This is a genomic window from Lentzea xinjiangensis (assembly GCF_900110955.1).
GTDB lineage: Bacteria > Actinomycetota > Actinomycetes > Mycobacteriales > Pseudonocardiaceae > Lentzea > Lentzea xinjiangensis.
The window spans coordinates 1-56624 of record NZ_FOFR01000014.1 but is presented as its reverse complement, the minus strand read 5'-3'; the positions used below and the strand labels follow the sequence as shown (position 1 = coordinate 56624).

At 71.1% G+C, this 56624-nt stretch carries 52 protein-coding genes, 1 pseudogene and 1 riboswitch; of the genes and pseudogenes, 27 read left to right on the top strand and 26 right to left on the bottom strand.

Going from position 1 to position 56624, the window contains the following annotated elements; genetic code table 11:
* Window positions 1-213 precede the first annotated feature (213 nt).
* Window positions 214-753 carry a GNAT family N-acetyltransferase gene (locus BMW88_RS26785; protein WP_177221353.1) on the bottom strand — a complete coding sequence of 180 codons (540 nt, stop codon included), beginning with the start codon at window positions 751-753 and terminating at the stop codon, window positions 214-216.
* A 227-nt stretch (window positions 754-980) separates the two neighbouring features.
* Between BMW88_RS26785 and BMW88_RS26780 the strand changes: the two genes are divergently transcribed.
* From BMW88_RS26780 to BMW88_RS26765, 4 genes are read left to right on the top strand one after another with little or no spacing between them, the layout of a single operon-like run.
* Window positions 981-1526 carry a PadR family transcriptional regulator gene (locus BMW88_RS26780; RefSeq protein WP_089955439.1) on the top strand — a complete coding sequence of 182 codons (546 nt, stop codon included), beginning with the start codon at window positions 981-983 and terminating at the stop codon, window positions 1524-1526.
* Window positions 1523-2227, top strand: coding sequence for an ABC transporter ATP-binding protein (locus BMW88_RS26775; RefSeq protein ID WP_089955436.1), 705 nt, complete (start codon window positions 1523-1525; stop codon window positions 2225-2227). The genes BMW88_RS26780 and BMW88_RS26775 overlap by 4 nt, the downstream gene beginning before the upstream one ends.
* On the top strand, window positions 2224-4857 hold the full coding sequence (locus tag BMW88_RS26770; RefSeq protein ID WP_089955435.1) for an FtsX-like permease family protein: 2634 nt from the start codon (window positions 2224-2226) through the stop codon (window positions 4855-4857). The genes BMW88_RS26775 and BMW88_RS26770 overlap by 4 nt, the downstream gene beginning before the upstream one ends.
* A gap of 9 nt (window positions 4858-4866) precedes the next feature.
* The gene (locus BMW88_RS26765; RefSeq protein ID WP_089955432.1) at window positions 4867-5502 is read left to right on the top strand and encodes an alpha/beta fold hydrolase; all 636 of its coding nucleotides are present in this window, start codon (window positions 4867-4869) and stop codon (window positions 5500-5502) included.
* Window positions 5503-5759: 257 nt separating this feature from the next.
* Here BMW88_RS26765 and prcA read toward each other — a convergent pair whose 3' ends face one another.
* The 5 genes from prcA to BMW88_RS26740 form a co-directional block, all read right to left on the bottom strand.
* Entirely contained in the window at window positions 5760-6533 is a 774-nt protein-coding gene (gene prcA / locus BMW88_RS26760) for a proteasome subunit alpha (protein WP_089955431.1), read from the bottom strand.
* Between the two features lie 34 nt (window positions 6534-6567).
* Window positions 6568-7416, bottom strand: a complete 849-nt coding sequence (gene prcB / locus BMW88_RS26755) for a proteasome subunit beta (RefSeq protein WP_089955429.1) — start codon at window positions 7414-7416, stop codon at window positions 6568-6570.
* Window positions 7417-7464: 48 nt separating this feature from the next.
* On the bottom strand, window positions 7465-7659 hold the full coding sequence (locus BMW88_RS26750) for a ubiquitin-like protein Pup (RefSeq protein WP_089955427.1): 195 nt from the start codon (window positions 7657-7659) through the stop codon (window positions 7465-7467).
* Between the two features lie 79 nt (window positions 7660-7738).
* Window positions 7739-9232 carry a depupylase/deamidase Dop gene (gene dop, locus BMW88_RS26745; protein WP_089955425.1) on the bottom strand — a complete coding sequence of 498 codons (1494 nt, stop codon included), beginning with the start codon at window positions 9230-9232 and terminating at the stop codon, window positions 7739-7741.
* A gap of 72 nt (window positions 9233-9304) precedes the next feature.
* Entirely contained in the window at window positions 9305-11701 is a 2397-nt protein-coding gene (locus BMW88_RS26740; RefSeq protein WP_089955422.1) for an FtsX-like permease family protein, read from the bottom strand.
* A gap of 109 nt (window positions 11702-11810) precedes the next feature.
* On the opposite strand from BMW88_RS26740, the gene BMW88_RS26735 reads away from it, so the two are divergent.
* Window positions 11811-12305 (top strand): NUDIX hydrolase, encoded by a 495-nt coding sequence (locus tag BMW88_RS26735; RefSeq protein ID WP_089955421.1) that lies wholly within the window; start codon window positions 11811-11813, stop codon window positions 12303-12305.
* Here the strand turns inward: BMW88_RS26735 and BMW88_RS26730 are convergent.
* From BMW88_RS26730 to BMW88_RS26715, 4 genes and pseudogenes are all read right to left on the bottom strand, one after another.
* Entirely contained in the window at window positions 12292-13170 is an 879-nt protein-coding gene (locus tag BMW88_RS26730; protein WP_089955419.1) for an aldo/keto reductase, read from the bottom strand. The two genes, BMW88_RS26735 and BMW88_RS26730, sit on opposite strands and share 14 nt — an antisense overlap.
* Window positions 13171-13242: 72 nt before the next feature.
* Complete coding sequence (locus BMW88_RS26725) at window positions 13243-14298, bottom strand: glycoside hydrolase family 5 protein (protein WP_089955417.1); 1056 nt, start codon at window positions 14296-14298, stop codon at window positions 13243-13245.
* A gap of 97 nt (window positions 14299-14395) precedes the next feature.
* Window positions 14396-15151 (bottom strand): hypothetical protein, encoded by a 756-nt coding sequence (locus BMW88_RS26720; RefSeq protein WP_089955414.1) that lies wholly within the window; start codon window positions 15149-15151, stop codon window positions 14396-14398.
* Window positions 15152-15204: 53 nt separating this feature from the next.
* A pseudogene (locus BMW88_RS26715) lies at window positions 15205-15849 on the bottom strand (ABC transporter ATP-binding protein); the annotation flags it as partial.
* Window positions 15850-15960: 111 nt separating this feature from the next.
* Here BMW88_RS26715 and BMW88_RS26710 point away from each other — a divergent pair.
* The gene (locus BMW88_RS26710) at window positions 15961-17025 is read left to right on the top strand and encodes a sensor histidine kinase (protein ID WP_218148226.1); all 1065 of its coding nucleotides are present in this window, start codon (window positions 15961-15963) and stop codon (window positions 17023-17025) included.
* Entirely contained in the window at window positions 17022-17651 is a 630-nt protein-coding gene (locus tag BMW88_RS26705) for a response regulator (protein WP_089955410.1), read from the top strand. Before BMW88_RS26710 ends, BMW88_RS26705 begins: the two co-directional genes overlap by 4 nt.
* Here the strand turns inward: BMW88_RS26705 and BMW88_RS26700 are convergent.
* On the bottom strand, window positions 17640-18596 hold the full coding sequence (locus BMW88_RS26700; protein WP_089955407.1) for a DUF5808 domain-containing protein: 957 nt from the start codon (window positions 18594-18596) through the stop codon (window positions 17640-17642). The two genes, BMW88_RS26705 and BMW88_RS26700, sit on opposite strands and share 12 nt — an antisense overlap.
* Window positions 18593-18985 carry a GntR family transcriptional regulator gene (locus tag BMW88_RS26695; RefSeq protein ID WP_089955405.1) on the bottom strand — a complete coding sequence of 131 codons (393 nt, stop codon included), beginning with the start codon at window positions 18983-18985 and terminating at the stop codon, window positions 18593-18595. The genes BMW88_RS26700 and BMW88_RS26695 overlap by 4 nt, the downstream gene beginning before the upstream one ends.
* 62 nt (window positions 18986-19047) lie before the next feature.
* On the opposite strand from BMW88_RS26695, the gene BMW88_RS42140 reads away from it, so the two are divergent.
* Both BMW88_RS42140 and BMW88_RS26685 read left to right on the top strand, forming a co-directional pair.
* Window positions 19048-19386: a hypothetical protein gene (locus BMW88_RS42140; protein WP_177221351.1), complete on the top strand. Its 339-nt coding sequence runs from the start codon at window positions 19048-19050 to the stop codon at window positions 19384-19386.
* Window positions 19383-20186, top strand: a complete 804-nt coding sequence (locus BMW88_RS26685; RefSeq protein ID WP_089955401.1) for a CPBP family intramembrane glutamic endopeptidase — start codon at window positions 19383-19385, stop codon at window positions 20184-20186. Before BMW88_RS42140 ends, BMW88_RS26685 begins: the two co-directional genes overlap by 4 nt.
* A 52-nt stretch (window positions 20187-20238) precedes the next feature.
* Here BMW88_RS26685 and arc read toward each other — a convergent pair whose 3' ends face one another.
* The gene (gene arc / locus BMW88_RS26680; RefSeq protein ID WP_089955399.1) at window positions 20239-22035 is read right to left on the bottom strand and encodes a proteasome ATPase; all 1797 of its coding nucleotides are present in this window, start codon (window positions 22033-22035) and stop codon (window positions 20239-20241) included.
* Window positions 22036-22749: 714 nt separating this feature from the next.
* Here arc and BMW88_RS26675 point away from each other — a divergent pair.
* Both BMW88_RS26675 and BMW88_RS26670 read left to right on the top strand, forming a co-directional pair.
* Window positions 22750-23604 (top strand): Rv0361 family membrane protein, encoded by an 855-nt coding sequence (locus tag BMW88_RS26675; RefSeq protein ID WP_089955396.1) that lies wholly within the window; start codon window positions 22750-22752, stop codon window positions 23602-23604.
* A 94-nt stretch (window positions 23605-23698) separates the two neighbouring features.
* Window positions 23699-24562 (top strand): hypothetical protein, encoded by an 864-nt coding sequence (locus BMW88_RS26670; RefSeq protein ID WP_089955394.1) that lies wholly within the window; start codon window positions 23699-23701, stop codon window positions 24560-24562.
* Between the two features lie 57 nt (window positions 24563-24619).
* On the opposite strand, the gene BMW88_RS26665 is transcribed toward BMW88_RS26670, so the two are convergent.
* A complete protein-coding gene (locus tag BMW88_RS26665; RefSeq protein ID WP_089955715.1) occupies window positions 24620-25444 on the bottom strand; it encodes a tRNA (adenine-N1)-methyltransferase in 825 nt (274 codons plus the stop codon).
* Window positions 25445-25459: 15 nt separating this feature from the next.
* A complete protein-coding gene (locus tag BMW88_RS26660) occupies window positions 25460-26578 on the bottom strand; it encodes a site-2 protease family protein (RefSeq protein WP_089955391.1) in 1119 nt (372 codons plus the stop codon).
* An 85-nt stretch (window positions 26579-26663) separates the two neighbouring features.
* Between BMW88_RS26660 and BMW88_RS26655 the strand changes: the two genes are divergently transcribed.
* Both BMW88_RS26655 and BMW88_RS26650 read left to right on the top strand, forming a co-directional pair.
* Window positions 26664-27509, top strand: a complete 846-nt coding sequence (locus tag BMW88_RS26655) for a RecB family exonuclease (RefSeq protein WP_089955388.1) — start codon at window positions 26664-26666, stop codon at window positions 27507-27509.
* Complete coding sequence (locus BMW88_RS26650; RefSeq protein ID WP_089955387.1) at window positions 27509-28282, top strand: thioesterase family protein; 774 nt, start codon at window positions 27509-27511, stop codon at window positions 28280-28282. Before BMW88_RS26655 ends, BMW88_RS26650 begins: the two co-directional genes overlap by 1 nt.
* 537 nt (window positions 28283-28819) lie before the next feature.
* Here BMW88_RS26650 and BMW88_RS26645 read toward each other — a convergent pair.
* Complete coding sequence (locus BMW88_RS26645; protein WP_089955385.1) at window positions 28820-29395, bottom strand: TetR/AcrR family transcriptional regulator; 576 nt, start codon at window positions 29393-29395, stop codon at window positions 28820-28822.
* Between the two features lie 47 nt (window positions 29396-29442).
* On the opposite strand from BMW88_RS26645, the gene BMW88_RS26640 reads away from it, so the two are divergent.
* Complete coding sequence (locus tag BMW88_RS26640; RefSeq protein WP_089955383.1) at window positions 29443-29838, top strand: DUF4345 domain-containing protein; 396 nt, start codon at window positions 29443-29445, stop codon at window positions 29836-29838.
* A gap of 41 nt (window positions 29839-29879) precedes the next feature.
* Here the strand turns inward: BMW88_RS26640 and BMW88_RS26635 are convergent, their stop codons facing one another.
* From BMW88_RS26635 to BMW88_RS26625, 3 genes are read right to left on the bottom strand one after another with little or no spacing between them, the layout of a single operon-like run.
* Complete coding sequence (locus BMW88_RS26635) at window positions 29880-30191, bottom strand: antibiotic biosynthesis monooxygenase family protein (protein WP_089955381.1); 312 nt, start codon at window positions 30189-30191, stop codon at window positions 29880-29882.
* Window positions 30188-31048, bottom strand: a complete 861-nt coding sequence (gene hisG / locus BMW88_RS26630; protein ID WP_089955379.1) for an ATP phosphoribosyltransferase — start codon at window positions 31046-31048, stop codon at window positions 30188-30190. The genes BMW88_RS26635 and hisG overlap by 4 nt, the downstream gene beginning before the upstream one ends.
* A gap of 13 nt (window positions 31049-31061) precedes the next feature.
* Window positions 31062-31325, bottom strand: coding sequence for a phosphoribosyl-ATP diphosphatase (locus BMW88_RS26625; RefSeq protein ID WP_089955376.1), 264 nt, complete (start codon window positions 31323-31325; stop codon window positions 31062-31064).
* A gap of 107 nt (window positions 31326-31432) precedes the next feature.
* Between BMW88_RS26625 and BMW88_RS26620 the strand changes: the two genes are divergently transcribed.
* The 3 genes from BMW88_RS26620 (at window position 31433) to BMW88_RS26610 (ending at window position 33305) form a co-directional block, all read left to right on the top strand.
* The gene (locus tag BMW88_RS26620; RefSeq protein ID WP_089955712.1) at window positions 31433-32083 is read left to right on the top strand and encodes a (2Fe-2S)-binding protein; all 651 of its coding nucleotides are present in this window, start codon (window positions 31433-31435) and stop codon (window positions 32081-32083) included.
* Window positions 32084-32131: 48 nt separating this feature from the next.
* Window positions 32132-32306, top strand: a riboswitch (cobalamin riboswitch).
* A gap of 33 nt (window positions 32307-32339) precedes the next feature.
* A complete protein-coding gene (locus BMW88_RS26615) occupies window positions 32340-32528 on the top strand; it encodes a CbtB domain-containing protein (RefSeq protein ID WP_089955709.1) in 189 nt (62 codons plus the stop codon).
* 21 nt (window positions 32529-32549) lie between these two features.
* A complete protein-coding gene (locus BMW88_RS26610; RefSeq protein ID WP_089955374.1) occupies window positions 32550-33305 on the top strand; it encodes a CbtA family protein in 756 nt (251 codons plus the stop codon).
* Here the strand turns inward: BMW88_RS26610 and BMW88_RS26605 are convergent.
* Entirely contained in the window at window positions 33302-33958 is a 657-nt protein-coding gene (locus BMW88_RS26605) for an HAD family hydrolase (RefSeq protein ID WP_089955371.1), read from the bottom strand. The genes BMW88_RS26610 and BMW88_RS26605 overlap by 4 nt on opposite strands.
* Window positions 33951-37490 carry a methionine synthase gene (gene metH, locus BMW88_RS26600; RefSeq protein WP_089955369.1) on the bottom strand — a complete coding sequence of 1180 codons (3540 nt, stop codon included), beginning with the start codon at window positions 37488-37490 and terminating at the stop codon, window positions 33951-33953. Before metH ends, BMW88_RS26605 begins: the two co-directional genes overlap by 8 nt.
* Before the next feature lie 48 nt (window positions 37491-37538).
* Between metH and BMW88_RS26595 the strand changes: the two genes are divergently transcribed.
* The 4 genes from BMW88_RS26595 to BMW88_RS26580 all read left to right on the top strand — a co-directional run bounded on the left by BMW88_RS26595 (window position 37539) and on the right by BMW88_RS26580 (window position 41037).
* Window positions 37539-38438, top strand: coding sequence for a PAC2 family protein (locus BMW88_RS26595; protein ID WP_089955367.1), 900 nt, complete (start codon window positions 37539-37541; stop codon window positions 38436-38438).
* A gap of 117 nt (window positions 38439-38555) precedes the next feature.
* Entirely contained in the window at window positions 38556-39077 is a 522-nt protein-coding gene (locus BMW88_RS26590; protein ID WP_089955365.1) for an RNA polymerase sigma factor, read from the top strand.
* The gene (locus tag BMW88_RS26585) at window positions 39074-39814 is read left to right on the top strand and encodes a hypothetical protein (RefSeq protein ID WP_089955363.1); all 741 of its coding nucleotides are present in this window, start codon (window positions 39074-39076) and stop codon (window positions 39812-39814) included. The genes BMW88_RS26590 and BMW88_RS26585 overlap by 4 nt, the downstream gene beginning before the upstream one ends.
* A 62-nt stretch (window positions 39815-39876) precedes the next feature.
* Window positions 39877-41037 carry an MFS transporter gene (locus BMW88_RS26580; protein WP_245778072.1) on the top strand — a complete coding sequence of 387 codons (1161 nt, stop codon included), beginning with the start codon at window positions 39877-39879 and terminating at the stop codon, window positions 41035-41037.
* Here BMW88_RS26580 and BMW88_RS26575 read toward each other — a convergent pair.
* Window positions 40967-42550 (bottom strand): ABC transporter permease, encoded by a 1584-nt coding sequence (locus BMW88_RS26575; RefSeq protein WP_089955358.1) that lies wholly within the window; start codon window positions 42548-42550, stop codon window positions 40967-40969. The genes BMW88_RS26580 and BMW88_RS26575 overlap by 71 nt on opposite strands.
* Window positions 42547-43434, bottom strand: a complete 888-nt coding sequence (locus BMW88_RS26570; protein WP_089955355.1) for an ABC transporter ATP-binding protein — start codon at window positions 43432-43434, stop codon at window positions 42547-42549. Before BMW88_RS26570 ends, BMW88_RS26575 begins: the two co-directional genes overlap by 4 nt.
* Window positions 43435-43517: 83 nt before the next feature.
* On the opposite strand from BMW88_RS26570, the gene BMW88_RS26565 reads away from it, so the two are divergent.
* The gene (locus tag BMW88_RS26565) at window positions 43518-44015 is read left to right on the top strand and encodes a GbsR/MarR family transcriptional regulator (protein WP_218148225.1); all 498 of its coding nucleotides are present in this window, start codon (window positions 43518-43520) and stop codon (window positions 44013-44015) included.
* Between the two features lie 51 nt (window positions 44016-44066).
* On the opposite strand, the gene BMW88_RS26560 is transcribed toward BMW88_RS26565, so the two are convergent.
* Window positions 44067-45167 carry a S1 family peptidase gene (locus BMW88_RS26560; RefSeq protein WP_089955354.1) on the bottom strand — a complete coding sequence of 367 codons (1101 nt, stop codon included), beginning with the start codon at window positions 45165-45167 and terminating at the stop codon, window positions 44067-44069.
* A gap of 499 nt (window positions 45168-45666) precedes the next feature.
* On the opposite strand from BMW88_RS26560, the gene BMW88_RS26555 reads away from it, so the two are divergent.
* The gene (locus BMW88_RS26555; protein ID WP_245778071.1) at window positions 45667-47376 is read left to right on the top strand and encodes a S8 family peptidase; all 1710 of its coding nucleotides are present in this window, start codon (window positions 45667-45669) and stop codon (window positions 47374-47376) included.
* 215 nt (window positions 47377-47591) lie between these two features.
* Here BMW88_RS26555 and mshC read toward each other — a convergent pair whose 3' ends face one another.
* Window positions 47592-48830, bottom strand: coding sequence for a cysteine--1-D-myo-inosityl 2-amino-2-deoxy-alpha-D-glucopyranoside ligase (gene mshC / locus BMW88_RS26550; protein ID WP_089955349.1), 1239 nt, complete (start codon window positions 48828-48830; stop codon window positions 47592-47594).
* A 134-nt stretch (window positions 48831-48964) separates the two neighbouring features.
* Between mshC and BMW88_RS26545 the strand changes: the two genes are divergently transcribed.
* From BMW88_RS26545 to ctaD, 4 genes are read left to right on the top strand one after another with little or no spacing between them, the layout of a single operon-like run.
* Window positions 48965-53239 (top strand): glycoside hydrolase family 2 TIM barrel-domain containing protein, encoded by a 4275-nt coding sequence (locus BMW88_RS26545; RefSeq protein ID WP_089955347.1) that lies wholly within the window; start codon window positions 48965-48967, stop codon window positions 53237-53239.
* A gap of 48 nt (window positions 53240-53287) precedes the next feature.
* Window positions 53288-54103 carry a slipin family protein gene (locus tag BMW88_RS26540; protein WP_089955344.1) on the top strand — a complete coding sequence of 272 codons (816 nt, stop codon included), beginning with the start codon at window positions 53288-53290 and terminating at the stop codon, window positions 54101-54103.
* Window positions 54087-54392: a pre-peptidase C-terminal domain-containing protein gene (locus BMW88_RS26535; protein ID WP_245778070.1), complete on the top strand. Its 306-nt coding sequence runs from the start codon at window positions 54087-54089 to the stop codon at window positions 54390-54392. The genes BMW88_RS26540 and BMW88_RS26535 overlap by 17 nt, the downstream gene beginning before the upstream one ends.
* Window positions 54393-54429: 37 nt before the next feature.
* Window positions 54430-56196: an aa3-type cytochrome oxidase subunit I gene (ctaD, locus tag BMW88_RS26530; RefSeq protein WP_089955339.1), complete on the top strand. Its 1767-nt coding sequence runs from the start codon at window positions 54430-54432 to the stop codon at window positions 56194-56196.
* Window positions 56197-56205: 9 nt separating this feature from the next.
* Here the strand turns inward: ctaD and BMW88_RS26525 are convergent.
* A partial coding sequence (locus BMW88_RS26525) for an IS5 family transposase (RefSeq protein ID WP_143116252.1) occupies window positions 56206-56624 on the bottom strand: 419 nt, incomplete at its 5' end.

Sequence of the window (56624 nt, the reverse complement as noted above, 5' to 3'; positions counted from 1 at the left end):
CGAGCGGCTTCCCCACGGCCCGCCTTCCCCACGGCCCGCCTTCCCCACGGCTCAGCGCCCCCACACGCCAGCTTCCCCTTGGCCCAGCGCCTCCGCCGCGGCCCAACCTCCTCAACGTCCAGCCTCCCCGCAGCACGGCTCCCCCCCGGTCCGACTACCCCAGACCGGCTCCCGCCGACCGGCTCCCCGCAGCTCGGCCCCATCAGCACGCCTTCAGGCGAGCACGCGGACCATCCGGCGGCACACCTGCACGCGCTCGAACCGGTGCCGCATCTCGGTCTCCCGCTCGACCCTGGCGTGCAGCACCGCCGCCACCGGCTCCAGTCCGTGCTTCACGCTCAGCACGGTGCCCACCTCCTCCGCGGAGGCGTGGATTCGCAGGTACTGCTCGGCCTCCACGAACCCGTGGCGCGCGAACCACGCCAACGCCGGTTCGTCATCGCGAACCCACGCGTCGACCGTGTGCACGCCGCATCGCTCCAGCCGTTGCAGCGCTTGGCCGAGCAAGGCCGACGCGATACCGCGCCGCCGGTGGTCCGGGTGCACGACCGCCACGTCGATGGTGGCCTCGGCACCGGGCACGGCCACGTCCAGCAAGCCGATGACCACGTTGTCGCCGGCGGCGACGAGCTCCAGGTCGGTGCGAACCTTGAATTGCCGGGCCTCGTCGCCGTGGCTCGTGTCCAGCAACCCCAGGGCGCGGCAGCGCAGCCACGACGGCTCGTCCGCCGTCTCGTAGTCCCTGACCTCCACCGGCCGACCGGACTCCGGCGGTGCGTCCCGGACCACGGGCCCGGCGGCCCCCAGCAAGCGCAGTCCCCCTGCTCGACCCCGCACGGCGTCGACCACGTCTTCCCCCAAACCGCAGTGAGCCGGACGTCTCCGGCACCTCCCAGGGTTCCCGATGGCGGCCTGGCCCGCACGCCGGTTTCCGCATCACCGTTTGCCAGGAACATACTCGGTATGCATACTCAGTAGGTATGTCGGTCAAACACGGTCTGCTCGCGCTGCTGGAGCGCGGGCCCATGTACGGCTACCAGCTCCGGGCGGCGTTCGACTCGGCCACCGGCGGCACGTGGCCGTTGAACATCGGGCAGGTCTACACGACGCTGGCGCGCCTGGAGCGCGACGACCTCGTGGCCGCGCTGCCCGAGAACGAGGGCCAGCGCCCCTACGAGATCACCGCGCACGGCCGCGACGAGCTGAAGAAGTGGTTCACCACCCCGGTCCAGCGCGGCGACCGGCCGCGCGACGAGGTGGCGATCAAACTCGCCCTCGCGATCACCACGCCGGGCGTCGACGTCGCCAAGGTCGTGATGACGCAGCGCACGTCCACGATGCGCACGCTGCAGGAGTACACGCGGCTCAAGGCGCAGCCGGGCGACCTGCCGTGGCTGCTCGTGCTCGACGCGATGATCTTCCAGGCCGAGGCCGAGCTGCGCTGGCTCGACCACTGCGAGGCGAGCCTCGTCCGGTACGAACCCCAGGCCGTCCCCGTCCCGGCGGATGTCGAGGTGCCGCGATGACCGTCCTCGAAGTGCGCGACGTGCACCGCGTCCACGGCACCGGCGCGACCTCGGTCACCGCCCTCGACGGCATCTCGCTCACCGTCGGCGCCGGTGAGCTCGTCGCGGTGATGGGCCCGTCCGGCTCCGGCAAGTCGACGTTGCTCAACCTCGCTGGCGGCCTCGACAGCCCGACGCGGGGCCAGGTGCTCGTCGACGGCACCAGCCTGCAGTCGTTGTCCCGCAAGCAGCTCGCGGCGTGGCGCCGCAAGCGGATCGGGTACGTCTTCCAGGACCTCAACCTGATCGCGAGCCTCACCGCCGCCGAGAACGTGGCGCTCCCCCTCGACCTCGACGGTGTCCGCGGCTCGCGCCGGCAGGCCGAGGAGGCGCTGACCGAGGTGGGCCTCGACGGCTACGCGGACCGGTTCCCCGACGAGATGTCCGGCGGCCAGCAGCAACGCGTCGCCGTCGCCCGCGCCCTGATCGGCGAGCGCCGCCTCGTCCTCGCCGACGAACCGACCGGCGCGCTCGACTCCCGCACCGGCGAGGCGGTCCTGCGCCTGCTGAGGTCCAAAGTGGACGATGGAGCCGCCGCCGTCCTCGTCACGCACGACGCCCGGCACGCCGCCTGGGCCGACCGGGTCGTCTTCCTGCGCGACGGTGTCGTGGCCGACGTGTCCGAGCGCGACCAGCCAGAAGAACTGCTGAGCACGCCGTGAACGGATGGCGCGCAGCACTGCGCATCGCCTGGCGCGAGGCCCGCCGCTCCCGCGGCCGCTCCGCCCTCGTCGTCGCCATGATCCTCATCCCCGTCGCCGCGCTGACGTTCGCTGCGGTGGTTCACGACTCGACCGAGCTGACCCCCGACGAGGACGCCACCCGTCTCATGGGCGCGAGCGAGGCGATGGTGAGGTGGCCGCACCGCGGCCCCGTCATCCAGCAGCCCGACCAGCTCTTCGCCGTCCCGGACGGTGAGAGCACGGGCCCGGAACCGTCCGAGGACGGCCTGAGGGCCCTCCTGCCCGGCGCCGAGCTGATCCCGCTGGAGAGCACCGGGGTCAACATCCGCACGACCGCGGGCGTAGGGCGTGCGGGCGTGCGCATGGTCGACATGACCAACCCCCTGACCCAGGGCATCGTCACCGTCCTCGAGGGCCGCGCGGCCACCGGCACCACCGAAGTAGCTCTGTCGCGCACGGCGATGGACCGCACGGGTGCGCGGATCGGCGGCACGATCACCACCGAGGACGGCCGGGTCTTCACCGTCGTCGGACTCGTCGAGGAGCCCGGCGCGCTGGAGAACACCACGATCGTCACCGTGCCGGGCGCGTTCCCCGGCGCCGACCGGATCTGGCTCGTGACCACCCCGCTGAACTGGGCGGAGGTCAAGGAGCTCAACAAGTCCGGCGTCGTCGCCCTGTCCCGCGCGGTGCTGCGCGACCCGCCGTCCGCCGCCGAGCGCTACACCCAGCTCGGCGAGTCCGAAGAGCTGCGCACCGAGGTCCTGGTGCTCATCGCGGGCCTCGCGGTCCTGGAGGTGGCGCTGCTGGCCGGTTCCGCGCTCGCCGTCGGCGCCCGCCGCCGCAAGCGCGACCTCGCCCTCGTCGCCGCGGTGGGCGGCGCCCCGTCCCACGTGCGCCGCATCGTCCTGGCCGACGGCGTGGTGCTCGGCGCGGTCGCGGCTCTCGGCGGCGTGGCACTCGGCACGCTCGCCGCGGTCGCCGGCCGCCCCGTGATCGAGTGGGCTCTCGAGGAACGCTTCGGCGCCCAGCGCTTCTACCCGGAAGCCCTGGCCGCGCTGGGGTTGCTGGCCGTCGTCACCGGTGTGCTCGCGGCGGTGGTGCCGGCGTGGATCTCCGCCCGCCAGGACGTCGTGACGGCCCTGGCCGGCCGCAGGGGCATCACCCGCTCCCGCCGGCGCTGGCTCGTCCTCGGCCTGGCCCTCGTCGCGGCCGGTGTGGCGATCGGCGCCTTCAGCGCGCTCCAGGTGGAGGTCGTCGGCATCCTCGTGGCCCTGATCGTCACGGAGGTGGGCCTCGTCCTGTGCACCCCGGCCCTGCTCGGCCTGCTGGCGCGCGCGGGCCGCCGGCTCCCGGTGGCCCTGCGCATGGCCCTGCGCGACGCCTCCCGCAACCGCACGGCGGCGGCCCCCGCCATCTCGGCCGTGATGGCGGCGGTGATCGGCGCGGTCGCGGTGAGCGTCGTGCTGACCTCCCAGGCGGAACAGGCCGCGGGCCAGCTCGCGGGCAGCATCGGCGACGTGTCGGTGTACCCCCGGGACGACCTCGCGAAGGCGGGCACGACCGCGATCCCGCCCTCGGTGGCGACGGCCGTGCGCGACACCATGCCGACAGCCGAGCTCCACGAGATCAAGCTGCTCTCGTGCGACGGCCGCGCCTGCATGGCCCACGTCCGCCCACCGGCGGCCCGCCAGTGCCCGTACTCGTTGGACGTCCTGCGCCGGGAACCCACCGAAGCCGAGGAACGAGCCGCCCTCCAGGACCGCCGCTGCGACGGCGAAGGCCGGGCCCACCGCTACTTCGGCGCCTTCACCACCACGACCGGCTTCCTGGCCGTCACCACCCCCGACGCCGTGGGCACGCTCCTCCGCCTCTCCCCGGCCGACGCGGCCCAGGCGCAGACCGCCATGCGGGAGGGCAAGGTCGTCGTCAACACCCCGGACCGCCTGGAGAACGGCACAGCCCTGATCGCCACCCGGATGCAGTCCGCGACGACCACCGCACCCGCCCACGCCGTCCCGGCCGCCACGGCCCCACTGGCGCTGATGACGGAGGACACCGCCCGCGCCCTGGGCTTCCCGGTCACGAGCTTCACCCTGTACGCCAAGACAACCCGCATGCCCACCACAGCCGAACAGGACGCGCTGACCGCGGCCCTGGGAGGCGAGTACGAGGTCCACGTGGACCGCCCGACCGAGACGGCGACCCAGCGCTACCTGGGCGTCCTCGCCCTGGTGGCCGGCCTCATCACCCTGGCGGCGGCAGCACTGGCCACCGGCCTCGCGGCCGCCGACGGCCGCCGCGACCTCACCACCCTCGCCGCGGTGGGCGCCACCCCGGCCCTGCGCAAACTCCTGTCGCTGAGCCAAGCGGGCGTGATCGCCGGCATCGGCGGCGTCCTCGGCACCACGGCAGGCGTTGGCTCGGCCCTGGCCCTGCTGGCCGCGTTCAACGTCGGCTACGCCTCCCGCTGGCCCCAGCAGCCCCTCAACCCGCTGACCATCCCCTGGCCCAACGTCCTGACGTCACTGCTGGTGGTTCCGGCGGTCGCGATGCTCGGCGCGGCCCTTTTCACCCGTTCCCGCCTCCCGGTGGAGCGGCGCGAATAGGCTGCCGCCATGACCACCTTCGCCATCGCGCACGGAGGGGGCGACGTCGGCTGGTCGTGGCACCTCGTGGTGCAGGCCCTGCGGGCCAAGGGCCACACCGCCGTCGCCCCCGACCTCCCCATCGAGGACGAGTCGAAAGACCTGGAGGACTGGGCGTCGACCCTGGTCGACGCCCTCCCGTCCACTTCGGACGTGGTGGTGGTCGGCCACTCGTTCGGCGGCTTCACCGCCCCTCTGGTCGCCGACCGCATCAACGCCTCGGCCCTGGTCCTGGTGACGGCGATGGTGCCGGCCCCCGGCGAGGCACCCGGCGACTGGTGGGCCAACGCGGGCTACGAGGACGCGGGCCTGGAGAACTCGTTCTGGCACGACGTGCCCGCGGACCTGGCAGCGGAAGCGCAGCAGCGGGGCCGTGGCATGTCGGAGAACGCGATGGCGAAGCCGTGGCCCCTGCCGGCGATGCCCGACCTGCCAACGCACTTCATCCTGTGCACAGAGGACCGCTTCTTCGTGCCGTCGTTCATGCGGAGGATGCTGGCGGACCGCCTACCCGGGGTGGAGCCGGTGGAACTGGCCGCCGGGCACTGCGCACAACTGAGCAAGCCGGAGGAACTGGCGGACCTGCTGGCGAAGTACGCCACCTGACCAACCGCGACGGCGAAGCCGAGCCCAACCGCGATGCCGCAGGCGAGCCGTCCGGAGCGCAGCTCCGCCAACGCAACCACCACAGCGACAGCAAGCCGCCCACGGCAACAGGCGTGCCGTCAACCCGCGAACGGCGCTGGCCCCCGGATCAGATTGCCGGGGGTCTGGGGGCAGCGCCCCAGGAAAAGCACGCACCAGCAAGCCACTGAAGCACAAGGCCCCCGGCACAAGCCGAGGGCCTCGAACCAACCGCGAACCTACTTGGACTCCTCCTCAGGAGAAGCCCCAGGCAGCTCGACATCCTCCACAGCCTTGCCGTCCTTCGTAGGCGCAGGCAGAAGAGAATCAAGAGCAGCCCCGGCGATCCGCCGGAACGCCCGCCGAGGCCGGGCCCGCTCCAGCACGGCGACCTCCAGCTTGGCGGCCGGGAGCAGCTCGGTGGATCCACTGCCGGTGGACGACGACCCGGCGGACAGGGCCTTCACCGCGACGGGAACGGCCTCGGCCAACGACAAGCCGTCGGCGAAGGACTCCTTCAGCGCGGTGTTGGCGGCGTCCACGGTGCCGCCCATCACGATGTACTGCGGTTCGTCCACGATGGACCCGTCGTACGTCAGCCGGTACAGGGTGTCCGACTCGGCGGAGTCGCCGACCTCGGCCACGCAGATCTCCACCTCGAAGGGCTTGATCTGCTCGGTGAAGTAGGTGCCGAGGGTGGTCGCGTAGACGTTCGCGAGGGAGCGGGACGTGACGTCGCGCGGGTCGTTCTGGTAGCCGCGGACGTCGGCGAACCGGATTCCCGCCTGCCGGAGGTTCTCGAACTCGCTGTAGCGGCCGACGGCGGCGAAGCCGATGCGGTCGTAGATCTCCGAGACCTTGTGCAGCGTGCTGGAGGGGTTCTCCGCGACGAACAGAATGCCGTCCGCGTACTTCAGCACGATGACGCTGCGACCCCTGGCGATGCCCTTGCGGGCGTACTCCGAGCGGTCGCGCATCACCTGCTCTGCCGATGCGTACAGCGGCATCGTCATGGGTGGTGCTCCTGACGTCGAACCGGTGGGGGACTCAGCCTGCGGGGCGGGACCGGCGGCCTTCGACGACCGCGTCGGCGACCGTCTGGACCTGGGACTCCGGTACCTCGACGGCGCCGTCGACGCCGTTGATCGTGACCACGATCGGGTAGAGGCGGCGGACCGGGTCCGGGCCGCCCGTCGCCGAGTCGTCGTCCGCCGCGTCGTACAGCGCCTCGATGACCGCGCGGATCGCGCCGTCGGCGTCCGCGTCCGGGTCGTAGAGCTTCTTCAGCGCCGACTTCGCGAAGAGCGAGCCCGAGCCGACCGCCTGGTAGCCCTGCGACTCCTCGTAGCGGCCACCGGTGACGTCGTAGGACACGATGCGGCCCGCGCGGTCCGAGTCGGCGGCCGACGTGTCGTAGCCCGCGAACAGGGGCACCACGGCGAGGCCGGCCATGGCCGCGTCGAGATTGCCCCTGATCATGGCCGAGAGGCGGTTCGCCTTGCCGTCGAGCGACAGCGGAACGCCCTCGATCTTCTCGTAGTGCCGCAGCTCCACCGCGTACAGGCGCACGATCTCGATCGCGATGCCCGCGGTGCCCGCGATGCCGACGGCCGAGTGGTCGTCGGTCACGAAGACCTTCTTCATGTCGCGCTGGGCGATGACGTTGCCCATCGTCGCGCGCCGGTCGCCGGCGATCACGACCCCACCCTTGTAGGTGGCCGCGACGATCGTCGTCCCGTGCGGGGCCTGGACGGCCCCCTCCGGGAGCTTCCGGGCGCTGGGCAACATGTCGGGTGCCTGCGCCCGCAGGAAGTCCGTGAACGACGACGAGCCCGGCGTGAGGTACGCCGAGGGCAGCGCCGCGGCCGGGTAACGCCCGGTCGAGCTGTGGTCCATGTGTTGGCTGTTCTCCCGTCCCGAAATGGTCAACAGGCCCCCGAAGGCCTACTGACCACCCTTTTGCACGTATGCGCGGACGAAGTCCTCCGCGTTCTCCTCGAGCACGTCGTCGATCTCGTCGAGGATCGCGTCCACGTCCTCGCCGAGCTTCTCGCGGCGTTCCTGACCGGCTCCGGCAGCGCCATCGGCACCGTCGTCGCCGTCGCCACCGCCCTGGTGCTGCTTCTGTTCCTGGGACATCTCGGCCTCCCGCTCACTCGCCTGACAAGAACACTACCCAGCGGCACCGACAAAAATCCTGAGCCACTCGGGTAGACGATCACCCGCGAGTCAGCGCGTCCACGAGCTGCTCGGCGGTGTCAGAAGCCTCCAGAAGCGCTCCGACGTGGGCTTTCGTGCCGCGGAGCGGTTCGAGCGTCGGGATGCGCACGAGCGATTCCCGACCCAGGTCGAAGATCACCGAGTCCCATGACGCGGCCGCGACCGAGGTCGGGTAGCGCTCCAGGCACCGGCCGCGGAAGTAGGCGCGCGTGTCCTCCGGCGGGGTGGTGATGGCCGCGCGCACCTCCTCCTCGCTGACCAGGCGCTTCATCGAGCCGCGCGCGACCAGGCGGTTGTAGAGGCCCTTGTCCAGCCGGACGTCGGAGTACTGCAGGTCGACCAGGTTGAGCCGCGCGGAGCCCCAGGCGAGGCCGTCGCGCTGCCGGTAGCCCTCGAGCAGCCGCAGCTTCGCGACCCAGTCGAGCCGGTCCGCGCACAGCGCCGGGTCGCGGGCCAGGTCGGTCAGCACCTCGCCCCACACGCGCAGGACGTCGCGGTCGCCGACGCCCTCCTTCTCCACGAACGCCGTCGCCCGCTCGTGGTAGGCGAACTGCAGGTCGAGGCCGGTGAACTTGCGGCCGCCGGTCAGCTCGACCTTCGTCTTCAGCGTCGGGTCGTGGCTGATCTGGTGCACCGCGCGCACCGGGTCGACCAGGCGCAGGTCGTCGAACCGCTGCCCGGCCTCGATCATGTCGAGCACCAGGGACGTGGTGCCGACTTTGAGGTACGTGGAGTACTCGGCCAGGTTCGCGTCGCCGATGATGACGTGCAGGCGGCGGTACTTGTCCGCGTCCGCGTGCGGCTCGTCGCGGGTGTTGATGATGCCGCGCTTGAGCGTCGTCTCCAGGCCGACCTCGACCTCGATGTAGTCGGCGCGCTGCGAGAGCTGGTAGCCCGCTTCCTCACCGGACGGGCCGATGCCCACGCGGCCGGAGCCGGTCATGACCTGGCGCGACACGAAGAACGGCGTGAGGCCCGCGATGACGGCGGTGAACGGCGTCGACCGCTGCATCAGGTAGTTCTCGTGGGTGCCGTACGACGCGCCCTTGCCGTCGACGTTGTTCTTGTACAGCTGCAGGCGGGGCTGGCCGGGCACGGTGGCGGCCTTGAGCGCGGCCTCCTCCATCACCCGCTCCCCCGCCTTGTCCCAGATCACCGCGTCGCGCGCGTTGGTGACCTCGGGTGCCGAGTACTCGGGGTGCGCGTGGTCGACGTAGAGCCGCGCGCCGTTGGTGAGGATGACGTTGGCCGCGCCCAGGTCCTCGACGTCGGAGTCGGCGGGGTGACCGCCGGGCGAGCCCAGGTCGAACCCGCGCGCGTCGCGCAGCGGCGACTCCACCTCGTAGTCCCAGCGGGCACGCCGGGCGCGCGGTATGTCCGCCGCCGCCGCGTACGCCAGCACCACCTGTGTCGAAGTGAGCACCGGGTTCGCGGTCGCGTCGCCCGGCACCGCGATGCCGTACTCGACCTCGGTTCCCATGATCCGCCGCATGTGCAACACCTTATGACCTGACCCCGGCATCAGCGTGAGGGGAGCTTCACGGTGAAGCTCCCCTCACCCTATTCACCCGGATGCCAGTCCGGCCGCAGGACGGATCCGCGCGGCGCCGCGGGACGGGCCGAAAGCGGCCACCACGGCGAGCGCCACGACCGCCGCCGCCCCGATGACCAGCGGCAACACCACGGCCAGGCCCGGCAGCGACATGTCGATGCCGGTCGAGAGGATCGCGATCTGCGCGTAGCCGAACCCGAGCGCGCCACCGCCGATGACCCCGACGAGGGCCAGCATGACCGCTTCGGCGACGACCCCGCTCTGCAGTCCGCCTCGAGTGACGCCCAAGGCGCGGCGCAGCGCGAGCTCCTTGCGGCGTTCCTGGACGGAGATGGTCAGCGCGGTGCCGATGCCGGTGACGGCGACCGCCACGGACAGCCCGAGCAGCACCATCATCAACACGGTGCCGAGGTGCAGGTACCGGTCGGCCTCCGCCCGCTCGTCGGCGTCCGTCCGCACGATCACGGTCGGGTTGTCCGGCAGCGCGGCCTGCAGGTCCGCCCGGAACCGGGCCGGGTCGACGCCCGGCTGCAACGCGACCAGCACCTTCTGCGCCGGTCCCGCAGCCGGGCCGGCGACGACCGGCTCGTAGCCGGTGAGGGTGCCGGACACGTTTCCGACGACCTCGTACCGCTTGCCGTCGCTCTCGACGAACGGCCGGTCCCCCCAGTGCAGGGGCACGATCGCGGTCCCCGCGGCGAACCGCTCGGCGCCGCCCACCTTCTGCGCCCTCAGCCACGCCTTGAACTCCTCCGGGTCGGCGGCGGAGGCGTTCTCGGCCTTGTGCAGCACGACGCGGGCGGCCATGCCGGGCAGCTGCGGGATCTCGGGCAGCGGCCGCGCGCCCGCGTCCACCACGGTGGCGTCCGGACGTTCCTCGTTGGCGAACTGGTAGGACATCTGCTGCGCGCCGCCGAGCAGGACCAGGAAGAACGTCACCATCGAGCTGGCCAGCAGCAGCGGCAGCGCGACCGACGCCGAGCGCTGCGGCATCCTGCGCACCTCCGCGCCGGCGAGCTTCCACTGCGTGCCGCCGATCCTGCCGAACGCCCGCGCGAGGAACGGCACCGTCACCGGGCCGAGGACCCAGAACAGCCCGGTCACCGCGGCGATCGCGGAGAACGTGACGGCGAGCGGCGCGGCGGTGGTGCCCTTGGCGGCGACCGCCGCCACCGCGAGCAGCGCGGCGCCACCGGTGAACAGCAGGCCGAACACGAGCCGCAGCCGGCGCACGGACCGGGTCGGCACCTCGTTGTCCGCCTCCCGCAGCGCGGCGAGGGGTGACACCCGCGCGGCGTTGATCGCGGGCCGGACGGCGGCCGTCACGCTCAGCAGCGCGGCGACGACGACGCCGAGGACCACGTACCCGAGCGAGGGCAGCAGGTCCGGGCTCAGCTCCACCGCGCCGAACAGCGCGGAGATGCCGGTGACGTCGAACGTCCTGGCCAGGATCCACGCCGTCGGCCCGCCGAGCAGCGCACCGCCGATGCCCGCCATCGCGCCCGTCAGCAGCGCCTCGAACAGGCTGCGGCGCACCAACGGCCCGCGCTGGGCGCCGATGCACCGCAGCAACGCCGTCTGCCGCTGGCGTTGCGCGTAGACCGCGCGGAACGTCGCCGACGCCACGAACACCGCCGTGGCCAGCGCGAGCACGCTGAACGGCAGCAAGACGAACATCAGGTCGTTGCCGACCTTGTCGGCGTCGGGCGCCGGGGTCCACACGACGTACGACGCGCCGGCCGCGGCGGCGACGGCCTCCCGGGTACCGCCGATCACCCAGACCTGCTCGGTCTCCGGCCGAAGGTCGAGCTTGCGCGCGAGGTCGGGGCCGGCTACCAGGACCGGCAGCGAGTCCACCCCGCCCTTCTTCAGGACGCCGCTGACGGTCACCTCGAACGGCCTGCCGTCCGCGGCGGCGAGCGCGATCTTGTCGCCGGGCTTGAGCCCCCGCTCGTAGGCGGTGATCTTGTCGACGGCGACCTCGCCGCCGGCCGCGGGCTGCCTGCCCTCGGCGAGCGGCCAGCGCACCAGGTCCGGCTGCTGGACGTGCACGTCGGCGCGGTGCTGCCCCGCGCGTCCGCCGGCGTCGAGCAGGTCCGCCTGCGCCACCTGCACCGGAACCGCCCTGCCGACAGCGGAGAGCCGCGCGAGCAGCGCGTCGTCGAGCGCCGGGCGGGTCTGCTCCCCGGCGGCGGGGCCGTCGTACGACGGCGGCTTGACGTCGACCACGTGGCCCACCGCGGACGGCGTGAGCGGCGCGCCCTCGTCGACCGACCTGGTGAGCGCGTCGCTGAGCACCAGGGCGGCCAGCAGGCACGCCACGCCGACCACGAGGGCGACGCCGGGCAGCAGCGCGCGGCCGGGCCGGGCGCGGAACTCGGCGACGCCGAGCCGCAGGGAAGTGGACACGGATCCTCCTCGGTGACACGTCTGACGGTCACGAAGGTAGGAAGGGAGGTGATCAGCGGGCGTCGGACTGGGGTAGCAAGCTCGCGTACGACCACAGGAGGACAGCGGGATGATCAACCTCTACGACGAGGACGCGAACGTGATCGGGGAGGTCACGCGCGAACGCATGCGCGCGGAGAACCTGTGGCACGGCTGCGCCACGATCGTCGTGCGGTCCCTGGACGGCGGGCGGGTCTACGTGCACCGCCGCACCGACACCAAGGACGTCTTCCCCGGCCTCTACGACTGCACCGCGGGTGGCGTGATCGACGCCGGCGAGCACCCCGACGAGGCGGCGGCGCGCGAGCTCCGCGAGGAGCTCGGCGTCGTCGTGCCGCTGACGAAGCTGTTCACGTCCCGGTACGTCGACGAACACACGCGCTACCACGTGTGGGTCTACGAGGCGCGCACCGACGGCCCGTTCACCCACCAGCCCGAGGAGGTGGCCTGGGGCGGGTGGATGGACCTGGAGGAGCTGCGCGGCAGGATCGACGACCCGGACTGGCCGCTGGTGCCGGACGGCCGCGAGATCGGCCGCGAGTGGCTGCGCCTCAGTTCCAGCTGAGCCCGGCCCGCGTCCGCCAGTACTGCTCGGCTGGCTCGGCCAGCTCCGGCAGGTCCACGTCGATCCGCAGGGCGTCCACGTTGGACCGGAGCTGCTCCGGGCTCGCCGCGCCGGAGAGCACGACGTCCGCCCACGGCTGCCGCACGATCGCCGCCAGCGCCACCGCGTCCGGACCGACGCCGAGCGCTTCCGCCCGCGCCGCCACCGCGGGCGGTGGGTCCACGACCAGCCTGCCGTTGGCCACGCCCTCCTTGACGATCACGCGCAGCCCGGCGTCGTGCGCCTCCCGCAACGCGTCTCCCGCCGAGGTCTCCAGCAGGTTCCAGGTGGACTGGACGCTCTGGAAGACGCCGAGGTCGAGCGCCTTGCGGATGGTGTCGGCCTGCCGCGGCCCGGAGGTGGAGAAGCCCAGCGGGACACCGATCCCGGTCATCGCGTCCCGCAGCGCCGCGTCCTCGAACAGCGGGCTGTCGGCCGTCAGCGAGTGCACCTGGTAGAGGTCGACGCGCGGCAGCAGCGCGCTGGTCTCCCGCCACTGCTGCGCGAACCGCGCCAGCGAGTGCTCCTTGACCTCGTGCACCTCGGCGTCGGGCCGCCAGTCCGCGGTGTAGGCGTAGCCCCACTTGCTGGAGATCGTCACGTCGTCGTGCCCCGGCAGCCACGACGACAGGAAGTCCTCGGACAAGCCGTAGGAGCGGGCCGCGTCGACCCAGCGGATGCCGAGCTCGTAAGCGGTGTCGAGAACGAGGTGGCACTGCGCGCGCATCGCGTCGACGTCGCGCACACGGGGCAACGCGTCCTCACGGCCGAGGTTGATGTAAGCGGGACGGCCGAGTGACGCGAGACCGAGAGCGAGTTGTGCCATGCGGCAACGGTAAACGGCGGCCCCGGAGGACCGCCGTTCACGTGCCCCGCCGGGGCCGGTGACGCGGGTGGGTCAGAAGTCGTCGGCCGTGCGGAGGTGGTTGCGCACCCACTTGCCGGCGTCCTTCAGCGGACCCTCACCGGCGAAGCTGCTGCCGGAGCACGTGCCGGTCCTGAACACCGCACCCGTGCGGTGGTCGTCGGAGAAGTTCCAGTTCGTCCAGGAGATCTTGGCCTCCTTCATGAACGCGATGAACTTGTTCGCCATGGTGAAGTCGTTGGGACCGTCACCGGACGCCTCCTGCGAGCCGAACTCGGTGACGAAGACCGGCACCTGGCTCGAGACCGTGCGCAACGCGTTGAGGTACGAGTCGCGGTGGTCCTTCGCGTAGAAGTGGAAGGTGTACATCAGGTTCGAGGCGTTGACCTTGTTGCGGCTGACCTCGTTGATGTCCGTGCCGTCGGACAGGCCGAAGGTGGACCAGCCGTGCGTGCCCACGAGCACGAGGCTGTCCGGGTCCTCCGCGCGGATGGTCGGGATGACGGCCTCCGCGTAGGACTTGATCCGCGACCACGACACGCCGTTCGGCTCGTTGGCGATGTCGTAGATGATGTTCGTCTTGTCCTTGTGCCGCTGCGCGATCTCCTTGAAGAACGTCTTGGCGCGGGTGGTGTTGTGGTTCGGGTCGCCCGGCGAGAGCTGGTGCCAGTCGACCAGCGCGTACAGGCCGCGCTTAGTGGCCTCCTCGATGTAGCCGTGCACCATGTCGGTGAACCGGCGGGGATCGCTCTCGTAGCCGCCCTCCTGGACGTACAACGAGATGCGGAGGATGTCCGCCTTCCAGTCGTTCGCGAGCGCGTCGAGGGACGCGGTCTTGACGCACTGGGAGTACCACTGGATGCCGTGGGTGCTCATGCCGCGCAGCTGGACCTGCTTGCCGTTCTGGTTGCACAGCTTCACGCCGCACACCCTGAGCTGGCCGTTGACCGCCGCGGGCGAACCCGCCGGCAGCGCGGCGGCGGAGACGTCGCCCGCGGGTGCGGCGGCGACGGAGCTGCCCGCCGTCACGCCGGTCAACGGAAGCACGACTGCCGCGGCGAGCGCCACCACAGACTTCTGCCAAGCCATTCAGCGTCTCCTCTCGGAACTGCCGGCGGCGGATTAGTTAGGTAAGTTTCCTTACCGTTAAAGGTATGGACGACCATAAAGCCGGCTCCGGAGGGAGTCAAGCGTCCTGTCGCAGCAGAGCCACCGTTCCGGCACCGAGCGCCACCAGTGCGTAGAGGAGCAGGCACGCCACGGCGGCCGCCGGGCTCAGGGGCGGGTCGTCGACGACCCCGGCCACCTCCCACACCAGGTACGGCACCATCACCGCCGAGGCGTCGACGTCCCACGGCTCCGGCAGCATCGGCGTGACGGCCGGAACGCCCCACAGCAGCACGCCCACCACGACGACCGTCACCGCCGTCGACCTCACCGCGAGCCCGATGCCGAGACCGGTCAGCCCCGTCACCAGGATCGACAGCACGGCGGCGCCCGCCCACGGCAGCACGTCGCCCAGGCCGTCCCACGGCGCGATCGGCGGCGGCCGGTCCCCCATGACCAGCCGGCTCGTGCCGGTGCTCGTCGCCAGCGCGACGACGCCGAGCACCGCGGCCGCGGTCGCGACGAGCACGGTCTTGGCCGCCAGCAGGCGTTTGCGGTCCGGCACCGCGGTCAGCGCGGTGAGCCTCGGATCGGAGGTCGCGACGAGCGCCCCGAGCGCGGCGACGAGGAACTGGACGACCGGCGTGATCACCACGCTCGAGTCGGCGGAGGCGAACTCCGCCTGCTCGGCGGCGGGGGACCCGTCGTAGTCCCGCACGATCAACCACGACAGCGCCGCGCCGGCGACGACCATCAGGCCGATCGCGGCGACGATGCCGAAGGGCGCGCGGACGGTCCGCAGCTTGGTCCACTCGGCGGCGAGCGCGTTCTTCACAGTCCCCTCCCGGAGGTGAGGTCGAGGTAGGCGTCCTCCAGGGAACCGTTGCGGGTCAACGCCTCCATCGGGGTCTCCGTGATGAGCCGTCCTCTTGCGACGATCACCACGTGGTCGGCGGTCAGCGCCATCTCGCTCATCAGGTGGCTGGAGACGAAGATCGTGCGGCCCTCCTCCGCGAGGCCGCGCACCAGGTCCCGGATCCAGCGCACGCCTTCGGGGTCCAGTCCGTTGACCGGTTCGTCGAACATCAGCACCTCCGGGTCGCCCAGGAGCGCCGCCGCGACGCCGAGCCGCTGCTTCATGCCGAGCGACAGCGCCCTGATCCGCTTGTCCCGCACGCCTCCCAGACCGACCTGCTCCAGCAGCGCGACCGCGCGCCGCCCGCTGATCCCGTTGCTCGCCGCGAGCCAGCGCAGGTGGTCCAGCGCCCTGCGGCCGTGGTGGACCGCGGCCGGGTCGAGCAGCGCGCCGACGTGCCGCAGCGGCTGGTCCAGGTCGGCGTACCGCCTGCCGTTGACGAGCGCCTCGCCGCCGGTGGGCCGGTCGAGGCCGAGGACCATGCGCATGGTCGTGGACTTGCCGGCGCCGTTCGGGCCGAGGAAGCCCGTCACCAGTCCGGGGTGGACGGTGAACGACAGGTCGTCCACCGCCGTCGTCCCGCCGTATCTCTTCGTCAGGTTCCGCACCTCGATCATGCGGAGAAGAGTCGGCCCGCCAGGCCCTGAACGGATCGGACCGCGGGCCGAACCCCGGAATCGGACCGTGGTCCGAGGCGCCGCGCCCGTGCGCTCGTTACCGTCGGCCTCGTGATCGCGAGACTGCACCTCTACTTGGTCGACCTGGCCGCCACGGCGGTGATCGGTGTGCTCGTGGCCTACGCGATGGTGGAGCACCAGGACAAGCCGTGGTGGCTCGTCCTGCCCGGCGCCGCCCTGGTCGCGCTGCCGGTCGCGGTCCGCCGGCTGTGGCCGGTGCCCGCCCTGGTGGTGACGACGGCCGCGACGGCGGTGGTGGTCGGTCGGGTGCTGCCGGCAGAGGCTCTCGGGGCACCGGTGGGAGCGGTGTGCTTCGCGCTCTACACCGTGGCCGTCGAACGCTCACGGACGTGGTCGCTGACCGCGCTCGTGGCCGCCGTGGCCGTGATCTCCGGCGTCTCCGGTGGCGAGCCGGAGAACGTGCTGGTCGTCATCTCCGCTCTCGGTGCCGTGTGGGCCATCGGGTACACGACCCGGCTGCGGCGGTCGTTCCTGGAGCGGGAGCTCTCCCAGCGGGCCGAGCAGGCGCTGGCCGACGAACGCCTGCGCATCGCCCGCGAGCTGCACGACGTGGTGGCGCACAACCTCTCCCTGATCACGGTGCAGGCGGCCAACGCCGCACACGTGCGCTCACCCGAGCACGCCTACGAGGCGCTCACCGTGATCTCCGAGACCAGCAGGGCGGCGCTGGCCGAGATGCGCGGCCTGCTGGGCGTCCTGCGCTCGGACGCCGCCCTCGCGCCGTCACCCGGCTTGGACGGGCTGGCGGAGCTGGCCGACCGGGCGTCGCTCGCGGGCGTGCGCGTCTCGCTGGACGTGCGGGGCGACACCGCCGTGCCGGAGGGGATCGGGCTGTCGGCGTACCGGATAGTGCAGGAGGCGCTGACCAACGTCGTGAAGCACGCGGCACCCGCGTCGTGCGCGGTGCTGGTGGAGGTGACCCCGTCTGCAGTGCGGGTCGAGGTGACCGATGACGGTCCCGGGGCGCGGGAGCTGGGCGTGGGGCACGGGCTGATGGGCATGCGCGAACGCGTGGCCGTGTACGGCGGCACTTTCAGCGCCGGACCTGGTGCCGAGGGCGGTTTCCGGGTCGTCGCGGAGCTGCCGCACCGATGACGAGCGTGCTGATCGCCGACGACCAGGCGCTGCTGCGCGCCAGCTTCCGCCTGCTGGTGGACAACGAACCGGACCTGGACGTGGTCGGCGAGGCGGGCACCGGCACCGAAGCCGTGGCGCTGGCCGCGGAGCTGGAGCCCGACGTCGTGCTGATGGACATCCGCATGCCGGTGATGGACGGCATCGAGGCCACCCGGTTGCTGGACGGCCCGCGCGTGCTCGTGCTGACCACGTTCGACCTCGACGAGTACGTCTTCGGCGCGTTGCGGGCAGGCGCCTCGGGTTTCCTGCTGAAGGACACTCCCCCGGCCGAGCTGCTGACGGCGATCCGGGTGGTGGCGTCCGGCGAGTCGTTGCTGTCGCCGTCGGTCACCCGCCGGCTGATCTCGGAGTTCGTCCGGCGGCCCTCGTCGCCGCCGGTCCGAGGTCTGGAGCGGCTGACCGAGCGGGAGAAGGAGGTGCTGCTGCTGGTCGCGCGCGGGCTGTCCAACGCGGAGATCCAGGCGGCGCTGCACGTCAGCCCCGGCACGGTGAAGACGCACATCGGCAACCTGCTGGCGAAGCTGCACGCCCGCGACCGCGCGCAGCTCGTGATCGCGGCCTACGAGTCCGGCCTAGCCGGCTAGCAGCACCACGACGAGCAGTGCGGCCAGTGCCAGCCACGACGCGGGGTGACCGAGGTTGAGCGTCCACCGCGAGCCGACCCGTTGGTGCACGAGCAACGCCGGGTCGGCGCGGTTCGCGTACACCAGACCGCCGACGTGCCAGTGGCGGTCGTCATCGCGTTGCGCCACACCGGTGTCCTCGCTGCCGCCGGAGTCCAGGCGATGCCCCGCGTCACCCGCGCGGAGCAGCCACACGACCGCGACGACGAACGGCACCGCCACCAGCACGACGGTCACCGCGGTCCAGACGGCTCCCGGCGCCACGACTCCCCACAGCGGCAACGCCTTGACGGCCAGCGCGGCGATGACGGACGTGGCCAGCAGAGCGACGATGCGCAACGTTCCGGTCAGGTAGGCGCGGTACGACCGTGCCGAGCTCTCCGGACGTGCCGCGTCCAGCTCAGGCCGTGCCCGTGGGAGCGTCACCGCCGCGAGCACGGCGATCACCAGCACGACGGCCTGGTGGGTCACCGGCCACGCGGCGTCCCACGGCGGGCGCCGGACCAGGCCGAGCACCGCGGTGGCGGCGAGCAGCACCGAGGCGGGGGCCAGCCACGACCACGGCAGGCGGACGGGATCGGTGCGCAGGCCGGTGTCGGCGGTGACGCCCTGCCGGACCTTCGGCCACGACCGCTTGGCCCTGGCGACGAAGGCCGCCGCGGCCCAGTGCGCGAGCAGGCACGCGACGACGAGCACGGGCACGAGCCCGGTGGCGCCGGCGAGCGTCGCGGCCACCGCGGCAGCACCGAGCACCGCGACGACCACCCGGTATCCCGTGCGGACCCGGCGCAGCTCACCGGAGCGTTCGCGCGGTACCCGCACCCCGAACGGCAGCGTCGGCCTGGCCGTCGACGGCAGCACCAGGAAGCCCGCCGTGACGAGCGCGAGCCAGACGAGGTCCGTCATCGGTTCTCCCCCTCGAAGCCGTCGAGCACGTCCCGGCTGCGCTTGAGCACGTCCTCGCGGGTGAGTCCCTGCGTCGCGGCCTCGGCGAGCAGGGTGCGCAGCCTGGCCTGCCACGCGTCGGCGAACCCCGCGTCCGGCGGCCCCGAGGTGCGGTCCCGGCGCACGACCGCTCCGCTCTTGCGGTTGATCCGGATCAGCCCCTCCTGGCGCAGCAGGTCGTAGGCCTTGCTCACGGTGTGGAAGTTGATGCCGAGGTCGACCCCGAGCTGCCGGGTCGACGGCAGCGGGTCGCCCGCGCGCAGGACCCCCGAGGCGACGGCCTCCACCACCCGGTCGCGGATCTGCTGGTAGATCGGCGTGTCGCTGTCGAGGTCGATCGTCAGTAGCACGACACCAACTCTATCTGTTATACAAGTTATAGAGCAGATGCTCATCTGGGGAGGGAGTGGTCATGGCCGACACAGCGATCCACGACGGCAGGCTGGTCATCGAGTTCACCGCGTGGGAGCGCGTGTTCACCTGGCGGCGGCGCGTCGAGGTGCCGCTCGGGGCGGTCCGCGAAGTGCGGCGGGAACGGCACCCGTTCCTCCGGCCGCACGGCGTGCGCGTCGTCGGCGCGGAAGTCGCGGGCACCGTGAAGTCCGGGATCTGGAGGGGCCGCGGGGGACGTCAGCTCGTGGCCGTCCGAGGCGGGATGACGGCGGTCTGGATCCGCACGGAGGGCCACGGCGAGTTCCTCGTGAGCCTGCCGGAGGACGTCATCGCGGCACTGGAGGCGGTGGTGTCGTGAGCCGGCCCGTCGGGACGTTCCTCGCGATCGCGTTCACCGTCCCGTGGCTGCTCTGGTTGCTGCGGCTGGGAACGGGCGTCGACGTCATCGCGCCGGGAGGGATGCTCGCGGCCGGGCTCGCGACGCTGGTCACCGTGCGCCGGTTCGGCCTGCGTGACACCGGTCTGCGCCGGCAACCGCCGTGGCAGGTCGCGGCGGCACTGGCCGCTGTCCTGGGGCTGGCCCTGCTCGCCGTGGTGATCGGCGGCGTGACCGGCGTGCTGCGGCTCGACCTGGCCGGTTTCTCCGGCCTGCACCAGGTCCACGGCGGTGGACCGGTCGGAGAGGTGCTGCTCACCGCGGTGGCGCGCAGCGGGCTGCTGTTCGGGCTGGTGCTGCCGCTGGCGTTCTGCGAGGAGTGGGGCTGGCGCGGTTTCCTGCTGCCGCGGCTGCTGCGGTTCGGCCGGTGGGGCGCGTTCGGCCTGAGCGGGCTCATCTGGGCCGTCTGGCACCTGCCCGGCTACACCGGGCGGGCCACCTGGCCCGCGTTCGTGCCGTTCGCCGTCTTCACGGTGCTGTTCGGCGCGCTGCTGGGTGAGCTGCGGCTGCGCACGGGCTCGGTGTGGGCCTGCGCGGTCGCGCACGCCGCGAACAACACGCTGGTGATCGGCCTGGTGAACGTCGCCTTCACCGACGCCGCCGAGCTGGCCGCGCCGGACCCGTGGTCGACGGGGCTGAGCGGCTGGCCGGGCTGGGTCGTGATGGCGGCCGTGATCGCGGTGCTCGCCGTGACCACCAGGCGGAAGGCACTCGCGGCATGACGCGCACCGCCCCGGCCGCGAGGAGCGGCCGGGGCGGTGGCGTGGTGCTGCCCTACAGGTAGGTGCCGGTGTTCGTGGCCGTGTCGATCGCGCGGCCCGACTCCTGGTTCTTCCCGGTGACGAGCGTGCGGATGTAGACGATCCGCTCGCCCTTCTTGCCCGAGATGCGTGCCCAGTCGTCCGGGTTCGTCGTGTTCGGCAGGTCCTCGTTCTCGGCGAACTCGTCGAGGATGGCGGCCTGCAGGTGCCGGACCGAGAGGCCGGGCTGCTTGGTGTCCAGCAGCGACTTGATCGCCGCCTTCTTCGCCCTGTCGACGATGTTCTGGATCATGGCGCCGGAGTTGAAGTCCCGGAAGTACAGGACCTCCTTGTCACCGTTGGCGTAGGTGACCTCCAGGAACCGGTTGTCCTCGGACTCCTCGTACATGCGCTCCACGGTGTGCTGCACCATGCCCTCGATGCAGGCCTTCGGGTCCCCGCCGAACTCGGCGAGGTCGTCGGCGTGCAGCGGGAGGTTGGGCGTCAGGTACTTGTTGAAGATGTCCTTCGCGCCCTCGGCGTCCGGCCGCTCGATCTTGATCTTCACGTCGAGCCGGCCCGGGCGGAGGATCGCCGGGTCGATCATGTCCTCGCGGTTGGAGGCGCCGATGACGATGACGTTCTCCAGGCCCTCGACGCCGTCGATCTCGGCGAGGAGCTGGGGCACGATCGTCGTCTCGACGTCGGACGAGACACCGGAGCCGCGGGTGCGGAAGATCGAGTCCATCTCGTCGAAGAACACGATCACCGGGGTGCCGTCGGACGCCTTCTCACGAGCCCGCTGGAAGATCAGGCGGATGTGCCGCTCGGTCTCACCGACGAACTTGTTGAGGAGCTCGGGACCCTTGATGTTGAGGAAGTAGGACTTGGCCTGCTTGTCGGTCTCGCCGCGGATCTCGCGCACCTTCTTGGCCAGGGAGTTCGCCACCGCCTTGGCGATGAGCGTCTTGCCGCAGCCGGGAGGGCCGTAGAGCAGCACGCCCTTGGGCGGGCGCAGCTCGTACTCGCGGAACAGGTCGGCGTGCAGGAAGGGCAGCTCCACGGCGTCGCGGATCTGCTCGATCTGCCGGGACAGGCCACCGATGTCGCTGTAGTCGATGTCCGGGACCTCCTCGAGCACGAGGTCCTCGACCTCGGCCTTGGGGACCCGCTCGTAGGCGAAACCCGCCTTCGAGTCGACCAGCAGCGAGTCGCCGGGCTTGAGCGGCGAGTCGAGCAGCGGCTGGGCAAGCCAGACCACCCTCTCCTCGTCCGCGTGACCGACGACCAGCGCGCGGGCGATGGTGTCCTCACCGTCCTCGGTGAGCACCTCCCGCAGCGCGCAGACCTCGCCCGACCGCTCGAAACCGCCCGCCTCGACGACCGTCAGCGCCTCGTTGAGGCGGACGGACTGGCCGTAGGCGATCTTCTCCGGCTCGACCGCCGGGGACACGGCGACCCGCATCCGGCGGCCGGACGTGAAGACGTCGACCGTTCCGTCGTCGTACCGCGCCATGAAGACGCCGTAACCGCTGGGCGGCTGGGCCAGCCGGTCGACCTCTTCACGCAGCGCGAGCAGCTGGCTTCGTGCTTCGCGGAGGGTGTCTATGAGCTTCGTGTTTCGCTCGGTCAGCTGGCTGACGCGTTCAGTCGCCTCAGCCAAGCGCTGCTCGAGCAACCGCGTGTGGCGCGGCGACTCGGTCAGCTTGCGGCGCAACGACGCGATCTCGTCCTCGAGGAACCTGATCTGCGCTGTCAGCTCGGCAGAATTGTTGCCCTGGTTCAGCTCGCCACCCTCATCGGGTTGGCTGCCGGGATGACCGTGCTGCATGTCGGCACCCTCCTCCCGTGTTCGTACCGATTACGGTACCGGCGATCACCGACAAAATGGGGTACTCACAACATCATCATCGTTGGCGCGCCGCAACGGCAAGACCTCCGGCGGCGGTCCACTGCTCCATCTCGGTGTCGGGTGGAACCACCCACCCGCTACGGTGCGTTCCAGAATCCACCACCGGCGTTTCGCTCCACGACACGCCGCCGACCTGCGAGAAGTCCGAGGAGGGCACCATGGGAGCACCGGGGCGCCCACCGGCGGCGCTACCGCGCGCGACCCCCTCGGACGACCGCGAGCACGGGCGGTGCGCCTCGCGGCCCGGCGACGGGCGGCGATCCGCCACTGTCCCACCAGGTGGACCACCGGTTGGTCCGTTCGGTGGTCACGCACCGCAACACCCCTCGCTCGCGCTCGCCGGAGCACCCGCTCGAGCGAGGCTCAGGTACGACCGGCCGGCGTGCGGCCAACCGGGTGGTCGTGCCGGGTCGTTCGGCCCACCACCCCGACAGCGCAGTGCATCGCACTCGATTCCCGGTGGAGTTGCCACAATCGTTATCAGACACGGCCTTCGCGTGACATGACGGCAACAGCACGAGGTGTGCGGGACCACTCGCGGGTGCCGATAGCCGCCAATCGCCCGCGAGCCGACCCGGCGACGCACCACAATGTCCAGCGAAAGACCACCTCATCCACTTCGGGGGAGTTCCGATGACCTACCCGCCGCAGCAGCCCGGTCCCCACGGGCAGCAGCCGCCGCCCGGCGGGCCGTACGGGCAGCAACCGGGTCAGGGCCAGCCGCAGCCCGGTTACGGCCAGCAGCCCGATCCGTACGGCCGGCAGCCCGGCCAGCCGGGCCCGTACGGTCAGCCGCAGCAGGACCCGTTCGGCCAGCAGGGCCCGCAGAGCGGCGGCTTCCCCCAGCCCGGCCACGGCCAGCAGCCTCCGGCCGGCCCGTACGGCCAGGCCCAGTACGGGCAGCCTCAGTACGGCCAGCCCCAGTACGGCCAGCCGCCGTACGGTCAGCCCGGTCCCGGCGGGTTCGGCGGTCCCCCGCCAGCGAAGAGCAAGACCGGCCTGATCATCGGCGTCGTCGCCGGTGTGCTGGTGCTCGTCGGCGGTGGCGTCACCGCCGCCGTCCTGCTCTCCGGCGACGGCGGCTCGGGTGGTGGTGACCAGGCCGCCGCGGTGAAGGAGGTCGCGGAGGAGTACTACGCCGTGAGCGCCGCCAAGAACGAGAGCAAGGCCAAGTCGCTGATGTGCGCCGAGGCCCTCGAAGAGGCCGAGGAGACGGAGAAGAGGCTGACGCCTGACCAGCGCAAGCTGGCCGAGGAGTTCAAGAAGATGCCCTCCCCGAAGGTGGACGTCAAGGACGTGAAGGTGTCCGGCGACACGGCGGACGTCGGGGTCTCCACCACCGTGGCGATGGGCACCGAGAGCAAGACCTACGACCTCACCGTGAAGTTCAAGAAGGAATCGGGCGACTGGAAGTTCTGCACGCTCGCGAAGGACCTCGTGCTGCCGGAAGTCAAGCTGCCGGACCTCAAGGTCCCGACGACCCGGTGATCGAGTTCCGGGAAGGGCCCCGTCCGCCGGACAGGGCCTTCGGTGACCGAACCACTCGCACAACAGATCAGATGACCACCATCGGGGGAATTCGATGACCTACCCGCCGCAGCAGCCAGGGCCTCACGGGCAGCAGCCGCCGCAGCAACCCGGCTACGGCCAGCAGCCCGATCCGTACGGCCAGCAGCCCGGCTTCGGGCAGCCGCCGGGTCACGGTCAGCAGCCGGGTCCGTACGGCCAGCAGCCGCAGAGCGGCGGCTTCCCGCAACCGGGGTACGGCCAGCCGGGCTACGGCCAGCAGGGGCCGCCCAGCGGCGGCTTCCCGCAGCAGGGCCCGCCCGGCTACGGCCAGCCCGGTCCGTACGGCCAGCAGCCGCCGTACGGCCAGCCCGGCGGGTACGGCGGCCCGCCCCCTCCGAAGAAGAGCAACACCGGCCTGATCATCGGCGTCGTCGCCGGTGTGCTGGTGCTGGTCGGCGGCGGTATCACGGCGGCCGTGCTGCTGTCCGGTGACGACCCGGCGACCACCAGCACGGCGTCGAGCTCCGAGGCCGGCTCGCAGCCGACGAACGGCAGCAGCAAGCCGACGGCGCCCTCGTCGAAGAGCTCGTCGAGCGGTGGTGACTCGGCGGCTGAGGAGGTCGCGGAGGAGTTCACCGAGATCGTGCTCAAGGGCGTCCGGGCGGGCAGCAGCGACCCGAACGACGTCAAGAGCCTCGTGTGCGCGGCGGAGTTCCCCAAGCTGAAGATGCAGTCCGGCAAGGCGCAGCCGACCGCGACGGCCACCGTGGCGAGCGTCAAGACCTCGGGCAGCAGCGGCACGTTCACGCAGAAGCTGACCGGGCTCGTCGACCCGGCCAACCCTGGCAAGACCACCTCCGGCAGCATCATCTACAAGCTGTCCAAGGAGGGCGGCGACTGGAAGGTCTGCGGCATCGACAAGATCGAGTCCAACTGACCTGGCACGAGGGGGCCCGCACTGCGCGCAGTGCGGGCCCCCTCGTCGTTGGTCCGGTCAGCCCTTGCTGGGGCGGCGCTGCGGCTTGGGCGCCGTCACGCCGTCCGCGAGCTTGCGCGTGGTCAGCAGGAACGCCGTGTGCGCGATCATCCGGTGTTCGGGCCGCACGGCGAGACCGACGACGTGCCACGGGCGGACGAGCGTCTCCCACGCGTGGGGCTCGGTCCAGCACGTCATCTCCCGCAGCGCCTCCGTGACCGTGGACAGCTGCGTGGTGGTGGCGACGTAGACGACCAGGACGCCGCCGGGGATGAGGTTCTTCGCGATCGTGGGGAGCACGTCCCACGGCGAGAGCATGTCGAGGATGACCCGGTCGACCTCGCCCTCGTGGTTCTTCACGTCGTCGACGGTGATCGACCAGTTGCCGGGGCGTTCGCCGAAGAACGTCTCGACGTTGCGGATCGCGTGCACCGCGTGGTCGTCGCGCACCTCGTAGGACTGGACGCTGCCCTTCTCGCCCACCGCGCGCAGCAGCGAGCACGACAACGCGCCGGAGCCGGCGCCGGCCTCCAGAACGCGCGCGCCCGGGAAGATGTCGCCGTACATGACGATCTGCGCGGCGTCCTTCGGGTAGATCACCTGCGCGCCCCGCGGCATGGACAGCACGTAGTCCGGCAGCAGCGGGCGCAGCGCCAGGAAGTTCGTGCCGCCCACCGACGCCACGACCGATCCCTCCGGCTGCCCGATCAGCAGGTCGTGCGGGATGGCGCCGCGGTGGGTGTGGTACTCCTTGCCGGGCTCGAGGACAACGGTGTAGTGCCGTCCCTTGGGGTCGGTCAGCTGAACCCGGTCGCCCGGTTGGAACGGTCCACTCGCGCTAATCACCGCGCAATGGTGTCAAACGCCCTTCTCAATGGCCGCACGCAGGTCCTCCCTGCGCAGCACGCCCGCCGGACGCCCCTCCATGTCGACGACGAGGAACTGCCACGCGGCGGTGCCCCGGACGCGTTCCACGATCTCCTCGCCGGGCTCGTCGGCGAGCAGCACGGTCTCGGGCAGGATCGGCTCGGCGGCCTGTTCCGCGGGCGCGAAGGGACTCGCCGCAGCGAGCTTGCGCGCCAGCTCGGTGTCGAGCAGCCCCGCCGCCACCCCGTCGGCCCTGACCAGCACCACGCCCCGGCCGGCGGCGGTGCTCAGCGCGTCCCTGACGGGGCTTTCGGCCGGGAGCTGGAGCACCGGGAGGATGAGGTCGTCGAGCGTGACGCCCACGGGCCAGGTCCGGCGGCGTTCGCTGGTGAGCTCGCTCCTCGCGCCGGCGACCACGACCCACGCCGTCAACGCACACACGCCGAAGCGCAGCCAACGGTCCTCCGCGCCCTCCGCGATGCCGTAGAGCGCCCACACCACCAACGCGCCGGCCACGACGAAGCCACCGACAACGGCGACACGCGTGCCCACCGCCCGTTGCCCCGTGGCGGCCCACACGCCCGCCCTGACGATCCGTCCGCCGTCCAGCGGCAGGCCGGGCAACAGGTTGAAGACGGCGACGGCGACGTTCGCGGCGGCGATCTGGAAGACCAGGACCCACACGACGTCGCCCGGCGTCATCACGAGGGCGCCGATGCCGAAGAAGACCGCCAGCACCACGGACACCGCCGGGCCCGCGCCCGCGACGACGCCTTCGTGGCTGGGCCTGCCGGGTGTCCGCATGATCTCGGACACCCCGCCCAGCAGGTACAGCCGCAGTCTTCTGACCGGCAGGCCGAGCCGGAGCGCCGCGAGGCAGTGGCCGAGCTCGTGCGCGAGCACGCTCAGACCCAGGAAGACCGCGAACAGCGCGGCGAGGAGCAGGCCGACGCCCGGAGGCGTGCCGGGCGCGAGGTCGTCGACGAGCGGCGCGTAGAAGGCCACCACGATCGCCGACCCGATCCACCACGACGGCGCGAGCACGACCGGGATGCCCGCCACCCGGAAGAGCAGCAGGCCGCCCTCTCGTTCGCTGGTCCGCGCGGCCACGCAAGCACTGTAGAGCGGGTGGTGTGATCTCGCGGTCTGGTGGGTGGCCACGGAATTGTCGGACCCCTGTCCTAGGGTGCGAAGCATGAGCACCACGTTGCGCAGGCCCGCGCTGTCGCCGTCCCGGGCGGGGGACTTCAAGCAGTGCCCGCTGCTGTACCGCTTCCGCGCGGTGGACCGGCTGCCGGAGAGGCCGACGAAGGCGCAGGTGCGCGGCACGGTGGTGCACGCGGTGCTGGAGGACCTGTTCGCGCTGCCCGCCGCCGAGCGCGTGCCGGACCGGGCCCGGTCGATGATCACGCCGGCCTGGGAGCGCGTGAAGGCCGAGCGGCCGGAGTTCGCCACGCTGTTCGAGGTTCCCGGCGGCGAGGAGGAGGCCGAGTGGCTGGCGTCGGCCACCAAGCTGCTCGACGGCTACTTCGGCCTGGAGGACCCGCGCCGCCTGGAGCCGGAGTCGCGGGAGCTGCTGGTCGAGTCCGAGCTGCCGTCCGGCGTCCTGCTGCGCGGCTACATCGACCGCGTGGACGTGGCCCCGACGGGCGAGATCCGCGTCGTGGACTACAAGACCGGCGCCGCGCCCCGCGAGATCGGCGAGGCGAAGGCGCTGTTCCAGATGAAGTTCTACGCGCTGGTGCTGTGGAAGCTGCGCGGCGTGGTCCCCCGCCAGCTGCGCCTGATGTACCTGGCCGACCGCCAGGCCCTGGCCTACACGCCGGACGAGGCGGAGCTGGCCCGCTTCGAACGCACCCTGGACGCGATCTGGCAGGCCATCATGCGGGCCGCCCCGACCGGCGACTTCCGCCCCAATCCCAGCCGCCTGTGCGACTACTGCGACCACAAGGCCTTCTGCCCCGCGTTCGACGGCACCCCGCCGCCCTACCCCGGCTGGCCGGAGCCCGACGACACCGAGGCGCTGCGGGACCGCGACTGATGACTGCCTTCTACCTGCCGCTGGGCGACGGCGCGTTCCGCTCCACCGAGCACACCGTCGGCCCGTGGGGCCCGGACAGCCAGCACCTGGGCCCGCCGTCGGCGCTGCTGGTCCGCTCCCTGCTGGGCGTGGACCGCGCCGAGACCTCGCTGGCGCGCGTGACGTTCGACGTGCTCGGCCCGGTGCCGGTGGCCGACCTGACGGTGTCCACGTCGGTGGAACGCCAGGGCCGTTCCGTGGAACTGGTGGCAGCTTCCTTGTCCCACAACGGCCGTGCCGTGCTGACAGCGCGTGCGTGGCGCATCGTCGGCGCGGACACCGCGGCCGTGGCGGGCGGCACCGGCGAGGTCCTCGCTCCCCCGCGTTCCGCCTCGCCCATGGAGATCCCGGAGGGCTGGAGCGGCGGCTACCTGGCCGCCGTCGAGTGGCTTTCCCTGTCCGGCGGCATCTTCACGCCGGGCGACGCCAAGGTGTGGGCCCGTCCGCGCGTGGCCGTCGTCGAGGGCTTCGAGCCGACACCGCTGGAACGCCTCTTCTCGGTGGTCGACTCGGCCAGCGGCGTCTCGTCCCGCGTGGACATCCGCAAGTGGTACGCCATCAACACCGACCTGACCGTCCACCTGCACCGGCAGCCCGTCGGCGAGTGGGTCGGGATGGACGCGCGGACGACCATCGGGCCGGACGGTGTGGGGGTGGCCACCAGCGTGGTGCACGACGTGCAGGGGCCGGTGGGCACGACGGCGCAGGCGTTGTTCGTGCGCGAACGCGGCTAGCCGCACCCCTCACCGCAGTGTTCGTGCGACGCGGACAGCCCGACCGGTGCCGTTGCCCGGCGCGCGAACCAGGCCGAGCACGGGCTCACGCGTCGAGGTCGGACGGTGCGGGGGTGGCCACCAACGGGGTACACGACGTGCAGGGGCCGGTCGGCACGACGGCACAGGCGCAGTTCGTGCGCGAACGCGGCTAACCGCACCCTCGCCGCAGCCACTCGGCCGATGCGCCGACGGTCTGACCGGGTGCCATTGCCCGGCGCGCGAACCAGGCCGACGATAGGCTCACTCGCCGAGGTCGAGCGCGACCAGCACCGCGCGAACGACCATCGGCCGAATGGTGTGGGTGGCCACCAGCGTGGTACACGACGTGCAGGGGCCGGTCGGCACGACGGCACAGGCGCTGTTCGTACGCGAACGCGGCTAGCCACACCCCTCACCGCCTGGGGCAGGGCGCCGTTCCCTCCCACCACCCCGGTCGACGCGGGACGGCCCGACCAGGCGCCGTTACCCGGCCCGCCAACCAGGCCAAGCACGGGCTCACTCACCGAGATCGAGCGCCCCCATCAGCGCGCGGACACACAGGTCGCGCAGCTCCATGCGGTCGAAACCCTGACGCCCCAACCACTCCACGCACATCACCCGCACGAACTCCAGCCACGCCAGCACCGCCGCGGCAGCGAGCGGACCGTCCACCCCGGCCACGTCGAGCAGCCGTCGCTGCAGGGCGGCGAACCCGCCCGTGATCACCGCGCGCACCACCGGGTCGCCCGCCAGGACGCGGTTCGCGGCCAGCACCAGGTTGCGGTTGGCCTCGAAGTAGTCGAAGTGCGCGTCGAGGGCCACGGCGATCTGCTCGGCGGGCGTGCCGTCGCCGAGGTCCTCGACCTCGGTCAGCAGCTGGTCGGTGGCGTGCTGGTGCACGGCGGCGAAGAGGTCGCGTTTGCTGGAGAAGTGCCGGTACAGCAACGCCCGGGAGATGCCGGCGCGCGAGGCGACCTCCTCCATCGCCACCTCGTCGTAGGGCTTCGACGCGAACAGGGACGCGCCGACGCCGACGAGCTGCGAGCGGCGTGCTTCCGGGGTCAGCCTCACGACCGGGAGCTTAGTTGACACGTGTCCACCTGTCGGAGTAGACACGTGTCAACCAAGGGGGCACGGAGATGGCCAAGACGTTGCGAGCGCTCGCCTGGACGATGGGTGTGGCGTGCGTGCTGATCGGGGCGTACCACGTCGTGCTGGGCGTCGCGTCCGTGCCGGGCGCGGAGGACGCCGGGGCGACGGTCGACAGCCGCGAGCGCTTCTACAACGCGATCTTCCTCGGCTACGGGCTGGCCTGGATTTGGGCGGCCCGGCAGAGGCCGGTCCCGGCCACCGCCGTCCGGTGGCTGGCCGGCGTGTTCGCGCTGTCGGCGGCCGGGCGGGTGCTGTCGCTCGCGGTGCACGGGCAGCCGCACTGGTTCCAGCTCCCGCTGATCGCGCTCGAGGTGGTGCTGCCGCCGGTGTTCTTCTGGCTGGCCGCGGCCGACGAGAAACGCGTGGCGTCAGCCGGACTGTGAACCGGACCCTCGTGCGGCAGCCGCCGGTCCTCGCCGTCCCGTCAGACCACGGACGAGGAGGTGCTCAGAGCGCTGGAGTAGTGCTCCACCACCGGGAACGGCGAGTAGAACCGGTGCAGCAGCGCGGACCAGCGCTCGTAGGAGGGTCCCTGCCGGAAGCCGACGGTGTGCGCCTGCACCGACTCCCACCGCACCAGCAGCAGGTACCGCGACGGCGCCTCCACGCACCGCAGCAGTTCGAGGCCGAGGAAGCCCGGCGAGGCGGAGATCAGCTCCCGCGCCTCGCCGAACGCCCACTCGAACTCGTCCTCACTACCCGGCAGCACGTCCAGGACGGCGTGTTCCAGGATCACAGGCGGCAGAACCGGATGTCCGAGGCCAGCACGGCCTTGGCGCCGATCGCGGCCAGCTCGTCCATCACCCTGTTCGCTTCCTTGCGGGACACCATCGCCCGCACGGCCACCCAGTTGTCGTCCGCCAGCGGCGCCACCGTCGGCGACTCCAGGCCCGGGGTCAGGGCGACGGCCTCGGTCAGCAGCGACCGCGGGCAGTCGTAGTCGAGCATCAGGTACTGCTGGGCGAACACGACGCCCTGCAGGCGGGCCGCCAGCTGCTTCTTCGCCGCGGTCAGCTCGGACGAGGCGCGGTGCACCAGGACCGCCTCCGACTCGCAGATCGGCTCGCCGAACGCCACCAGGTCGTGCTGGCGCAGCGTGCGGCCGGAGCCCACGACGTCGGCGATCAGGTCGGCCACGCCGAGCTGGATCGAGATCTCGACGGCGCCGTCGAGCCTGATCACCTGCGCGTTGATGCCGCGGGCCTTGAGGTCGCGGCCCACCAGCCTCGGGTACGCCGTGGCGAGGCGCTTGCCCTCCAGGTCCTCGACCTTCCAGTCGGTGCCGCGCGGGCCCGCGTAGCGGAAAGTCGACGAGCCGAAGCCCAGTGCCAGCAGCTCCTCGACCGAGGAGCCGTTGTCGTCGGCGCCGGAGTCGGCGGCGAGGTCCCGGCCGGTGATGCCCAGGTCCAGGTCGCCGGACGCCACGTAGATGGCGATGTCCTTGGGACGCAGGAAGAAGAACTCCACGTCGTTGTTCGGGTCGAGCACGGTCAGGTCGCGCGGCTCGTGCCGCTGCCGGTAGCCGGCCTCGGTCAGCATGGCGGAGGCGCGTTCGGCGAGCGCGCCCTTGTTCGGGACTGCTACGCGCAGCATGTGGAAGTCTCCGTCAGAGGTACTTGTAAACGTCTTCGAGGGTCAGGCCGCGGCCCAGCATGAGCACCTGGAGGCGGTACAGCAGCTGCGAGATCTCTTCGGCGAGCTTCTCGTCGGACTCGTACTCGGCGGCGATCCAGACCTCGCCCGCCTCCTCCAGGACCTTCTTGCCCTGCGCATGGACGCCGGCCTCGAGCGCTGCGACGGTGCCGGATCCCTCCGGCTTGGTGGCGGCTCGTTCGGTCAGCTCGGCGAACAGGGAGTCGAAGGTCTTCACGACACGACATCCTCCCATCTCCCCGCCCGCCGTCCACACCGCGGTCGGGTCAGTCCCACGCCCTGGACGTGATCTGTCCTGCATGGACACCCAGTAGCGTGAACTTCATGTCCGAGTTCGCCGAGGTGCTCGACTCGCTGCGCCGGGTGCGCGGCATCAACCCGTTCTTCGCGCTCGACGTGGGCCGTCCGGACGACACGTGGCTGCCCGGGACGGCGCTGCTGACCGGCCCCGCCCTCAAGACCACGATCGACGCCATCGCGGTCCGGTACCGGGCGGAGGAACCGCGCGTCGCCGCGAGCCTGTTCTTCCTCAGCTACACCGCCCGGCTGCTCAGCCCCCTCACGGCCGTGCACAAGCCGATCGACGTGCGCCCGGAGAACCTGTGGTGGCGCCACGACCCCGCGAACGGCCTGAGCGTCCGCATCGACGAGCCGCGGCTGGGCCCGCCGGCCGTGCAGGCGCTCGAACCGGTGGTGGCGGCGATCCAGGCCGTCACGCCGGTGGCACGCGGGTTGTTGTGGGGCAACGCGATGTCGAACATCGCGGGCGCGCTGAAAATGGTTGTGCGCGCACGGATGCTCACCGCCGAAGAAGCACGGGAACGCGGCGAACAGCTGATGAGCGCACCTCCGTTCGAGGGAGCGGGGGAATTCGTCAGCTTCCCGGGCGAGGTCGGGTTCGTGCGCAGGAGCTGTTGTCTCTACTACCGCGTCGCCGCTGGTGGGAAGTGCGGGGACTGTCCACTCGTGAAGTGAGGAACACGACAACTCTTATGGCCGGTTGTGCCTGAGCCGCCGCCCAACTTACGGTGCATCCGCCGCAGTGACGGGAAGCCGGTGTGAATCCGGCGCGGTCCTCGCCACTGTGACCGGGAAGCGATCCCCGCCGAGCACGTCACTGGTCCCGCGAGGGGCTGGGAAGACGCGGGGGCAGCGGTGATCCGGGAGTCAGGAGACCGGCTGCGGCGCCGCAAGGAGAGTTGACCTTCCACGAGGTATGGAGGAGCCCGTCATGACGAGCCCCGCAGCAAGCCTGTCCGCCGTCCGCGTGCCCAAATGGGCCTTCGCCGTGTCACTGCTCGGCCTGATCGTCACCTACCTGGTCCTGCAGGAGAACGGCCTCGCGCTCGGTGCGAGCTCGGAGCTGCTGCACGAGTTCTTCCACGACGGGCGGCACGCGCTCGGCGTCCCGTGCCACTGATCCGGCCTCCCGGTCGAGCACATGACGACGTACTCCTCCCTCGCGCTGCGAGGGCTGGCGGCGGGCGGCATCGCGGGTGCCGCCTCCGCGCTGGTCCAGCTCCTGGTCACCGAGATCCCCCTCCGCGCCGCGCTGGCGGTCGAACAGGCACGGGAACCCGCCGGTGACGGCCACGCGCACTCGCACGGCGAGGAAGAGGTGGTCAGTCGCGGCGTCCAGGTCGTGGGCGGCATGCTCGGCGTGGTGATCGTCGGTCTCGCGGTGGGCCTGGTGTTCGCCACGGCCTACGCGCTGTCGAAGCGCTGGTTCACCGAGCGCACGCCGTTCAGCCGCAGCTTCGCGTTGGGTGCCGCGGTGTTCGGTGCCGTGGCCCTGCTGCCGTGGCTCAAGTACCCGGCCAACCCGCCCGCCGTGGGCGACCCGGAGACGGTGGACCACCGGACGGCGCTCTACCTGGGAGTGGTGGTGGCCGGCCTCGCGATCGTGTGGGGCGCGAGCCTGCTCGCCGATCGGCTGCGCGCGCAGTCGCAGCCGGTGCGGGTCACCGGAGTGCTCCTCGCGGTGGTCGCGGCCGTCGCGGTGGTGCTGATGGCGTTCCCCGCGCCGCCGGACACGATCCCCGCGGACGTGCCGGTGGCCGTGCTGTGGCAGTTCCGCCTCAGCTCGCTGGCCCAGCTCGCCACGCTCTACGTCGGTCTCGGCGTGGTGTTCGGCCTGCTGGTCGACCCGGCCACGCGCCGGGCCCGGGCCGGACGCGTGGCCGGTAGCCCGGCTTAAAGCGCTTTCAGCACGTCGAGGTCGACGCCGGCGAGGGAGTCGCGGAAGATCCGCCGCTCCCCCGGCGGCACCTCCACGTCACACGGCACGACCAGCACGGTGCACCCGGCCGCGACCGCCGCCGCGACACCGGTCGGCGAGTCCTCGACCGCCACGCACCGGGCCGCGTCCACGCCCAGCAGGCGAGCGGCCTTCAGGTACGGCTCGGGCAGCGGCTTGTTCAGGCCGTCCACCTCGTCGCCGCACACCGTCACGTCGAACAGGTCACGCCCGATCGTGTCCAAGGCGACCTCGGTGAGCCCGCGTTCGGTGGACGTCACCAACGCCATCGGCACGCCCGACGCGCGCACCGCCTTAAGGGCCTCCTGGGCTCCGGGACGCCACGGCAGGCCGGCCCGGAAGACCTCCTCGGTGCGGCGCAGGATCCACGCGGCGCCGTCGGCCATGTCGGCCTCGGTGGGTTCGATGCCGACGTCGCCGAACAGCAGGCGCATCGTCGTGGGCACGTTGCTGCCGACCATGCGTTCGCGTGTCTCCTGCGACAGGACGCCGCCGAGCTTCTCGGCGTACTCGAAGAGCGGGATGTCCCACAGCTTCTCGGAGTCCAGCAGCGTCCCGTCCATGTCCCACAGGACAGCTTGCAGGTCAGACATTGAAGTACTTCGCCTCCGGGTGGTGCGCCACGAAGGCGTCGGTGGACTGTTCGGGGTGCAGCTGGAGCTCCTCGGACAGGGAGACGCCGATGCGTGCCGGGTCGAGCAGGTCGACGATGCGCCTGCGGTCTTCCATCTCGGGGCAGGCACCGTAGCCGAACGAGTACCGCGCGCCGCGGTAGCCGAGCTTGAAGTACTCCTCGACGTCGGCGGGGTCCTCCTGGGCGACCGATCCGCCCGTGGGCCACACGAGCTCCTCGCGGACCCGCTTGTGCCAGTACTCGGCCAGCGCTTCGGTGAGCTGGACCCCCAGTCCGTGGACTTCCAGGTACTCACGATACGCGTTCTTGGCGAACAGCTCGTTGGCGTAGTCGGCGATCGGCTGACCCATGGTGACGAGGTGGAACGCGACCACGTCGACCTCACCGGACTCCCGCGACCGCCAGAAGTCGGCCAGGCAGAGGCGCCGATCCCTTTTCTGGCGCGGAAAACTGAACCGGAAGCGCTCGGGCGAGTCGACCGAAGGCTCCTCCAGGACGATCAGGTCGTTGCCTTCGGACACGCACGGGAAGTAGCCGTAGACGACGGCGGCGTGGGCAAGAACACCTTCCGTGGCAAGGCGTTCCATCCAGTAGCGCAGGCGCGGGCGACCCTCGGTCTCCACCAGCTCCTCGTAGGTCGGGCCACCGCCGCGCGAGCCCTTCAGCCCCCACTGGCCCATGAACGTGGCCCGCTCGTCCAGCAACGCCGAGTAGTCCGCGACCGGGATGCCCTTCACCACCCGGCTGCCCCAGAACGGCGGCGTCGGAACCGGGTTGTCCGCGGCCACGTCGGACCGGCCGGTGCCGGCTTCCTCTTCTCCCGCAGCGGCTTTGCGGGCCGCGGCGATGCGCAGCGAACGTTCGCGGCGTGCCTTGCGCTCGGCGGCCTTGGCCTGCGCCTCCGGGTCCACCTGGGGTGCCTCGCCGCGCTTGGCGGCCATGATCGCGTCCATCAGGCGCAGGCCCTCGAAGGCGTCGCGGGCGTAGCGGACGTCACCGAAGTACATCTCGGTCAGGTCGTTCTCGACGTAGGCACGGGTCAGCGCCGCGCCGCCCAGCAGCACGGGCCACCGCGCGGCCACGCCCCTGGAGTTCATCTCCTCCAGGTTCTCCTTCATGATCACGGTCGACTTCACCAGCAGGCCGGACATGCCGATCGCGTCCGCGCGGTGCTCCTCCGCGGCCTCCAGGATCGCGTTGATCGGCTGCTTGATGCCGATGTTCACGACCTCGTAGCCGTTGTTGGACAGGATGATGTCGACGAGGTTCTTGCCGATGTCGTGGACGTCGCCCTTGACGGTGGCGAGCACGATGCGGCCCTTGCCGCCGTCCTCGGAGCGCTCCATGTGCGGTTCGAGGTGCGCGACGGCGGACTTCATCACCTCGGCGGACTGCAGCACGAACGGGAGCTGCATCTGACCGGAGCCGAAGAGCTCGCCGACGGTCTTCATGCCCGCGAGCAGCGTGTCGTTGATGATCTGCAACGCCGGGCGCTCGTCCAGGGCGGCGTCCAGGTCGGCTTCCAGGCCGTTGCGCTCGCCGTCGACGATCCGGCGCTCCAGGCGTTCGAACAGCGGCAGCGCGGCCAGCTCCTGCGCGCGGGTGGCGCTGGTCGACTTCGTGGTGACGCCCTCGAACAGCTCCATGAGCTTCTGCAGCGGGTCGTACCCCTCGCGGCGGCGGTCGTAGACCAGGTCCAGCGCCACCGCGCGCTGCTCGTCGGGGATGCGGGCCATCGGCACGATCTTGGACGCGTGCACGATCGCGGTGTCGAGGCCCGCCTGCACGCACTCGTGCAGGAATACCGAGTTCAGCACCTGGCGCGCGGCCGGGTTGAGTCCGAAGGAGACGTTCGACAGGCCCAGGGTGGTCTGCACGTCCGGGTACCGGCGCTTGAGCTCGCGGATCGCCTCGATCGTCTCGACGGCGTCGCGGCGGACCTCCTCCTGGCCGGTGGAGATCGGGAACGTCAGGCAGTCGACGATGATGTCGTTGACCCGCATGCCCCAGTTCGTGGTCAGGTCCTCGATCAGCCGGGTGGCGACGCGGACCTTCCAGTCCCTGGTGCGGGCCTGGCCCTCCTCGTCGATGCACAGCGCCACGACCGCCGCGCCGTGCTCGGAGACCAGCCGCATGATCTTCTGGAACCGGCTGTCCGGGCCGTCGCCGTCCTCGTAGTTGACCGAGTTGACGGCGCACCGGCCGCCGAGGCACTCCAGACCGGCCTGCAGCACGGCCGGCTCGGTCGAGTCGAGCATGATCGGCAACGTGGACGCGGTGGCCAGCCGGGACGCCAGCGCGCGCATGTCCGCCTCGCCGTCGCGGCCGACGTAGTCGACGCAGAGGTCGATCAGGTGGGCGCCCTCGCGCGTCTGGTCGCGCGCGATCTCGATGCAGTCCTCCCACTTCTCGGCCAGCATCGCCTCGCGGAACGCCTTGGAGCCGTTGGCGTTCGTGCGCTCGCCGATCATCAGCACCGAGGCGTCCTGCTTGAACGGGACAGCCTGGTACAAAGAGGACACACCTGGCTCGGGGCGCGGCCGGCGGGCGGACGGGCCGAGGTCCTTCACCGCCTCGGCGACCTGGCGCAGGTGCTCGGCCGTCGTGCCGCAGCAGCCGCCGACGAGCCGCGCGCCGAACTCCTGCACGAACCCGGCCAGCGCCTGGGCGAGCTCCTCCGGCGACAGCGGGTAGACCGCGCCGTCCGGTCCCAGCTCGGGCAGGCCGGCGTTCGGCATCACCGACAACGGGACGCGGGCGTGCTTGGACAGCGTCCGCAGGTGCTCGCTCATCTCGGCGGGACCGGTGGCGCAGTTCAGCCCGATGAGGTCGATGCCCAGCGGTTCCAGCGCCGTGAGCGCCGCGCCGATCTCCGAGCCGAGCAGCATCGTGCCGGTCGTCTCGACGGTCACCTGGGCGATGATCGGGACGACCCGGCCCTCCGCCGCCATCGCGCGCTTGGCGCCGATGATCGACGCCTTGGTCTGCAGCAGGTCCTGCGAGGTCTCGACGATGATCGCGTCCACCCCGCCGACCAGCAGCCCCTTGCACTGCTCCTGGTAGGCGTCGCGCAACGTGGCGAACGGGGCGTGGCCGAGCGTCGGCAGCTTCGTGCCGGGACCGACGCTGCCCAGCACGAACCGCGGCCGGTCGGGCGTGCTGAACTCGTCCGCGGCCTCCCTGGCCAGTGCGGCGCCGCGCTCGGACAGGTGGAAGATCTGGTCCGGGATGTCGTACTCGGCCAGGTTCGCGAGGTTCGCCCCGAACGTGTTCGTCTCCACGGCGTCGACCCCGGCTTCGAGATAGCCGCGGTGCACGGACTTCACGACGTCCGGCCGGGTGACGTTCAAGATCTCGTTGCAGCCCTCCAGACCGTTGAAGTCGTCGAGGGAAAGGTCTGCGGCCTGGAGCATGGTGCCCATGGCGCCGTCGGCGACAACGACGCGGTTTACCAGCGCTTCCAGGAACGGCGACTCTCCGCGATCAGGCATGGGCCAAGCCTACGATGACTTGGTTGAGGAAGGCCGTAGTCTTGCGCCGTGAACGATCCGTCCCAGGAAGCCCCGGCCCCCTCGAACCCGCGCACACCGCTCACGAGTCCGATCATGGTCTGCGCGTTCGAAGGGTGGAACGACGCCGGCGACGCCGCGAGCACCGCCATCGAGCACCTGCAACTCACCTGGGACGCCACCCCTCTCGCCGAGATCGACCCGGACGACTACTACGACTTCCAGGTGACGCGGCCCACGGTGCGCATGGTGGACGGTGTCACCCGCAGGGTCGACTGGCCGACGACGCGGCTCTCGGTGTGCAGGCCTCCCGGCTCCTCCGTGGACGTGGTCCTCGTGCACGGCATCGAGCCGAACATGCGGTGGCGCAAGTTCGCCGCCGAGCTGCTCGGGCACATCGACGCCCTCGGGGTGACGACCGTCGTGACGCTGGGCGCTCTGCTGATGGACACGCCCCACACCCGGCCCGTGCCGGTCACCGGCACCGCCTACGACCCGGACGCCGCCACGAAGTTCGGTCTGGAGCACTCGAAGTACGAGGGCCCGACCGGCATCGTCGGCGTGTTCCAGGACGCGTGCGTGCAGGCGGGCATCCCGGCGATCTCCTTCTGGGCCGCCGTGCCGCACTACGTCTCGCAGCCGCCCTCCCCCAAGGCGACCTTGGCGCTGCTGCACCGGGTGGAGGAGGTCCTCGACATCGAGGTCCCGCTCGGCGCGCTGCCCGAACAGGCCGAGGAGTGGGAACGCACCGTCAGCGAGATGGCCGACGAGGACGAGGACGTGCGCAACTACGTGCGCGCGCTGGAGGAACGCGGTGACGCGGCCATCCAGATCACCGAGGCCTCCGGCGACGACATCGCGGCGGAGTTCGAGCGGTACCTGCGGCGGCGCGGGCGCGGGCCCGGCTGGCCGTCGACCGGTCCGCGCTGACGCTGCCAGACGAATCCCCGTGGGCCGAGGCCCGCGGGGATTTTTCGGTTCCGGGTGTGACAGGTCCGTCCCGGCCGGACAGGTAGGAGGTGCAAGGGCCACCGACGAGAGGACGAGATGAGCGGCAACGCCCTGGAAGAGAGGTTTCGGGACCTCCACCGCAGGACCTATCCGGACCTGCTGCGGTTCGTCGAGCGACGGGTACCGCCCGCCGAGGCCGAGGACGTCGTCTCGGTCGTCTACCTGACCGCGTGGCGGCGGCTGCGCGACGTGCCGGACGACGCCAGGCCGTGGTTGTTCGGCGTCGCGCGCAAGGCGATGGCGAACCAGACCCGAGGTCTGCTGCGCAGGCAGGCGCTCGACGTGCGGATCGCCGAGGCGCTGGACCACCTGGTGCCGGACGGGTCGGCCGAGGTCGCCGCACGGATCGACCTCGTGCGCGCCTGGCGGACCTTGAGCGCCGCGGACCGCGAGGTGCTGGCGCTGGTGGCGTTCGACGGGTTGACCGCCGACCAGGCCGCCACGGTGCTGGGCTGCCGGCGCACGACCTTCGCGATGCGGCTCAACCGGGCCAGGAAACGACTCGACGAGACCCTCAGCCCCGCCCAGACCACCGCGCCGACAGGAGCACGAGCGTGAACACCATGGAGAACCTGCGCGACCTGGACCCCAGCAAGGGCCGCGAGCCCAGCCACGTGGAGTGGGTCAGGTCCACCGCGCACGTCGAACGCCTGATCGCCGGCACCCACGACCCCGTCCGCCGTCCGGTCTGGCGCCGTCCCGTGACGCTCGGGCTCGCCGGCACCGCGCTCGCGGCGGCCATGATCGCCGGGATCAGCCTGGTGCCGGGTGCCACCGACGAGGCCTTCGCGAGGTGGACCGCCACCCCCGGCCAGCCGGGGAACGAGCAGGTGCTCCCCCAGGCGAACGCCTGCGCCGAGTCCTGGCAGGCGGGCGCGCCGGCGGCGGCGGATGTCGTGCTCGCCGAGACCCGCGGCATCGCTACCATCCTGATCATGAAGAAGGGCGCCGGCCTCGCCGAGTGCATGGTCGTCGGGGACGACGTGTTCAACTACCAGGGCCTCACCGACGGGCCGGTCGCACCGCTCGACGCCACCAGGGTCAAGACCGAGACCTGGAGCTCCAGCGGTGACGGCGACGAGGTGTACTCCCGCGTCGTCGGTCGGATGGGCGCGGGCGTGACGCGTGTGGAGATCCACCTGCGCGACGGCCGAGTGATCACCGCGGGCACCGGTTCCGGCTGGTGGACGGCCTGGTGGCCGGGTCCGGAAGGGGGCCTGGCCGACGGCAGCATGAAGGTCGTCGTGCACACCGCCACCGGTAGCACCACCCACGACCCCGGTGATCTCCGCTAAACAACTTAGCTCCAGCAACCATCCGCCGCTCACCCGCATTAGGGTGGGTGGCGGAGGTGTCCGTGGGACGGTTGGCACGCGCCGGGTTGTACGCAGGCGCCTTGATCGGGCCGTTCGGCGGCGCCGTCACCACGTCGATCCTGCCGGAGATCGGGGACAGCTTCGGCCGGTCCCCCGGTGCGGCGGCCTCGACGCTGACCTACTACCTCGTGCCGTTCGCGGTGCTGATGCTCGTCTCCGGCACGCTCGCGCAGCGCTGGGGTCCACAACGGACGGTGCGGATCGCCTACGTGGCCTACGCGGTCACGTCCGTGCTGGCGGCGTGCGCGTGGACGTTCGAGGTGCTGCTGGCCTCGCGGGCGTTGCAGGGCGCGGCGAACTCGTTCACCACGCCGGTGCTGCTGGCCGTGATCGCCGCCTCGACCCCCAAGGAGAAGCTCGGGCGGGCGCTGGGGCTCTTCGGGTCGATGCAGGCGGCCGGGCAGACCTCGGCCCCGCTCGTCGGCGGGCTCACCGCGGAGGTCGACTGGCGGCTGGCGTTCGTGGTGATCGCGGTGGTGGCGGCCGGGCTCGCGGTGCTGGGCGTGCCGCAGACCGACGCCGAGCCGGACCGGGACGCGAGCCTGCGCAGTGCGTTCGTGCCGAGCACGCTGCGGCCCGCGATCATCGCGTTCATCGGCTGGGGTTGTCTGGGCGGGCTGTCGTTCCTGGTGGCGTTCCGGCTGGACGACGTGTTCGGCCTCAGCGCCGGTGAACGCGGGCTGCTGCTCACCGGCTTCGGCATCGTCGGGTTCCTGACCGCGCGGCACATCGGCAAGGCCATCGACCGGTTCGGTGCCACGACCACCGTCGTCATCGGCGCGACGCTCGGTGGCGGCCTGATCGCGGCGGCCGGCACGACGCCGTTCGCGGCGGCGGTGGTCATCGCCTGGGCGCTGACCGGTGCGGCGGCGCAGGGTGTGCTGGTGAGCATCAACGCGTTGGTGTTGCAGAGCGACAACGCCAACAGGGGCGGCAGCGTCAGTGTCGTGCAGTCACTGCGCTTCATGGGCGCCGCCGCGGCCCCGTTGGCGTTCGTCCCGCTCTACCAGGCACATCCGCTCGCGGGTTTCCTGGTGCCCGCGGTGTTGCTGGTCGTCGTGCCCGCGATCGTCACGTGGTCAGGTCGCGGCGCCGGAAGCCGGCGAACCCCGCAGCCAGGAGCACCACCGCGATCCCGGTGAGCCACGCGAGCGGCCCGAAGGTGATGTCCGGGTACTTCGGGACGTGCGTGAACGGCGCCAGGTTGATCACCCACTGGTCCAGCCGCAGCGCGGGGCCGAGCAGCGTGAGCACCAGCGACACCGACACCACGGCCCAGCTCACGCCGGTGAGCTGCGGGAGAAGTCCGAACAACGCCAGCGCCACGCCCGCGACCACCCAGGCAGCCGGGAGCTGCACCAGCGCGGTGCCGACCATGCGCGGCAGCACCCCGCCGAGGTCGTCGACCTGCACGCCGTGGACCAGCCCGAGTCCGAGACCGGCCGCTGCCAGCACGACCGCGCCGCCGACCAGGGCGAACACCGCGTGCGACGCGACCCAGCCCCAGCGCGACACCGGCGTGGCGAGCAGCGGTTCCGCCCGGAACGACGTCTCCTCCGACCGCAGCCGCAGCACCGCCTGGACCAGGTAGATCGACGTGATCAGACCGAGCAGCTGGGTGACGGTCGCGAAGAACGCGTCCACCATCGCGTCGGCACCGCCGATCTGCTGCACGACCTGCCCGAGCGTCGGGTTGTCCTCCACCATCTGCCCGACCGCCTGAGCGACGCTGCCGTAGATCACTCCCACGCCGAACAACGCGGTCGACCAGCCGATCAGCGAGCCCTTCTGCAGCCGCCAGGCCAGGCCGAACGGGCTTCCGATCGTGCCGTGCGCCGGGCCGAGCCGGGCGGGCAGCAGACCGAGCCCGACGTCGCGGCGCGTCACGACGTAGCTCGACACGCCCACGAGCAGGACGAACGCGGTCAGCGGGAGCAGCAGCACCCAGAAGCGGTCGTCGCCGAACGCCCGCACGTGCTCGGTCCAGCCGATCGGCGAGAGCCAGGTCAGCCACTGCGGGCCCGACTCGCCCGCCGCGTCGCCCGCCGCGCGGAAGAGGTAGGTGACGCCGAGGAAGCCGCCCGCGATCGCGTTCGAGACGCGCGAGTTCTCCGACAGCTGGGCGGTCAGCGCGCCGATGCCGGTGAACACCAGCCCGACGCTCGCCGTGGACAGGCCGAACGCGAAGGCGCCCGTCGCGTCGAGGTCCTTGCCGATCAGCGCGAACGCTTGCAGCAGCCCGATCAGCAGGCTCGTGCCGCCCGCGACGACCACCGCGGCGGCCAGCGGTGCGTGCCGTCCGACGACCGTGGCGGCGATGAGCTCCGTGCGGCCCGCCTCTTCTTCTGCGCGCGTGTGGCGGGTGACGACCAGCATGGCCATGATCGCGATGAAGAGACCCGAAAACACGCCCCAGCGCCACACGACCAGGCCGCCGAGCGATGACCAGTCGTGCAGAGGTCCGAGCATCGCGAGGAACGCGGAGTTGGCGTTCGCGGTGATGCCCAGCATCGCCCGCGACTCCTGCGAGGAGTACAGCTCCTCAAGGGCCGTCGTCGTGGAATAGGTCACGCCGACCAGGAACAACACCCAGATCGGGAGCAGCACCCGGTCGCGCCGCAACGCCAGCCGCACCAGCTGCCAGGTGCCGATCATTTCGCGTCCTCGTAGTGGCGCAGGAACAGCTCCTCCAGCGTCGGCGGCTGCGAGGTGAGGGTCCGCACGCCGGTCGACACGAGCTGTTCGAGGACGAGGTCGAGCTTGTCCGAGTCGACCTCGAACCTCACCCGGTTGCCCTCGGCGACCAGGTCGTGGACGCCGTCGAGGTGCGCCAGGCCGTTGGGCGGGGCGGCGAGCTCCGCGGAGATCGAGGTGCGGGTCAGGTGCCGCAGGTCGGCGAGCGTGCCGGTCTCGACGATGTGGCCGCTGCGGATGATGCTCACCCGGTCGCACAGCGCCTCGACCTCGGCGAGGATGTGGCTGGAGAGCAGCACGGTGCGGCCGCGCTCCCGTTCGTCGTTGATGCAGTCCTGGAAGACGGCCTCCATCAACGGGTCGAGGCCGGAGGTCGGCTCGTCGAGGATCAGCAGCTCGACGTCGCTCGACAGGGCGGCGACCAGCGCGACCTTCTGCCGGTTGCCCTTCGAGTAGGTGCGGCCCTTCTTGCGCGGGTCCAGCTCGAAGCGCTCCAGCAGCTCGGCGCGGCGCCGGGGGTTCAGGCCGCCGCGGAGACGTCCGAGCAGGTCGATGACCTCGCCACCGGTCAGGCCGGGCCAGAGGTTCACGTCGCCGGGGACGTAGGCGAGGCGGCGGTGCAGGGCGGCGGTGTCCTTCCACGGGTCGCCGCCGAGCAGCCGCGCGGTGCCGGAGTCGGCGCGCAGCAGGCCGAGCAGGACCCGGATCGCCGTGGACTTGCCCGCCCCGTTCGGGCCGAGGAAGCCGTGCACCTCACCGGTCCGGACGTCCAGGTTCAGGTCGTCCAGCGCACGCGTCGGGCCGAAGGTCTTCACCAGGCCCGACACGGATATCGCAGATGTCATGGCGGGTAAGCTACGCTCGTTTCACAACTTCGTGAAGCGCGTAAATTTTGCCCGATCGGCTGACGAAAGGGGATGATGCCGCCGTGACGAGAGCTACGGAGCGTGACACGCAGGCGGTGAGCCAGTTCGTCGAACGGTTCGGCGGGATCCTGGCGGACACCGGCGTGCCGCGCATGCCGGCTCGCATCCTGGCGGCGCTGCTGACGACGGACTCCGGACGGCTCACCGCGGCCGAGATCGCCGAGCTGCTGCAGATCAGTCCCGCGGCGGTGTCGGGCGCGGTGCGCTACCTGACCACGGTCCAGATCGTCAGCCGCGAACGGGAGCCGGGCTCACGCCGCGACGTCTTCCGGATGCGCGACAACGTCTGGTACGAGACGACGTTCCGCAAGGACCAGATGCTGGTGCTGATCGACGAGGTGCTCAGCGAGGGCGTCGAGGCACTCGGCGCGGACTCCGAGGCCGGGGTGCGGCTGGACGAGACGCGCGAGTTCTTCCGGTTCGTGCACGGCGAGCTGGGCTCTTTGCTGGACCGATGGCGGGTGCACCGCGAGAAGTGGCTCGACGAGCGCAAGGCCTGAACAGCGCGAAGGGGGAGCTTCCGGCGGAAGCTCCCCCTTCATCGGCTCCGATCAGCCCGTGACGAGCGTCAGGCCGTACGCCGAGAGGATCTCGTTGACCGGCTGGTAGTAGGTCGTGCCGCCGCTGGCGCAGTCACCGGAGCCACCCGAGGTGACGCCCTGCGCCTGCGTGCCGCTGACCCACGAGCCACCCGAGTCGCCGGGCTCCGCGCACACGGTGGTCCGGGTGAGACCGCCGACCGAGCCCTCCCGGTAGTTCACCGTCTGGCCCTTGGCCTGGACCTCGCCGCAGTGCCAGCCCGTGGTCGAGCCGGACCGGCAGATCGACGCGCCGACCGCGGCCTCCGCGTTGCCGGAGACGATGACGTCGGCGCCGCCGTAGCGGTTCACCTTGGCCGTGGGCGTCCAGGACGAGTTCGCCCTGACCCACCCGTAGTCGTTGCCCGGGAAGGACGACGCCGCGAACGCGCCCAGCGCCGTGCGGTCGACGCCGCTCACGCTGTCGCCCTGCGACCCGCAGTGCCCGGCGGTGACGAACCCGCCCCGCACCGCGAAGCCGATCGAGCACCGGCCGCCGTTGCCGAGGTAGAAGGCGTCGCCGCCGCGGATGTCCTTGAGCAGGCGCGGCGCCTCGTCGGTCTCGACGACCTTCGCGACCGCGCCCGCCTTCTCCAGCAACGGTGCCGCCGCGTCCGCCTGACCGCGCTGCACGGTGATCGTGACCGCGTTCGCCTTCGAGTCGACGAACCAGCCGGTGACCGCGGCCGGGGCCGCCGAGGCGTCCAGCCGTGCCTTGGCCGCGTCCAGCTCACCCGCGGAGTGCGCGACCGTGCGGGGTTCCGCGCCGAGCGCGCGGAGCCGGTCGGCCTTGGCCGCGTCGGTCACGCCCACGACGAGCTTGCCGGTGGCCGCGTCGAACCACGCGCCGCCGAAGCTGTCGCCGGCGAACCCCTCCGCGACGCGCTGCAGGACCGCGGCCGCGCTCTCCCGGCGCAGCCGCTGCACCGCCTGCCCGGCGTCGAGCCCCAGGTCGCGCTGCATCGCGGCGAGCAGGCCGGCTGACGGTTCGGGCGCGGCGACGGCGGCAGGGGTTGCCGTGGCCGCGAATGCACCCGCCAGCACGGCGACCGCCGTGACAGCCATGCGCTTCATAGGCATTTCTCCTCGTCATCTTCAACTCGCAGGGCCGGTGTAACGCCGGACCGGGCAACCGCGATGAGGAGATGGGCTGTGCTGCGACACAGCCCGCACGACACCGGAAGCACGGCGTCCCCAAGCGGTCGAACTGCCCGATCAGTTCGTTCCTCCGTCCGGGCGACGCTATGTCGTGCTGCCTACTGGCGAGTAGGGCCGATCGGCGGGTGGACCCATCGGCATTCGAGTTGGTATAGGGGAACCAAATGCGTTCTCCCGGTCTATTCCGTGACGCAGAGCGACCATTCCCGCTGATACGGAACGTCAAAACTGTCAACAGTTCGCACTCGACGGCGGATCCCTCTGACCTGCGGTTCAGGGCTAGCGTCCAGGACACCCTGTTCCCTGCACGAGGGAGAACCCTGCAATGCGAAGAGTCTTGGGTACGGGACTTGCCGCCGCCGCTGCCGTGTGTCTGGCAGCCGCCGTGGCTCCCGCCGCATCCGCTCAAGAAAACGTGGGGACGATTCTCGGCGCCGATCGCGCCGGTGTCGTGAAGGACAGCTACATCGTCTCGCTCAAGGCCGGAACGGCGTCGAGGGCCGCCGCTCCGGGACTCGCGAGCCGGTACGGCGGTCAGGTCGGCAAGGTCTGGCAGCACGCGCTCAACGGCTTCTCGGTGAAGATGACCGCCCAGCAGGCGGCCCGCCTCGCCGCGCACCCGGACGTCGCGTTCGTCGAGCAGGACGCCGAGGTCAGCCTCTTCGACGTCCAGCAGAACCCGCCGTCGTGGGGACTCGACCGCGTCGACCAGCGCGACCTGCCGCTGAGCAACAGCTACCAGTACGACACGACCGCGTCGAACGTGACGGCCTACATCGTCGACACCGGTGTGCGCACCACCCACCAGACCTTCGGCGGCCGCGCCACGTGGGGCACCAACACCTCCGGCGACGGCAACAACAGCGACTGCAACGGCCACGGCACGCACGTCGCCGGCACCGTCGCGGGCGCCGAGTACGGCATCGCGAAGGCCGCCAAGGTCGTCGCGGTCAAGGTGCTGAACTGCCAGGGCTCCGGCACCATCCAGGGCGTCGTCGACGGCGTCGACTGGGTGACCGCGAACGCGGTGAAGCCCGCGGTCGCGAACATGTCCCTCGGTGGCGGCGCCGCAGCCGCCCTGGACACGGCCGTCCGCAACTCCGTGGTGTCCGGCGTCACCTACGCTCTCGCCTCCGGCAACTCGAACACCGACGCGTGCTCGACGTCCCCCGCCCGCGTCGCCGAGGCGATCACGGTCAACGCGTCGACCAACACCGACGCACGGGCCTCGTTCTCCAACTACGGCACCTGCACCGACATCTTCGCGCCGGGCCAGAACATCGTGTCGGCGTGGCACACCAGCGACACCGCCACGAACAACATCTCCGGCACGTCGATGGCCTCCCCGCACGTCGCGGGCGGCGCGGCCCTGTGGCTCGCCACCCACCCGACCGACAGCCCGGCCGCCGTCTGGGCGGGCCTGAACGGCGCGTCGACCCCCAACAAGATCACCAATCCCGGCACCGGCTCCCCGAACAAGCTGCTCCACACCCTCTTCGGTGGCGGCCAGCAGCCGGGCACCCCCGCGGTGACGAACCCCGGCAACCAGACCTCCACGGTCGGCAGCCCGGTGTCCCTGCAGCTCGCGGCCACCGGCGGCACCGCGCCGTACACGTGGTCCGTGACCGGCCTCCCGGCCGGCCTGTCGGCGTCCGCCTCCGGCACGATCTCCGGCACGCCGACCACGGCGGGCACCCACACGGTGGTCGCCACCGCGACCGACGCGGCGGGCAAGACCGGCTCCGCGACGTTCACGTGGACGGTCAACGCGGCCGGCGGCGGCTGTGACGCCAAGACCAACTCCACCCCGGTCGCGATCGGCGACCTGTCGACCGTGACCAGCACGATCGTCATCTCCGGCTGCTCGGGCGCCGCCTCGGCGACGGCGTCGGTCACGGTCGCGATCACGCACACCTACAGGGGCGACCTCGTGGTCGACCTGGTCGCACCCGACGGCACGGTCGTGAACCTGCACAACCGCACCGGCGGCTCGGCCGACAACATCAACGAGACCTTCACCCGCAACCTCTCGGGCGAGGCGGCCAACGGCACCTGGACGCTGCGCGTGCGCGACGCCGGGTTCCTGGACACCGGCACGCTGAACAGCTGGACGCTGGACGTCTGAGGTGATCCGCGGGTGAACCCGCCGCGGTGACCGAACCGCCCCCGGTGCTTCCGCCTCGGGGGCGGTTCCCCGTCCGGCCGTGCGGTCCGCAGTGGCCGCGTCGCAATGGATGGGGCGGTGCCGGATGGTTTTCGTCCCGCCGTGCGACGCGTTTCCAAGCAGTGCCGGCCCAGCGGGCCGGCGGCCGCCGACCAGGCGGCCACCAGCCGAACCAGTTACAGGTCCACGCCCAGAAGCGCGTCCACGGCCGTGCGGATCTGCGAAGGCCCGTGCCTGTCCGAACCGCCGTGCGTCAGCGCCTCGTCGGCCCACGCGTCGATCGCCGCGAGCGCCTTCGGGGTGTCGAGGTCGTTGCCCAGGTGGTCGCGCAGCCGCGTCACGGTGTCCACGGCGGACGGCCCGGTCGACATCTCGGCCGCCCGGCGCCACCTGTCCAGCCGGACCAGCGCCTCGTCGAGCAGAGCCTGCGTCCACGCCCGGTCCGCGCGGTAGTGGCCCGCCAGCAGCGCGAGGCGGATCGCGTTCGGGTCGACCTTCTCCGCGCGCAGCTTCGAGACGAAGACCAGGTTGCCGCGCGACTTCGACATCTTCTCGCCGTCGAGGCCGATCATGCCCGCGTGCACGTAGTGGCGGGCGAACGGGTGCTGCCCGGTCTGGGCCTCGGCGTGCGCCGCCGAGTACTCGTGGTGCGGGTAGATCAGGTCGGAGCCGCCGCCCTGGACGTCGAAGCCCATGCCGAGGCGGTTGTGGGCGATGGCGCTGCACTCGATGTGCCAGCCGGGACGGCCCTCGCCGAGCTCGGAGGGCCACGCGGGCTCGCCGGGGCGCTTCATCCGCCACAGCAGGGCGTCGAGCGGGTGCTTCTTGCCGGGGCGGTCGGGGTCGCCACCGCGCTCGGCGAGCAGCTTGACCATCGTCTCGGCGTCGTAGTTCGACTCGTAGCCGAAGCGGCCGGTGGCGTTGTGCGCGAAGTAGACGTCCGGGTACTCCGGGTCGTCCACGCGGTACGCGGCGCCGTCGTTGACGAGCTTGACGATCACCTCGACGATCTCGGGGATCGCCTCGACGATGCCGACGTAGTCCTGGGGCGGCAGGACGCGCAACGCCTCCATGTCCTCGCGGAACAGCGCCGTCTCCCGCATGGCGAGCACGACCCAGTCGTCCTTGTCGCGCAGAGCGCGCTCCAGCAACGGGTCGTCGACATCGGTGACGTTTTGGACGTAATGCACGTTATGGCCGTTGTCGAGCCAGACGCGGTGCACGAGGTCGAAGGCGAGGTAGGTGGCGGCGTGGCCGAGGTGAGTCGCGTCGTACGGCGTGATGCCGCAGACGTACAACCTGGCGGTGTCTCCTGGAGCCGTGGGACGTACTTCGCCCGTAGCCGTGTCGAACAGCCGCAGCGGGCGGGGGTCCCCCGGAACCCGCGGCACAGGAATTGATGACCAGGTCTGCATGGATCCGACATTAACGCGTGCCGCCGTACGGAGTGCACTTTCCGGCTGTTGGAACCACCACCTCCGAATCCTCCGGACAGAAAGGGCGGACATTCGTTGACGACGTTGTCAGCGCGCCCCTAGCTTCCGAAAGCATGCTCCGTGTCGTCGTAGCCACGTTGGTAGCGCTCTCACTGTCCCCCGCGACCGCGTCGGCCGCGCCACCGGACACACCGCCGGACGTGCTGGCGTACCTGGAGAACCCCAGGATGACCGGGGAGAACCAGGAGCCGCCGCACCCGGACCTGAAGCCGGAACGGCGGCTGAGCCTCAACGGCGACTGGCGGATCCGGATGTTCGGCAAACCGGAGGACGTCCGCGACACGCCCGATGGCTGGCGCACGGTCAAGGTCCCCCACACGTGGCAGACCGACTTCCTCGACCACCCGATGTTCCGCAACATCCCCACCGAGATGTACCCGGACGACCCGCCGTCGATCCCGCGCGACGTCAACCCGACCGGCGTCTACGAGAAGACGTTCGACCTGCCCTCCGGCTGGGACCGCACGCTCGTCAGGTTCGAGGGCGTGACCAGCGGATACTTCGTCTGGGTGAACGGCGAGTACGTCGGCTACGACCAGGGCGGCTACACCCCGGCCGAGTTCGACATCACCGGCAAGCTCAAGGCCGGGAGGAACACCCTCAGGGTCCAGGTCCACCGCTGGTCGGCCGGTTCCCACCTGGAGGACTACGACCAGTGGCGGTTCTCCGGCATCTTCCGCGAGGTCTGGCTCTACTCGACGCCCAGGACCTACCTTCAGGACGTCACCGTCAAAACCGACCTCGACGACCGGTACCACGACGCGACGATCAGCACCGACGTCCGCATCGGCGGGCCCGTGGCCGGTCACACCGTCCGGACCAGGCTCTTCGACCCGCGCGGCCGTGAGGTCACCGTCACGGACGGCAAGGTCGCGAACCCGCTGAAGTGGACCGACGAGACGCCGAACGTCTACGAGCTGCGCGTCGAGCTGCTCGAGAACGGCCGGGTGGTCCAGACCGGGAGGCAGCCCGTCGGGTTCCGCGAGATCGAGATCGCCGACCGGCAGCTCAAGATCAACGGCAAGCGCGTGCTGTTCCGCGGCACCAACCGAGCCGAGACGTCGGTGCACGGCAGCCGCTACGTCACCCGTGCCGACCAGGAGCAGGACGTCCGGCTCATGAAGCGGTTCAACATCAACGCCGTGCGCACCTCGCACTACCCGAGCGACCCGTACTTCTACGAGCTCGCCGACCGCAACGGTCTGATGATCGCCGACGAGGTCGATGTCGAGACCCACCACCACGACGGCTGTCCGACCAACTGCCTGGCCGAGCGCCCCGAGTGGCAGGACGCCTTCCAGGACCGGTTCGTCGCCATGATGCAGCGCGACAAGAACCACCCGTCGGTGATCATGTGGGACACCGGCAACGAGGCGGGCCTGGGCAAGGCCCACTACACGATGGCCGAGTACGCGAAGAAGAACGACACCCGCCCGCTCTACCACCAGCCGAACGTGCCCGACGGCGACGCGCCGTTCGCGGACGTCGCCGGCCCGCGCTACCCGTCGCCCGCGAGCCTCGAGGCCAAGGCGAAGACGACCACCAAGCCGATCATCATGGGTGAGTACGCGCACGCGATGGGCAACAGCCTCGGCAACTTCCGGGAGTTCTGGGACGTCGTGCGCGCCTACCCGCAGGTGCAGGGCGGTTTCATCTGGGACTGGGCCGAGCAGAACATCGCCCTGCCGCTCTACACGACCCCCGACAGCGCCAACGGCATCATGAGCTGGCTTTCCGGCAAACCGTCGCAGGTGGACGGACCGCACGGCAAGGCGTTGCGGCTCAGCGGTCTCGACGACTTCGTGGAGGTCTACCGCGACCGCAAGCTCGACGACGTCACCAACGGCCTCACGCTCGACGCGTGGGTGAAACCCGACACGTGGACAGGTGACTTCACGGTCATCTCCAAGGGCGACCACCAGTACGCGCTGAAGATGTCCGACGCCACGACGCTGGAGTTCTTCATCCACAGCGGCACGTGGCGCACCGTCCGCGCGACGGTCCCCGCGGGCTTCTACGGCAACTGGCACCGCGTCACCGGCACGTTCGACGGCACGAAACTGCGCCTGCTGATCGACGGCCGCGAGGTGGCCACCGCCGAGCACACCGGCACGATCGACTGGTCGCACTGGCCGGTCAACATCGGCCGCAACGCCGAGACCATGCAGGAGAACGTCGGCACGCGCATGGCGCACGGCTCGGTCGACCAGGTCCGCGTCTACCACCGTGCCCTGACCGAGTCCGAGCTGGCCCAGGACCCGGCGAAGACCGCCGTGCTGGCGCTCGACTTCGAGAAGCTGGAGGACAAGGGCCGACACCAGTCCTACGGCGCGGGCACCGGCGGCGTCGACGGCGTGGTGTGGGCGGACCGCAGGCCGCAGCCGGAGACCGCCGAGCTGATGGCGGTCCACTCCCCCATCCGGTTCTCGTTCGCGGGCAACCGGCTCACCACCGTCAGCGAACGCCAGTTCACCGGCACCGACGACCTGGAGCTGCGCTGGCAGGTCCAGGACAACGGCCGCACGATCGCCCAGCACCGCGGGAAGCTCCAGCCGGGCACGATCACGCTGCCCGACTTCACCGCGCCGACCGAACGCCTGCTGACCGTCCGCGCGACCGACCGCCGGGGCGATGACGTCGGCATCGCCCAGTTCCCGCTGGGCGGCACGCAGATCACCGGCCTGCACGCGTCCGGCTTCCCCGGCGAGCTGACCACCACCCAGACCGACGCCGAGATCGTGGTGTCCGGCAAGGACTTCCGCTACGTCGTCAGCAAGTCCTCCGGCACGCTCACGTCGATGCGCGTGCGCGGCACCGAGCTGATCAAGACCGGTCCCGAGCTCGACGCGTGGCGCGCGCCGCTGTCCAACGAGTTCATGAGCGAGGACAACTCCTGGTACCGCAACGGCCTCGACCGGCTGAGGACCACGCCGTCGAGCGTCACGGTCACGCGGTCGGGCGCGGACGCGGTCATCACCGCGAAGTCGACCGCCCAGGCGGTGCAGGACGCCTCCTTCGGCCAGACCTTCACCTACCGGATCACCGGTGACGGCGAGATCCACGTCGGCCACCGGGTCGCCGCCCGCGGCGGCCTGCGCGACCTGAGCTACCTGCCCGGCATCGGCTTCACGCTCAAGGTGCCGCAGGACTACCGGAAGTTCACCTGGTACGGCCGCGGCCCCGGCGAGAACTACGACGACCGCAAGGCCGGCAACCCCGTCGGCGTCTACCAGTCCACTGTGGACAAGGAGTTCAACGACTACTACAAGCCGCAGGACTACGGCAACCACGCCGACACGCGCTGGGCGACGCTGTCCAACGGCCGCGCCGGCCTGCTCGTCGCGGGCGACCTCGACGTGCGGGTGTCCCAGTACGACGACCTGGACCGGGCCGCGTACCCGTTCGCGCTGAAGAAGAACGACGGCTGGACCACGCTGCACGCCGCGCACCGCGTGACGGGCGTCAGCGAGACGTTCCACGAGCCGCTGCCGCAGTACCAGGTGGAAGCGGGCACCGAGTACGCCTACTCCGTGCTGCTGCGCCCGCTCACCCCCGTGGAGGCGGCGACGGGCAAGCTCGGCCGGCAGGTCGACTGCGCGCCCTCCGCCGAGCTGCGGGCCACCGACACCGTGCTCGAACCGGGCGAGCAGGTCGAGGCCGAACTGGTGGTGACGACGCCGTGCCCCGGCACCACGACGGCCCGGCTCAGTGCGCCGGAGGGCTGGTCGGTCAGCCCGGCGACCGTCGACCTCACGAGCGGTTCCGCGCGGGTGACGATCAAGCGCGAGGGCGGCGAGACCGGCGTCCGCCCGGTGTTCGCCGAGGTCGTCTCCGGCAAGGCGACGTCCACCCTGACCGCGGACTTCACCGCCACGCCCCGTCCGCCGGCTGGCGAGGCGCAGATCTCCGCGCTGGAGTTCCTCACCGAGCGCAACGGGTGGGGCCCGCTCGAACGGGACCGCAGCAACGGCGAGCAGGCCGCCGGCGACGGCCGTCCCCTCGGCATCCGGGGCGCGCGGTTCGACCGCGGTGTCGGCGCGCACGCCGACTCCGAGTTCGAGGTCTACACCGGCGGGAGGTGCTCGGCGCTCACCGCGACCATCGGTGTCGACGACGAGACGAACGGCGGCGGCAGCGTCCGGTTCGAGGTCCTCGCCGACGGCCGGCCGGTCTACTCGAGCCCGGTTCTCACCGGGCGGAGCGCGGCCGTGCCGATCACCGTCGACACGGCCGGAGCAGCGGTGCTGACCTTCCGCGTCACGGACGCCGGTGACGGCAACGGCAACGACCACGCCGACTGGGCGAACGCGGCGCTGACCTGTGCGTAGGGGCGTACGGTAGAGGTCAGGGGCTTTCGCCGGTGAAGGGCGGATCTCATGGTCTTCTTCGAAGTCCTCGGCGGGCTGGTCGTGCTCTCAGGCATCGGCCTCGCGATGAGCGCCAGGGTGATCAAGCAGTTCGAACGGGGACTGGTGTTCCGGTTCGGCAAGCTGCAGGAGGCCGTGCGCGGGCCGGGGCTGACGATGCTCCTCCCCGGTGCCGACCAGCTCCGCAAGGTCAACATGCAGATCGTCACCCTGCCCGTGCCGGCGCAGGACGGCATCACCCGCGACAACGTGACGGTGCGCGTGGACGCCGTCGTGTACTTCAAGGTGCAGGACCCGGCGAAGGCCGTCGTCAACGTCGAGGACTACCGGTTCGCGATGCTGCAGGTGGCGCAGACGTCGTTGCGGTCGATCATCGGCAAGAGCGAGCTCGACGACCTGCTGTCCAACCGCGAGCGCCTCAACCAGGGCCTGGAGCTGATGATCGACACGCCCGCGCTGGAGTGGGGCATCGACATCGACCGGGTCGAGATCAAGGACGTGGCGCTGCCGGAGAGCATGAAGCGCTCGATGTCGCGGCAGGCCGAGGCCGAACGCGAGCGCCGCGCCCGCGTCATCACCGCGGACGGCGAACTGCAGGCGTCCAGGAAGCTCTCCGAGGCCGCCGGGACGATGGAGTCCACGCCCGGCGCGCTCCAGCTCCGGCTCCTGCAGACCATCGTGGAGGTGGCCGCGGAGAAGAACTCCACGCTGGTGCTGCCCTTCCCGGTGGAGCTGTTGAGGTTCCTGGAGAAGAACACCAACGTCGAGCTGCCCGGGAACGGTCCGGCGCACAGTGGTCCGGCACAGGGTGGTCCGCCCGAGTGAGTTGCCCGAACCGCAGGTCAGCGTGCCCGACCTGGTGCTCACCGGCGAGGAGCTGGAGGTGACCGTCGAGCTGAAGGACACCACTCCCCGCGCGGTGAAGGTGGCGCTGCTCGACGAGAACGGCAAACAGGTCGAAGCGCGCAGTCCGGCGATCTCCGAGAGCATGTCGATCACTTTCCCCGCATTGGCCCCCGGCGCCTACTACGTGCAGGTCAGCGGCATCTCGGTGGGCGCTCCGGTGGTGCCGGTGACGTCCGCGGTGCTCGCCGTGGATTGCCCCGCGGTCTGACCCGGAGGACGATGGTCCCCGGCACGGAGGAGGCGCGATGACCACGATCAAGCCCACGCCCGTAGTACCCCATCCCGGGGCCGCCCGCGCCCGGCCGAAGGGCTCGTACTTCCTCCAGCTCTTCAAGACCACGGATCCCAAGCAGATCGGGATCATGTACCTGACCACGTCGTTCGTGTTCTTCATGATCGGCGGCGTGATGGCGCTGCTCATGCGGGCCGAGCTGGCGCGTCCCGGCCTGCAGTTCCTGTCCAACGAGCAGTACAACCAGCTCTTCACCATGCACGGCACGGTGATGCTGCTGCTCTACGCGACGCCGATCCTGTTCGGGTTCGCCAACTTCATCCTGCCGTTGCAGATCGGCTCACCCGACGTCGCGTTCCCGCGCCTGAACGCCTTCTCGTACTGGCTGTACCTCTTCGGCGCCATCACCGTCGTCGCCGGCTTCGTGACGCCGGGCGGCGCCGCGGACTTCGGCTGGTTCGCCTACACACCGCTGTCGTCGGCCGTGCACTCGCCCGGTGTCGGCGCGGACCTCTGGATCATGGGCCTGGCCGTCGGCGGCCTGGGCACGATCCTCGGCGCGGTCAACATGATCACGACCGTGGTGTGCCTGCGGGCGCCGGGCATGACGATGTTCCGGATGCCGGTCTTCACCTGGAACATCCTCGTGACGTCCGTGCTGATCCTGCTGGCGTTCCCGATCCTCACCGCCGCCCTGATGGGGCTCGCGGCGGACCGGCACCTCGGGGCGCACGTGTTCGACCCCGCGAACGGCGGCGTGATCCTGTGGCAGCACCTCTTCTGGTTCTTCGGCCACCCCGAGGTCTACATCGTCGCCCTGCCGTTCTTCGGCATCGTGACGGAGATCTTCCCGGTGTTCAGCCGCAAACCGCTGTTCGGCTACAAGGGACTGGTGTTCGCGACCTTGGCGATCGCCATGCTGTCCGTGGCCGTGTGGGCGCACCACATGTACGCCACCGGCGCGGTGCTGCTGCCGTTCTTCGCGCTGATGACGTTCCTGATCGCGGTGCCGACCGGCATCAAGTTCTTCAACTGGATCGGCACGATGTGGAAGGGACAGCTCACGTTCGAGACGCCGATGCTGTTCTCGATCGGCTTCCTGGTGACGTTCCTCTTCGGTGGCCTGTCCGGCATCATCCTGGCCTCACCGCCGCTGGACTTCCACGTGTCGGACACCTACTTCGTGGTGGCGCACTTCCACTACGTGCTGTTCGGCACGATCGTGTTCGCCACCTACGCGGGCATCTACTTCTGGTTCCCGAAGATGACCGGCCGGTTCCTCGACGAGCCGCTGGGCAAGCTGCACTTCTGGACGACGTTCTTCGGGTTCCACGGCACGTTCCTGGTGCAGCACTGGCTGGGCAACGAGGGCATGCCCCGCCGCTACGCCGACTACCTGTTCTCCGACGGCTTCACGACGCTGAACACGATCTCCACGATCGGCTCGTTCCTGCTCGGCGCGTCCCTGCTCCCGTTCGTGTGGAACGTCTTCCGCTCCTACCGCTACGGCGACCCGGCGCCGCAGGACGACCCGTGGGGCTACGGCAACTCGCTGGAGTGGGCCACGACCTCTCCCCCGCCGCGGCACAACTTCACGGAGCTGCCGAAGATCCGGTCGGAGCGCCCGGCGTTCGAGCTGCACTACCCGCACATGGTCGAGCGGATGCGCGAGGAAGCGCACTTCTCGCTGGCCCACCCCGGGAAGCACCGGGCGGGCAAGGACGAGGCCACCGAGAAGGCGCTCGCCTCGACGCATCGGGACGACGAGACGGAGTCCTAGGGCCCGTCCTCAAAGCCAGAGGGTGAGGGTGGCCAGGTCGATCATGGCTTGGTAGGACAAGGCGGTCTTGTCGTAGCGGGTGGCGATCGCGCGGAACTGCTTGAGCCGGTTGAAGCAGCGTTCGACGACGTTGCGGCGTTTGTAGGTCACCGGATCGAAGGCGGGTGGGCGGCCACCGGCTCGGCCGCGGCGGGCTCGGCCGTCGCGCTGGTCGCGGCGTTCGGGGATGGTGGCCCGGATGCCGCGGCGGCGCAGGTGAGCGCGGATGGCCTTGCTGGAGTAGCCCTTGTCCGCGATCACCCGCGCCGGCCGCGTCGCAAGTCGGCCGGGTCGTGCCGGCGGGAACCACACGCCCGCCAGCACAGTCTCGAACATGGTGCAGTCGTTGGTGTTGCCGCCGGTCAGGACGGTTGTGAGCGGGCGGCCGT

Excerpts from the sequence above, each read along its gene's own strand:
- BMW88_RS26780 (WP_089955439.1), top strand. The coding sequence starts at position 981 with ATGTCGGTCAAACACGGTCTGCTCGCGCTGCTGGAGCGCGGGCCCATG.
- BMW88_RS26775 (WP_089955436.1), top strand. The coding sequence starts at position 1,523 with ATGACCGTCCTCGAAGTGCGCGACGTGCACCGCGTCCACGGCACCGGC.
- BMW88_RS26765 (WP_089955432.1), top strand. The coding sequence starts at position 4,867 with ATGACCACCTTCGCCATCGCGCACGGAGGGGGCGACGTCGGCTGGTCG.
- prcA (WP_089955431.1), bottom strand. The coding sequence starts at position 6,533 with ATGACGATGCCGCTGTACGCATCGGCAGAGCAGGTGATGCGCGACCGC.
- prcB (WP_089955429.1), bottom strand. The coding sequence starts at position 7,416 with ATGGACCACAGCTCGACCGGGCGTTACCCGGCCGCGGCGCTGCCCTCG.
- BMW88_RS26750 (WP_089955427.1), bottom strand. The coding sequence starts at position 7,659 with ATGTCCCAGGAACAGAAGCAGCACCAGGGCGGTGGCGACGGCGACGAC.
- dop (WP_089955425.1), bottom strand. The coding sequence starts at position 9,232 with ATGCGGCGGATCATGGGAACCGAGGTCGAGTACGGCATCGCGGTGCCG.
- BMW88_RS26735 (WP_089955421.1), top strand. The coding sequence starts at position 11,811 with ATGATCAACCTCTACGACGAGGACGCGAACGTGATCGGGGAGGTCACG.
- BMW88_RS26730 (WP_089955419.1), bottom strand. The coding sequence starts at position 13,170 with ATGGCACAACTCGCTCTCGGTCTCGCGTCACTCGGCCGTCCCGCTTAC.
- BMW88_RS26725 (WP_089955417.1), bottom strand. The coding sequence starts at position 14,298 with ATGGCTTGGCAGAAGTCTGTGGTGGCGCTCGCCGCGGCAGTCGTGCTT.
- BMW88_RS26705 (WP_089955410.1), top strand. The coding sequence starts at position 17,022 with ATGACGAGCGTGCTGATCGCCGACGACCAGGCGCTGCTGCGCGCCAGC.
- BMW88_RS26700 (WP_089955407.1), bottom strand. The coding sequence starts at position 18,596 with ATGACGGACCTCGTCTGGCTCGCGCTCGTCACGGCGGGCTTCCTGGTG.
- BMW88_RS42140 (WP_177221351.1), top strand. The coding sequence starts at position 19,048 with ATGGCCGACACAGCGATCCACGACGGCAGGCTGGTCATCGAGTTCACC.
- arc (WP_089955399.1), bottom strand. The coding sequence starts at position 22,035 with ATGCAGCACGGTCATCCCGGCAGCCAACCCGATGAGGGTGGCGAGCTG.
- BMW88_RS26675 (WP_089955396.1), top strand. The coding sequence starts at position 22,750 with ATGACCTACCCGCCGCAGCAGCCCGGTCCCCACGGGCAGCAGCCGCCG.
- BMW88_RS26670 (WP_089955394.1), top strand. The coding sequence starts at position 23,699 with ATGACCTACCCGCCGCAGCAGCCAGGGCCTCACGGGCAGCAGCCGCCG.
- BMW88_RS26655 (WP_089955388.1), top strand. The coding sequence starts at position 26,664 with ATGAGCACCACGTTGCGCAGGCCCGCGCTGTCGCCGTCCCGGGCGGGG.
- BMW88_RS26650 (WP_089955387.1), top strand. The coding sequence starts at position 27,509 with ATGACTGCCTTCTACCTGCCGCTGGGCGACGGCGCGTTCCGCTCCACC.
- BMW88_RS26640 (WP_089955383.1), top strand. The coding sequence starts at position 29,443 with ATGGCCAAGACGTTGCGAGCGCTCGCCTGGACGATGGGTGTGGCGTGC.
- hisG (WP_089955379.1), bottom strand. The coding sequence starts at position 31,048 with ATGCTGCGCGTAGCAGTCCCGAACAAGGGCGCGCTCGCCGAACGCGCC.
- BMW88_RS26620 (WP_089955712.1), top strand. The coding sequence starts at position 31,433 with ATGTCCGAGTTCGCCGAGGTGCTCGACTCGCTGCGCCGGGTGCGCGGC.
- BMW88_RS26615 (WP_089955709.1), top strand. The coding sequence starts at position 32,340 with ATGACGAGCCCCGCAGCAAGCCTGTCCGCCGTCCGCGTGCCCAAATGG.
- BMW88_RS26610 (WP_089955374.1), top strand. The coding sequence starts at position 32,550 with ATGACGACGTACTCCTCCCTCGCGCTGCGAGGGCTGGCGGCGGGCGGC.
- BMW88_RS26605 (WP_089955371.1), bottom strand. The coding sequence starts at position 33,958 with ATGTCTGACCTGCAAGCTGTCCTGTGGGACATGGACGGGACGCTGCTG.
- metH (WP_089955369.1), bottom strand. The coding sequence starts at position 37,490 with ATGCCTGATCGCGGAGAGTCGCCGTTCCTGGAAGCGCTGGTAAACCGC.
- BMW88_RS26590 (WP_089955365.1), top strand. The coding sequence starts at position 38,556 with ATGAGCGGCAACGCCCTGGAAGAGAGGTTTCGGGACCTCCACCGCAGG.
- BMW88_RS26575 (WP_089955358.1), bottom strand. The coding sequence starts at position 42,550 with ATGATCGGCACCTGGCAGCTGGTGCGGCTGGCGTTGCGGCGCGACCGG.
- BMW88_RS26570 (WP_089955355.1), bottom strand. The coding sequence starts at position 43,434 with ATGACATCTGCGATATCCGTGTCGGGCCTGGTGAAGACCTTCGGCCCG.
- BMW88_RS26560 (WP_089955354.1), bottom strand. The coding sequence starts at position 45,167 with ATGAAGCGCATGGCTGTCACGGCGGTCGCCGTGCTGGCGGGTGCATTC.
- mshC (WP_089955349.1), bottom strand. The coding sequence starts at position 48,830 with ATGCAGACCTGGTCATCAATTCCTGTGCCGCGGGTTCCGGGGGACCCC.
- BMW88_RS26545 (WP_089955347.1), top strand. The coding sequence starts at position 48,965 with ATGCTCCGTGTCGTCGTAGCCACGTTGGTAGCGCTCTCACTGTCCCCC.
- BMW88_RS26540 (WP_089955344.1), top strand. The coding sequence starts at position 53,288 with ATGGTCTTCTTCGAAGTCCTCGGCGGGCTGGTCGTGCTCTCAGGCATC.
- ctaD (WP_089955339.1), top strand. The coding sequence starts at position 54,430 with ATGACCACGATCAAGCCCACGCCCGTAGTACCCCATCCCGGGGCCGCC.